This is a genomic window from Candidatus Nomurabacteria bacterium (assembly GCA_020631975.1).
Taxonomy (GTDB): domain Bacteria; phylum Patescibacteriota; class Saccharimonadia; order Saccharimonadales; family CAIOMD01; genus JACKGO01.
On the sequence record JACKGO010000002.1, the window covers coordinates 57672 to 115342 of the forward strand.

Annotated in this window: 52 protein-coding genes, 8 tRNA genes, 3 rRNA genes and 1 other RNA gene (2 of these 64 cut by a window edge); 13 read left to right on the forward strand and 51 right to left on the reverse strand. The window is 42.8% G+C overall.

The genetic code is table 11. The annotated features are described in order from the left end of the window. The 13 genes from H6795_02385 to gyrB form a co-directional block, all read right to left on the reverse strand. A protein-coding gene (locus tag H6795_02385; protein MCB9817369.1) for a tail fiber domain-containing protein crosses the window boundary here: on the reverse strand, nt 1-1188 show its beginning. 10710 nt of this gene lie to the left of the window's left edge; 1188 of the gene's 11898 nt are visible here — the first part of the coding sequence; its start codon is at nt 1186-1188; the stop codon falls past the left edge of the window. Nucleotides 1189-1244: 56 nt separating this feature from the next. Then, nucleotides 1245-2294 (reverse strand): hypothetical protein, encoded by a 1050-nt coding sequence (locus tag H6795_02390; protein ID MCB9817370.1) that lies wholly within the window; start codon nt 2292-2294, stop codon nt 1245-1247. Next, nucleotides 2269-2607, reverse strand: a complete 339-nt coding sequence (locus H6795_02395; GenBank protein MCB9817371.1) for a hypothetical protein — start codon at nt 2605-2607, stop codon at nt 2269-2271. Before H6795_02395 ends, H6795_02390 begins: the two co-directional genes overlap by 26 nt. Nucleotides 2608-2678: 71 nt before the next feature. Next, a complete protein-coding gene (locus tag H6795_02400; protein MCB9817372.1) occupies nt 2679-4307 on the reverse strand; it encodes a hypothetical protein in 1629 nt (542 codons plus the stop codon). 1185 nt (nt 4308-5492) lie between these two features. Then, nucleotides 5493-6179, reverse strand: coding sequence for a tail fiber domain-containing protein (locus tag H6795_02405; protein MCB9817373.1), 687 nt, complete (start codon nt 6177-6179; stop codon nt 5493-5495). Nucleotides 6180-7380: 1201 nt separating this feature from the next. Next, a 5S ribosomal RNA gene (gene rrf, locus H6795_02410) occupies nt 7381-7497 on the reverse strand. Between the two features lie 157 nt (nt 7498-7654). Next, nucleotides 7655-11584: ribosomal RNA gene (locus H6795_02415) — 23S ribosomal RNA — on the reverse strand. A gap of 422 nt (nt 11585-12006) precedes the next feature. Next, a tRNA-Ile gene (locus tag H6795_02420) sits at nt 12007-12083 on the reverse strand. 168 nt (nt 12084-12251) lie between these two features. After that, nucleotides 12252-12328 (reverse strand) — tRNA-Ala (locus tag H6795_02425). 236 nt (nt 12329-12564) lie between these two features. After that, nucleotides 12565-14039, reverse strand: a 16S ribosomal RNA gene (locus tag H6795_02430). Together the 16S, 23S and 5S rRNA genes with 2 tRNA genes alongside form the textbook arrangement of a ribosomal RNA operon. Before the next feature lie 213 nt (nt 14040-14252). After that, nucleotides 14253-14672, reverse strand: coding sequence for a divergent PAP2 family protein (locus H6795_02435; GenBank protein ID MCB9817374.1), 420 nt, complete (start codon nt 14670-14672; stop codon nt 14253-14255). Beyond that, entirely contained in the window at nt 14665-17184 is a 2520-nt protein-coding gene (gene gyrA / locus H6795_02440) for a DNA gyrase subunit A (protein MCB9817375.1), read from the reverse strand. The genes H6795_02435 and gyrA overlap by 8 nt, the downstream gene beginning before the upstream one ends. 1 nt (nt 17185) lies before the next feature. Next, entirely contained in the window at nt 17186-19162 is a 1977-nt protein-coding gene (gene gyrB / locus H6795_02445) for a DNA topoisomerase (ATP-hydrolyzing) subunit B (GenBank protein ID MCB9817376.1), read from the reverse strand. A 146-nt stretch (nt 19163-19308) separates the two neighbouring features. Between gyrB and H6795_02450 the strand changes: the two genes are divergently transcribed. Then, nucleotides 19309-21273 (forward strand): DUF11 domain-containing protein, encoded by a 1965-nt coding sequence (locus H6795_02450; GenBank protein ID MCB9817377.1) that lies wholly within the window; start codon nt 19309-19311, stop codon nt 21271-21273. 2 nt (nt 21274-21275) lie between these two features. Next, nucleotides 21276-21839 carry a hypothetical protein gene (locus H6795_02455; protein MCB9817378.1) on the forward strand — a complete coding sequence of 188 codons (564 nt, stop codon included), beginning with the start codon at nt 21276-21278 and terminating at the stop codon, nt 21837-21839. A gap of 24 nt (nt 21840-21863) precedes the next feature. Here the strand turns inward: H6795_02455 and H6795_02460 are convergent, their stop codons facing one another. From H6795_02460 to H6795_02470, 3 genes are read right to left on the reverse strand one after another with little or no spacing between them, the layout of a single operon-like run. Next, nucleotides 21864-24782 (reverse strand): ATP-binding protein, encoded by a 2919-nt coding sequence (locus H6795_02460; protein MCB9817379.1) that lies wholly within the window; start codon nt 24780-24782, stop codon nt 21864-21866. A gap of 14 nt (nt 24783-24796) precedes the next feature. Further along, nucleotides 24797-25231 (reverse strand): hypothetical protein, encoded by a 435-nt coding sequence (locus H6795_02465; protein ID MCB9817380.1) that lies wholly within the window; start codon nt 25229-25231, stop codon nt 24797-24799. A gap of 43 nt (nt 25232-25274) precedes the next feature. After that, nucleotides 25275-25613, reverse strand: a complete 339-nt coding sequence (locus H6795_02470; GenBank protein MCB9817381.1) for a hypothetical protein — start codon at nt 25611-25613, stop codon at nt 25275-25277. Between the two features lie 699 nt (nt 25614-26312). Here H6795_02470 and H6795_02475 point away from each other — a divergent pair. The 4 genes from H6795_02475 (at nt 26313) to rplT (ending at nt 29095) form a co-directional block, all read left to right on the forward strand. After that, nucleotides 26313-27983, forward strand: a complete 1671-nt coding sequence (locus H6795_02475; GenBank protein ID MCB9817382.1) for a YifB family Mg chelatase-like AAA ATPase — start codon at nt 26313-26315, stop codon at nt 27981-27983. 65 nt (nt 27984-28048) lie between these two features. Further along, nucleotides 28049-28576: a translation initiation factor IF-3 gene (locus tag H6795_02480; GenBank protein ID MCB9817383.1), complete on the forward strand. Its 528-nt coding sequence runs from the start codon at nt 28049-28051 to the stop codon at nt 28574-28576. After that, nucleotides 28554-28748, forward strand: coding sequence for a 50S ribosomal protein L35 (rpmI, locus tag H6795_02485; GenBank protein MCB9817384.1), 195 nt, complete (start codon nt 28554-28556; stop codon nt 28746-28748). Before H6795_02480 ends, rpmI begins: the two co-directional genes overlap by 23 nt. A 2-nt stretch (nt 28749-28750) precedes the next feature. Further along, nucleotides 28751-29095, forward strand: a complete 345-nt coding sequence (gene rplT, locus H6795_02490) for a 50S ribosomal protein L20 (GenBank protein MCB9817385.1) — start codon at nt 28751-28753, stop codon at nt 29093-29095. Nucleotides 29096-29155: 60 nt separating this feature from the next. On the opposite strand, the gene rnpB is transcribed toward rplT, so the two are convergent. From rnpB to H6795_02510, 4 genes are all read right to left on the reverse strand, one after another. Continuing rightward, nucleotides 29156-29517, reverse strand: an RNA gene (gene rnpB / locus H6795_02495) — RNase P RNA component class A. Between the two features lie 21 nt (nt 29518-29538). Further along, nucleotides 29539-30339, reverse strand: coding sequence for a reverse transcriptase-like protein (locus H6795_02500; GenBank protein ID MCB9817386.1), 801 nt, complete (start codon nt 30337-30339; stop codon nt 29539-29541). A gap of 201 nt (nt 30340-30540) precedes the next feature. After that, nucleotides 30541-30616, reverse strand: a tRNA-Pro gene (locus tag H6795_02505). A 469-nt stretch (nt 30617-31085) separates the two neighbouring features. Further along, nucleotides 31086-31700 (reverse strand): site-2 protease family protein, encoded by a 615-nt coding sequence (locus H6795_02510; protein ID MCB9817387.1) that lies wholly within the window; start codon nt 31698-31700, stop codon nt 31086-31088. Between the two features lie 92 nt (nt 31701-31792). Between H6795_02510 and H6795_02515 the strand changes: the two genes are divergently transcribed. After that, nucleotides 31793-31981, forward strand: coding sequence for a 50S ribosomal protein L28 (locus H6795_02515; protein MCB9817388.1), 189 nt, complete (start codon nt 31793-31795; stop codon nt 31979-31981). Between the two features lie 35 nt (nt 31982-32016). Here the strand turns inward: H6795_02515 and H6795_02520 are convergent, their stop codons facing one another. From H6795_02520 to thrS, 7 genes are read right to left on the reverse strand one after another with little or no spacing between them, the layout of a single operon-like run. After that, a complete protein-coding gene (locus H6795_02520) occupies nt 32017-32631 on the reverse strand; it encodes an MBL fold metallo-hydrolase (protein MCB9817389.1) in 615 nt (204 codons plus the stop codon). A 17-nt stretch (nt 32632-32648) separates the two neighbouring features. Continuing rightward, on the reverse strand, nt 32649-33299 hold the full coding sequence (locus H6795_02525; protein ID MCB9817390.1) for a transcriptional regulator: 651 nt from the start codon (nt 33297-33299) through the stop codon (nt 32649-32651). Between the two features lie 43 nt (nt 33300-33342). Beyond that, nucleotides 33343-34053, reverse strand: coding sequence for a glutamine amidotransferase (locus H6795_02530; GenBank protein ID MCB9817391.1), 711 nt, complete (start codon nt 34051-34053; stop codon nt 33343-33345). Further along, a complete protein-coding gene (locus H6795_02535) occupies nt 34050-35303 on the reverse strand; it encodes a DUF1727 domain-containing protein (protein MCB9817392.1) in 1254 nt (417 codons plus the stop codon). The genes H6795_02530 and H6795_02535 overlap by 4 nt, the downstream gene beginning before the upstream one ends. Nucleotides 35304-35306: 3 nt before the next feature. Beyond that, nucleotides 35307-36164, reverse strand: coding sequence for a tRNA (adenosine(37)-N6)-dimethylallyltransferase MiaA (gene miaA, locus H6795_02540; protein ID MCB9817393.1), 858 nt, complete (start codon nt 36162-36164; stop codon nt 35307-35309). Then, nucleotides 36164-36466 carry an MGMT family protein gene (locus tag H6795_02545; protein MCB9817394.1) on the reverse strand — a complete coding sequence of 101 codons (303 nt, stop codon included), beginning with the start codon at nt 36464-36466 and terminating at the stop codon, nt 36164-36166. Before H6795_02545 ends, miaA begins: the two co-directional genes overlap by 1 nt. Nucleotides 36467-36472: 6 nt before the next feature. Then, on the reverse strand, nt 36473-38317 hold the full coding sequence (gene thrS / locus H6795_02550; protein MCB9817395.1) for a threonine--tRNA ligase: 1845 nt from the start codon (nt 38315-38317) through the stop codon (nt 36473-36475). Between the two features lie 440 nt (nt 38318-38757). Between thrS and H6795_02555 the strand changes: the two genes are divergently transcribed. The 3 genes from H6795_02555 to H6795_02565 all read left to right on the forward strand — a co-directional run bounded on the left by H6795_02555 (nt 38758) and on the right by H6795_02565 (nt 39745). Continuing rightward, nucleotides 38758-38834, forward strand: a tRNA-Val gene (locus H6795_02555). A 202-nt stretch (nt 38835-39036) separates the two neighbouring features. Continuing rightward, complete coding sequence (locus H6795_02560; protein MCB9817396.1) at nt 39037-39183, forward strand: hypothetical protein; 147 nt, start codon at nt 39037-39039, stop codon at nt 39181-39183. Between the two features lie 118 nt (nt 39184-39301). Then, complete coding sequence (locus tag H6795_02565) at nt 39302-39745, forward strand: hypothetical protein (GenBank protein ID MCB9817397.1); 444 nt, start codon at nt 39302-39304, stop codon at nt 39743-39745. Between the two features lie 17 nt (nt 39746-39762). Here H6795_02565 and H6795_02570 read toward each other — a convergent pair whose 3' ends face one another. The 4 genes from H6795_02570 to H6795_02585 form a co-directional block, all read right to left on the reverse strand. Next, entirely contained in the window at nt 39763-41373 is a 1611-nt protein-coding gene (locus H6795_02570) for a glycosyltransferase family 2 protein (protein MCB9817398.1), read from the reverse strand. Then, nucleotides 41373-41723: a hypothetical protein gene (locus H6795_02575; GenBank protein MCB9817399.1), complete on the reverse strand. Its 351-nt coding sequence runs from the start codon at nt 41721-41723 to the stop codon at nt 41373-41375. The genes H6795_02570 and H6795_02575 overlap by 1 nt, the downstream gene beginning before the upstream one ends. Nucleotides 41724-41807: 84 nt before the next feature. Then, nucleotides 41808-41882, reverse strand: a tRNA-Gly gene (locus tag H6795_02580). Next, nucleotides 41883-41958: transfer RNA gene (locus H6795_02585), tRNA-Thr, on the reverse strand. 337 nt (nt 41959-42295) lie between these two features. Between H6795_02585 and H6795_02590 the strand changes: the two genes are divergently transcribed. Continuing rightward, nucleotides 42296-42372: transfer RNA gene (locus H6795_02590), tRNA-Asp, on the forward strand. Nucleotides 42373-42582: 210 nt separating this feature from the next. Here the strand turns inward: H6795_02590 and H6795_02595 are convergent. Both H6795_02595 and H6795_02600 read right to left on the reverse strand, forming a co-directional pair. After that, nucleotides 42583-43665: a SurA N-terminal domain-containing protein gene (locus tag H6795_02595; GenBank protein ID MCB9817400.1), complete on the reverse strand. Its 1083-nt coding sequence runs from the start codon at nt 43663-43665 to the stop codon at nt 42583-42585. Nucleotides 43666-43668: 3 nt separating this feature from the next. Then, entirely contained in the window at nt 43669-44181 is a 513-nt protein-coding gene (locus H6795_02600) for a PH domain-containing protein (GenBank protein MCB9817401.1), read from the reverse strand. A 68-nt stretch (nt 44182-44249) separates the two neighbouring features. On the opposite strand from H6795_02600, the gene H6795_02605 reads away from it, so the two are divergent. Continuing rightward, a tRNA-Arg gene (locus tag H6795_02605) sits at nt 44250-44325 on the forward strand. 97 nt (nt 44326-44422) lie between these two features. On the opposite strand, the gene H6795_02610 is transcribed toward H6795_02605, so the two are convergent. The 3 genes from H6795_02610 to H6795_02620 form a co-directional block, all read right to left on the reverse strand. Continuing rightward, complete coding sequence (locus H6795_02610) at nt 44423-44980, reverse strand: nucleoside-diphosphate kinase (protein ID MCB9817402.1); 558 nt, start codon at nt 44978-44980, stop codon at nt 44423-44425. A 22-nt stretch (nt 44981-45002) separates the two neighbouring features. Further along, complete coding sequence (locus H6795_02615; protein ID MCB9817403.1) at nt 45003-45800, reverse strand: undecaprenyl-diphosphate phosphatase; 798 nt, start codon at nt 45798-45800, stop codon at nt 45003-45005. A gap of 101 nt (nt 45801-45901) precedes the next feature. Further along, complete coding sequence (locus tag H6795_02620; GenBank protein MCB9817404.1) at nt 45902-46477, reverse strand: hypothetical protein; 576 nt, start codon at nt 46475-46477, stop codon at nt 45902-45904. A gap of 57 nt (nt 46478-46534) precedes the next feature. Between H6795_02620 and H6795_02625 the strand changes: the two genes are divergently transcribed. After that, nucleotides 46535-47464, forward strand: a complete 930-nt coding sequence (locus H6795_02625) for a tyrosine-type recombinase/integrase (protein MCB9817405.1) — start codon at nt 46535-46537, stop codon at nt 47462-47464. Here the strand turns inward: H6795_02625 and H6795_02630 are convergent, their stop codons facing one another. The 15 genes from H6795_02630 to pilM form a co-directional block, all read right to left on the reverse strand. Then, complete coding sequence (locus H6795_02630; protein MCB9817406.1) at nt 47465-48541, reverse strand: hypothetical protein; 1077 nt, start codon at nt 48539-48541, stop codon at nt 47465-47467. Continuing rightward, nucleotides 48542-49120, reverse strand: a complete 579-nt coding sequence (locus H6795_02635) for a prepilin-type N-terminal cleavage/methylation domain-containing protein (protein MCB9817407.1) — start codon at nt 49118-49120, stop codon at nt 48542-48544. It abuts the gene before it with no gap. Next, the gene (locus H6795_02640; protein ID MCB9817408.1) at nt 49110-49610 is read right to left on the reverse strand and encodes a hypothetical protein; all 501 of its coding nucleotides are present in this window, start codon (nt 49608-49610) and stop codon (nt 49110-49112) included. The genes H6795_02635 and H6795_02640 overlap by 11 nt, the downstream gene beginning before the upstream one ends. Continuing rightward, nucleotides 49598-50332 carry a type II secretion system protein gene (locus H6795_02645; protein MCB9817409.1) on the reverse strand — a complete coding sequence of 245 codons (735 nt, stop codon included), beginning with the start codon at nt 50330-50332 and terminating at the stop codon, nt 49598-49600. The genes H6795_02640 and H6795_02645 overlap by 13 nt, the downstream gene beginning before the upstream one ends. Before the next feature lie 52 nt (nt 50333-50384). Further along, nucleotides 50385-51263, reverse strand: coding sequence for a prepilin peptidase (locus H6795_02650; GenBank protein ID MCB9817410.1), 879 nt, complete (start codon nt 51261-51263; stop codon nt 50385-50387). An 81-nt stretch (nt 51264-51344) separates the two neighbouring features. Continuing rightward, a complete protein-coding gene (locus H6795_02655; GenBank protein MCB9817411.1) occupies nt 51345-51791 on the reverse strand; it encodes a prepilin-type N-terminal cleavage/methylation domain-containing protein in 447 nt (148 codons plus the stop codon). An 87-nt stretch (nt 51792-51878) separates the two neighbouring features. Continuing rightward, on the reverse strand, nt 51879-52241 hold the full coding sequence (locus tag H6795_02660; protein MCB9817412.1) for a type II secretion system F family protein: 363 nt from the start codon (nt 52239-52241) through the stop codon (nt 51879-51881). A 184-nt stretch (nt 52242-52425) separates the two neighbouring features. Next, complete coding sequence (locus H6795_02665; protein ID MCB9817413.1) at nt 52426-52722, reverse strand: type II secretion system F family protein; 297 nt, start codon at nt 52720-52722, stop codon at nt 52426-52428. Nucleotides 52723-52736: 14 nt separating this feature from the next. Continuing rightward, a complete protein-coding gene (locus H6795_02670) occupies nt 52737-53069 on the reverse strand; it encodes a type II secretion system F family protein (GenBank protein ID MCB9817414.1) in 333 nt (110 codons plus the stop codon). Between the two features lie 18 nt (nt 53070-53087). After that, nucleotides 53088-54158 (reverse strand): type IV pilus twitching motility protein PilT, encoded by a 1071-nt coding sequence (locus H6795_02675; GenBank protein MCB9817415.1) that lies wholly within the window; start codon nt 54156-54158, stop codon nt 53088-53090. Between the two features lie 19 nt (nt 54159-54177). Continuing rightward, entirely contained in the window at nt 54178-55950 is a 1773-nt protein-coding gene (locus H6795_02680; protein MCB9817416.1) for a type II/IV secretion system protein, read from the reverse strand. Nucleotides 55951-55963: 13 nt separating this feature from the next. Next, nucleotides 55964-56194 carry a hypothetical protein gene (locus H6795_02685; GenBank protein ID MCB9817417.1) on the reverse strand — a complete coding sequence of 77 codons (231 nt, stop codon included), beginning with the start codon at nt 56192-56194 and terminating at the stop codon, nt 55964-55966. Continuing rightward, nucleotides 56195-56935 (reverse strand): type 4a pilus biogenesis protein PilO, encoded by a 741-nt coding sequence (gene pilO, locus H6795_02690; protein ID MCB9817418.1) that lies wholly within the window; start codon nt 56933-56935, stop codon nt 56195-56197. Further along, nucleotides 56935-57627: a hypothetical protein gene (locus H6795_02695; protein MCB9817419.1), complete on the reverse strand. Its 693-nt coding sequence runs from the start codon at nt 57625-57627 to the stop codon at nt 56935-56937. Before H6795_02695 ends, pilO begins: the two co-directional genes overlap by 1 nt. Then, nucleotides 57624-57671 carry the 3' end of a type IV pilus assembly protein PilM gene (gene pilM / locus H6795_02700; GenBank protein ID MCB9817420.1) on the reverse strand. 993 nt of this gene lie beyond the right edge of the window, so 48 of the gene's 1041 nt are visible here — the last part of the coding sequence; its start codon lies beyond the right edge, outside the window; its stop codon occupies nt 57624-57626. Before pilM ends, H6795_02695 begins: the two co-directional genes overlap by 4 nt.

Consider the following 57671-nt stretch of genomic DNA (forward strand, 5'->3'; position numbering starts at 1 on the left):
GGCGAGTTCAGACGCATTCACTGCTCCAGCAGCAATCTCACTAGAACCAACACTATCTACTGCTAAGGAACTTGCTGTTAAGCTGTCATTGGCAATTTGGGCATCACCAATACTATCTGCGGTAATGCTGAGATTAATGTTTGGACTAGAAGCAGATACCGCTATTTGGCTATTGCCTTGGATGGTGAGCGCACCACCTAAGCCATTTAAGGCTGTCACGCCACCAGATCCACCAACACTGGCTTGGCTGACCCACGTAAAGCCACCCGTGGTGTTATCGTAGGTGAGGACATAGCCGTTCGTACCAGCACCAGCTACGTTGGTGCTTTCTAGATCAATTGCTTCTAAGGTACCGTTAGTAACTTCACTGCCCTCTATGGTGGTACCGAGACTGCTGGTGAGGGTGACACTGCCACCCAATGCCACCGCGCCACCACCTGTTAAGCCAGTGCCAGCCGTCACGGTGACTTGGCCACTACCAGTCAGACGAGCATTGGCCACCGTACCGCTACTTATGTTGCTACCATTAAGAGCACTTAAGGCTGCACCATTGCCACTGAATGAGGTAGCCGTGACAGCACCGGCGCCAGTCACACGGAAGTTACTAATACCGTTGGTTTGCCAGTTAACGTAATCGCCCGCGTAACCACTGCTGGCGTTAATACCAATGTAGGTACCGCTGGCACTGCCGGCAGCAATTGCACTACCAAACTTGAGGAGTGATGAGGTGGCCGACAAGGCGGGCACACCAGTGAAATCTGCAGCGACACCGCCGGTGACACTACTCGTCAGGGTTGCACTGAAGGTCTTGGCCCCACTGACGGTTTGGGTATTGTTAAGTAACATCACGTTACTGCTAAGACGAGCGTCAGCGACCGTGCCAGAAGCAATGTTACTACCATTTAAGTTGGTTAGGTTAATACCACTCACAGCTGGTAATTGGCTGCTGGCATTAAGCTGCACCAGTTGGCTGGCACCGTTAAAGCTATTGCCTTGTAAGGTAACGTTACTACTAAGACGGGCGTCAGCGACCGTGCCACTGGTAACTTGGTTACCGTTAATAGCAATGGAGCTAGCGCCGGCAGCGGTTAAGCGGCCATCACTATCTACCGTAAAGGTTGCTACACTGGATGCACTGCCATAGCTACCACTCGTCACAGTCGTACTGGCGAGTTCAGACGCATTCACTGCTCCAGCAGCAATCTCACTAGAACCAACACTATCTACTGCTAAGGAACTTGCTGTTAAGCTGTCATTGGCAATTTGGGCATCACCAATACTATCTGCGGTAATGCTGAGATTAATGTTTGACTAGAAGCAGATACCGCTATTTGGCTATTGCCTTGGATGGTGAGCGCACCACCTAAGCCATTTAAGGCTGTCACGCCACCAGATCCACCAACACTGGCTTGGCTGACCCACGTAAAGCCACCCGTGGTGTTATCGTAGGTGAGGACATAGCCGTTCGTACCAGCACCAGCTACGTTGGTGCTTTCTAGATCAATTGCTTCTAAGGTACCGTTAGTAACTTCACTGCCCTCTATGGTGGTACCGAGACTGCTGGTGAGGGTGACACTGCCACCCAATGCCACCGCGCCACCACCTGTTAAGCCAGTGCCAGCCGTCACGGTGACTTGGCCACTACCAGTCAGACGAGCATTGGCCACCGTACCGCTACTTATGTTGCTACCATTAAGAGCACTTAAGGCTGCACCATTGCCACTGAATGAGGTAGCCGTGACAGCACCGGCGCCAGTCACACGGAAGTTACTAATACCGTTGGTTTGCCAGTTAACGTAATCGCCCGCGTAACCACTGCTGGCGTTAATACCAATGTAGGTACCGCTGGCACTGCCGGCAGCAATTGCACTACCAAACTTGAGGAGTGATGAGGTGGCCGACAAGGCGGGCACACCAGTGAAATCTGCAGCGACACCGCCGGTGACACTACTCGTCAGGGTTGCACTGAAGGTCTTGGCCCCACTGACGGTTTGGGTATTGTTAAGTAACATCACGTTACTGCTAAGACGAGCGTCAGCGACCGTGCCAGAAGCAATGTTACTACCATTTAAGTTGGTTAGGTTAATACCACTCACAGCTGGTAATTGGCTGCTGGCATTAAGCTGCACCAGTTGGCTGGCACCGTTAAAGCTATTGCCTTGTAAGGTAACGTTACTACTAAGACGGGCGTCAGCGACCGTGCCACTGGTAACTTGGTTACCGTTAATAGCAATGGAGCTAGAGCCGGCAGCGGTTAAGCGGCCATCACTATCTACCGTAGCACATGGATGCACTATAGCTACCACTCGTCACAGTCGTACTGGCGAGTTCAGACGCATTCACTGCTCCAGCAGCAATCTCACTAGAACCAACACTAAAGGAACTTGCTGTTAAGCTGTCATTGGCAATTTGGGCATCACCAATACTATCTGCGGTAATGCTGAGATTAATGTTTGGACTAGAAGCAGATACCGCTATTTGGCTATTGCCTTGGATGGTGAGCGCACCACCTAAGCCATTTAAGGCTGTCACGCCACCAGATCCACCAACACTGGCTTGGCTGACCCACGTAAAGCCACCCGTGGTGTTTATCGTAGGTGAGGACATAGCCGTTCGTACCAGCACCAGCTACGTTGGTGCTTTCTAGATCAATTGCTTCTAAGGTACCGTTAGTAACTTCACTGCCCTATGGTGGTACCGAGACTGCTGGTGAGGGTGACACTGCCACCCAATGCCACCGCGCCACCACCTGTTAAGCCAGTGCCAGCCGTAATGCTAAGGCTGGCATTTGTCAGACCTACGGTTAAGTTCCCATTCGCCCCACCATCTGTGATGGAGATGTTAGAACCAGCCGTCAGGACTCGTTCGTTGGTGAGGCTGCCGTCTAGACCAAGTGTGAGGTAGCTAGCGGCAATTGGTGCACTACCACTGCCACCTGTTCCACAGGTACTACTAAAGCTGAGGTTACCAGCTGCATCACCGACAATACAGTCACCACTACCACCATAGCCACTCGGGAGCTTAAAGGTCAGGTTACTAGCAATGGCAGCTGACTGCAGCGTGGTAGTGTTGCTAGAGCCATCGTTGAGCACGAGACTACCTTGTTGAGTCGTTGTACCAACGCTGATGGTTGCACCCTGGACGGTGAGGGTACCACTAAAGGTTGGGGAGTTGGCGACATTGATGGTCAGGGTGCCATTGGCACCTGTGTCAGCCACGCTAATGTTAGTGCCAGCGGTTAAGACTCGTTCACCCGTTAAGGTACCGTCTAGGGCGAGGGTGAGGTAGCTGGCACCAACTGGTGCGCCACCACCGCCTGAGCCACAAGTGGCACTGAAAGATAGACCACCTGCTCCGTTGCCAACAATACAGTCACCACTACCGCCATAGGCATTTGGGAGGGTGAAGGTCAGATTGCCGGCAGTGGCAGCAGCTTGAATGGTGGTGGTGTTGGTACTGCCATCGCTTAAGGTGAGGACACCTGCTTGGGAGGTGGTGCCAATAGACACACTGGCACCCTGAAAGACACCAGTGCCCGCCACGGTGAGGTTACCATTGGCGGCCAGTAGCAGTCGGTCATTGCCACTGGCTTGGAACTGCAGTAAGCTACCTGCTCCGGTTTGGTTGATGCGCAGTGCTGTGTTGGCTGAATTGACAGTTTGGGTGGCACTAGGTGCCAGTTGGGCCAGTTGGTCAGCCGTAAAGGAGCCCGTGGCTCCTTTGAGGGTTTGGGCTTGTTGGGCAGCAAAGGCGTATGGTACAGCCGTTACCTTGATGCGAGGGTTCATCTCACCATTCCATGGTGGGGTGGCGGTTTGGGTGGGACCGCCGATGTTCATGCTGAGCCAGAGTTCTTGGCTCCAGTCTATGGTGCCAGGAAAGGCTGTACCACCAGCGGTGGTATCTGCCAGGCTGACGGTCAGGTAGCCGTTCTTGACCTGGACACGGTAGTCATTGCCAGGTGCGGCGCCATTGGTGTCGTAGCGAGTGTCTGTCCAGAGTAGTGTGCCACCAGAGGCTGCATCGTACAGTTTAAACTGGACGTTGTAGTAGCCATCAGGCACCAGGGCGCCAGTGTTGGTGAGGATACGGGCTTGGAAGTTAATGGTGGTGTTAGCGGCTGCTTTAGCTACGGGTGTGAAGGCGGGCGTATATAGATATATATACAAGGAGAGGATGGTGACAAGAGCAAGAGCAAGCAAAGCAAAGCGGGAAAGCTTTGTTACGAGAGAAGACCGAGCTGCTGGATACAAGTTGTTGGATGATGGAGGAAGCACAGCATGCAAAAGAAGCACCTCGTGGATCATCTGCTTTGTTGTCTTGTGGGTAGGTGCGGCCTTACCACGACGACGGAGGAGATGACGGGTGCGTGAAAGTATGTGACTAGTGCGGGATAGTCTGTTCACTGCGGATATTTATTTTTATTTAGGCTGCACTACATTGCGGATGTAATGAGCGTTTTTTGTTGCGGTTTGTCTGCGGATGACTTTGTTTATTTAGTTTTTTGCTTTTGACAAACTTACTTACCAGCATATCTGAGGCAACAGAGATGTACAAGACTTTTTGTATACAAAAATAGAACACAGAAAGAAACATAAAAACACATACATAGTGTGTGCAATATGTAGCGTTACTTACATCGTTACAGGAGCAATATATAAAACACAGAGCTACCAACAGTGCTTCACACTGTATGCATTATTACAACAACAATATTTGAGGGGGTAGAGTTATCCACAGGGATATAGAGAGTTTAAAGGTAATTTTGATAATTACTGATGCAACATTACTCTATTACAAAGTATGAATACTTGTATGTTTTGCTGGTTTGCGTGGTGTTGGGTGTCCCAAAAGTAAAACCATTAGCAGTTGGTGTTGCAAATACTTGTATACTGGCACTGTCTATGTCTTGGCCAGTAATTACTACCTTGGGGGTGTTACCGAATGCTTGATTAAACGTAACCTCTGCAAGCGTTCCAGCCGTAGTATTAGCACCAGCAACTATAGTTATGGTACCGGCGGTGTCGTTGCCCTCTATGGTGGTTACTTGTGGAGCTGGTATGTTGTTATTGGTATCTTCTACTCCAGCTGCAGTGCCTACAGTAGCTGTTGGGTGTTGCCAGCTGTTATTATGTGGCCGTTGACTGTTAGGTTAGCTACTGTGACATTTTGGACTGTTAGGTTGCCGGCTATGACAACATCGTCTGTTACGGTTAGGCTACTCATGGTTACTGGGCCAGTGACATTTAGGTTGCCTACTACATTGAGGTTACCTTGTATGGTGCCACCGTTGGTAAGATCTAGAATGTTGTTAGAGGCTGGTTGGATAGAGTTTTCTAGGGCGGCTAAGCGATCTTGAGCGTCAGTTATTTGAGTTTGCTGTTCGCCTATGGCTGCTATGGCATAAATAGGTAGTAAGTCGTAGCGCAGCTTTAGGTAGCCGTTTTCGTCAGTAGATACTAGTTCAGGTGCTACCTGTAATACTTGCTGAGCTATAAGGCCATATTGTATTTCGTTACCCGTAGCACCAGTATAGTAGTTTTACCAAGTTGGTTGAACTTATAGGTCACTGCTTGTAAGTTAGCAACTTTATTTAAGATACCACTCATACTAGTAACTTCTTCTTTAAAGCGTTCATCAGATGAACATGTACCAGTTAATGCGGCACCATCAAACCGTTTTATACAACCATTGGTACCGCTGGTGCCCACTTTAACATCACCATAAACCCTTAGCTTGTCGGTGCCGTCTTGTACGCCACCAATACCTATACAGCCAGTACCTACGGTAGTACCAGTACCAAAGCCACCGCCACCAAAGATGACATTGCCTATTGATAGTTGGTTGGAACCTGTTGTGCTTTGGGCATCTATGTCATAGCCAATTATGATGTTTGTGTCGCCAGCAGTTAAATTATCTCCAGCCTGGTAGCCAATTGCGATATTACTTGAACCTGTACTATTAATTAGACTACTTCTCCCGACAGCAGTATTGCCCCAGCCGGTGGTATTGTAATATAAACTATTGCGACCTATAGCAACATTTTCACTGCCATTAGTGTTAGAGTATAGGCTACTATCACCGACAGCAGTGTTACTAGAATTTTGATTGAAAAATAAGCTGTAAGTACCAACAGCGACATTAGCACTTCCCCATTGATTATAGTATAGACTATACAAACCGATTGAAGCATTAGCGGTGCCATTGCTGTTATTGCGTTGACTATTAGAGCCGATGGCTGTGTTTGATGTGCCACTAGTAACAACACTTAGGCTATTAGCACCTATAGCCGTGTTATTATCGCCTGTTGTGTTTAATCTTAAAGAGTTTTGACCTAAACCAGTATTATTGCTGCTTCTACTGGTCGCTCTAAGCTCTAATGCAACATTGTTCGAGCTGTCTTTAATTGCCAGTACACTTGTGTTAAAGCTAACTTCTCTAATACTGATTATGGTTATACTACCATTATATAAAATACTATTAGGATTGATATAAAAACCTGATGTATTTGTTGTCGTAATAAAAGCGGTCAGAAACAGTTGTATTGCTATTCATAGTTGCGCTAGATAAACCTAACTGAAAAGAAGCAGTTTGGGCATTAACTACAGTAGAATAGGTAATAGCATTGGAAGTTAATGGTGGTGTTGGCGGCTGCTAACGCGTTGGGTGTGAAGGCGGGCGTATATAGATATACAGCGGTAAGGAGGCTGAGAGTGAGGGTGAACAAAAGAGAGCTGGCAGTAATGGTGCGATGGAATATACGGGTTGAGTGGGAATTGGTACTACCAGGATGTAGTACGTATGTACATAATTTTGTAAGTCTATAAAAACAAAAAACACAGGCCCGCTTATGTGGGATCTGTGCCTAAGATATCTGTTGGTAGGTGCGACGTTGCGGCCTTTTAGCCAATAACGCCATTTGCGCAGCATGTTGGTTTTTTGGTTTTTTGTTTTTTTAGTGTTTGTGTGTGTATACCGCTGTTTTGGTTTACAGATTTAAGTATATATGATTAGCCGCAGCAAGCAAGGCACTTTGTATACACAAAAATAGAACATGTGAATACTACAAAAATGTGTAAATAATGTGTACAATATGTAGTTATATATACATCGTTACAGATATAGCATGCATAGATTCATGAAATTATTGCTAAATATATTGTATGTTAATTTACAACATAATAATTATACTGTGCAGAGTTTTCCACAAGTATAATAGATAAAAGCTTTCCTGTTCGGAGGGCTTTTATAAATTACGGCACCGTGACAAGACCCCACAAAAATTATTTTGCGGGGAACCCCGCTATTTATCATAATATAGGGAAAATAGCACGCTGTAACAAAAGATAAAAGCCCTCCTATTCGGAGGGCTTTTATATAATTCGGCACCGTGCTATTTTCCCAGGCTTTGATTGGCCAAGTATTGTAACCGCTGCTAGGCTTAACTACTGTGTTCGGCATGGGAACAGGTGTTTCCCTAGCGCCATGGGCACCGATATTAGTCCCGCTCTATACTAGACTGCAGGGACTTATATCGACGTCCATCAACGATAGATATTGTTACAAAAAGCATTATGACAAACACAAATAGCTAGTTAATTACTGCCAATTTCTCGTACGATGCAACAAAACGATATTACATCATACGAGATGCATAAAAAGTCGATGGATCTATTAGTACGCTTTGGCTGAATGTATTGCTACACGTACACCTTGCGCCTATCAACCTGATCGTCTTTCAGGGATCTCTATAGGGAAATGCAATCTTGGGATTAGTTTCGCGCTTAATATGCTTTCAGCGCTTATCTAGACCGCACTTAGCTACCCAGCTATGCCTGTAGGTCAGACAACTGGTACACCAGCGGTGCGTCCACCCCGGTCCTCTCGTACTAGGGGCAGATTCCCTCACATTTCCTATTGTCCACATCGGATATAAACCGAACTGTCTCACGACGTTCTGAACCCAGCTCACGTACCTCTTTAACCGGCGAACAGCCGGACCCTTGGGACCTGCTCCAGCCCCAGGATGAGATGAGCCGACATCGAGGTGCCAAACAGCGCCGTCTATGTGAACTATTGGGCGCTATAAGCCTGTTATCCCCGGGGTAACTTTTATCCGTTTGCGTTGCCGATTCCACACTCATATACATAATGTATGGACAACGGGTCACTTACTCCCACTTTCGTGCCTGCTTGGCTTGTAGGCCTCACAGTCAAGCTGGCTTATGCGTATGCACTATCACTACGATTTCCATCCGTAGCTAGCCAACCTTTGAACGCCTCCGCTACTCTTTAGGAGGCAACCGCCCCAGTTAAACTACCCACCAGACACTGTCCTCGAACCGGATAACGGTCCAAGTAAGAACAAAGTAACAACAAGGGTGGTATTTCACTGAAGACTCCACCATCGCTAGCGCGTTGGCTTCATAGTCTCCCACCTATGCTACACATGTTGTCACCCAGCTCAATGTCAAGCTGTAGTAAAGCTCCACGGGGTCTTCTCGTCCTGATGCGGACAGACGGCATCTTTACCGCCAATGCACTTTCACCGAGTCCCTTCTTGAGACAGTACCCATATCATTACTCCATTCGTGCGGGTCAGAACTTCATATCGTTAGCTGTAATTTTCATTACAGATCAGACTATATCTTCATCTCGCTTCGATCACTTGGAGGAGTTCGTTCATGGTGTATTTTCGTTTACCTGATTCGTTCATGGCATATGCTTTTGTGATAATTGCCGCTAATTTCACACTGTTAAGGTGTTGCAACGCTGCAATTTGATCGCATATCCAAGCAAAAGTTATATAATCATCTAACTTCTGCGTACGTAATGGATATTTCTTAAAATGTGGTAAGACTTTCGTTCTTAAATCGCCTACAGACCTGACTTCATACTTGTAAGTTTGGTCATGTTTGCTAAAACGTATAGCTCCACATCCGAAATAGTCTTGAATATCTTTCAAGACAGAAAGGCTTCTCTTGTTTTGACCTATTGAAAAACTAGGTCTCACTTCGATACCTGTTTTCATCTTAGCTCTTTTGTTGAAAGAGACAGAAAAACAACCTTCCCCATCTACAAATCCGGTAATATACCATGCTTGCTCCGTAAGCGTCGTTTCTTGTAAGCGAGAGCCAACGTATTGTACATTTTGCGTCATGTACCTCTCCTTTCGGATCAGTCGTTACGGCTTCCCCTTAGTTAAAGGGATTGCCACGAGATTACCAATCGTCTTGACCAGACGCTTAGGCTTCCTCGTTATTAGTTGGTTTACTTACATTGTGTTGCCACAATCTTCAGGCAAGTTTCTTACCTGACAAGGAATTTCGCTACCTTAGGACGGTTATAGTTACCGCCGCCGTTCACTGGGGCTTCAGTTTGTGCCGTGAAGCACGCCCCTTAACCTTCCAGCACTGGGCAGGAGTCAGCCCCTATACATCCACTTTCGTGTTAGCAGAGACCTGTGTTTTTGGTAAACAGTTGCATGGGTTCTTTCGCTGCGGCCCCGTCACACTATTTATTACTAAATGTGTTATAAAGGCTGTAGCTTTCTTCTCTCAAATCTTCGGTTGCCCTAAAAAGAAGTTATAACTTTTTAAGGACTTTTGGCTGATCTTGTAATGATCAGTGTGAGTGTTTTCAAAAAGAAAACTTGCCAATACTGTTGTTGCTATTACAACAACTCCTTCACAGTAATAAACACTGTGACGGGGCAGACCTTATCCCGAAGTTACGGTCGCTGTATTGCCGAGTTCCTTAAGAAGGGTTCTCTCGTACGCCTTGGTCTACTCGACCTGAGCACCTGTGTCGGTTTGCGGTACGGTCGGCAATATCTATACACTCACAGACTTTTCTGGTCAGCTTGGGTCACTGGAATCGTGTCCGAAAGGACACTCTCATTCGCGCTTCAGACGAATCCTAGACGCTTAGACAGTCATACCATTAGACTGCTCCAACTACCATGCCGCGAATCTGTGAGCAACAATATCGCCGGTACGGGAATATTAACCCGTTGTCCATCGCCTACGCTACGCGCCTCGGCTTAGGCCCGACTAACCCTGGGATGATTACCATGGCCCAGGAAACCTTGCTCTTTCGGCGGACAGGTTTCTCACCTGTCTTAAAGTTACTTATTCCAGCATTCTCACTTGTTGCCGCTCCACCAAACCTTACAGTTCAACTTCACTGCAGACAACAACGCTCCTCTACCACTGCCACTAATGTGACAATCCATATCTTCGGTATTACGCTTTAGCCCCGTTACATTTTCCGCGCAGGGTCTCTTGATGAGTGAGCTGTTACGCACTCTTTAAATGAATGGCTGCTTCTAAGCCAACATCCTCATTGTTTAAGAAACCCCACCTCGTTTCCCACTGAGCGTAAATTTAGGGACCTTAGATGATGGTCTGGGCTGTTTCCCTTTCGAGCGCCGAGCTTAGCCCCGACGTTCTAACTGCTGTGCTTACACAAATGGTATTCGTAGTTTATCAAGGGTGAGTACCCTCGCGGGCCTCAGTCCGAAACAGAGCTCTACCCCCACTTGCTACTACACAACGCTAGCCCTAAAGCTATTTCGAGGAGAACCAGCTATCTCCGAGTTCGATTGGCATTTCACCGCTAACCACAGGTCATCCGGGAGTTTTGCAATTCTCTACGGTTCGGCCCTCCACGTAGTTTTACCCACGCTTCAGCCTGCCCATGGTTAGGTCACCCGGTTTCGGGTCTATTAACAGATACTAATCGGCCTATTCAGCCTCGCTTTCACTACGCCTCCGGTATAAACCTTAAGCTCGCACCTGCCAATAACTCGCTGGATCGTTCTACAAAAAGCACGCCGTCACAGTCTAAAAGACCGCTCCGACTCCTTGTACGCACACAATTTCAGAATCTATTTCACTCCCCTTTCGGGGTTCTTTTTACCTTTCCCTCGCGGTACTTGTTCGCTATCGATCGTAAGATATGTTTAGCCTTGGAAGGTGGTCCTTCCAGCTTCAGTCAGAGTTTCTCGTGTTCCGACCTACTTGAGTGTCAAAACAATCTAATAAATTAGGTTGTTTCTAGGGATATATCCCACCAAATAATAAGGTTAGCGATACTTTGCATACCGGGCTCTCACCGTCTATGGCATATCGTTCCAAACATTTCTGCTCGCCTCGCTAATTTTTTACCTTACATACAGAAATGACAGTCTGTATTCTCAAGTGAGACGACTACGCGAACGTAGTATTCTCACTTGGCTATTTGATCCTCACAACCCCCTTTTAATATTCGTCTGTCAACTTATCCGTTTTGCAACGGAAACTAAAAAGGTTTGGGCTCTTCCGGGGTCGCTCGCCACTACTGCCGGAATCGTTGTTTACTTTCTTTTCCTCTCCCTACTAAGATGTTTCAGTTCAGGAGCTTACCTCTACCTATCCTATGTGTTCAGATAAGAGTGACTAGGTATGACCCTAGCCGGGTTCCCCCATTAGGACATCCGCGGTTCACCGTTTATTTGGCAACTCCCCGCGGCTTATCGCAGCCTATCACGTCCTTCTTCGGTATCTTACGTCAAGGCATCCGTTATGTGCGCTTATGTAACTTTTTATGCATTGATTTCATTAACTAGCTATTGGTGTTTACCAATAGCTGTTTGCCGTTTGTCATATTTACTACTGTATACATTATCCTGTGAGGTGTATACAGTATGCTCTAAATTGTTAAGATACTAACTTGAACAGAGATTATCTGTTAGATACCCTGTTTCAAGTCTACACGTTTGTTTAAGGATTTTTATGCGCCTCAAACAAGCGCCTAGACTTGACCCATATCATAGTAGCAACTGTCATCAATAAAGTAAAGCAATTATTGTTGCGACATTTACTACTATTTTATATCTGTTTTTATGGTTATGCTTATTTACTACGGATCGTAATTATAAGCTTCATTTTGGTGGGCGATGGAGGACTTGAACCACCGACCTCGTCATTATCTCTGTTGAGAAAATGATAAGACATAAGCCCCAACTGGTGGGCGATGGAGGACTTGAACCACCGACCTCGTCATTATCAGTGACGCGCTCTAACCAGCTGAGCTAATCGCCCATCCCAGTTGTGACTTACGAATTGTTAACTTGCATTTACAGTGACACGCTCTAACCAGCTGAGTTAATCGCCCCTGCCAATAGTTACTTAAAGTACATTTAAAAGTACTGTACCAGTGACTACCAATTGTAAGTGACACACCAGGCCACTTGTCTCGTTGTTATACACTGGTGGAGCAACGGGGACTCGAACCCCGGACCCCCTGCTTGCAAAGCAGGTGCTCTAGCCAACTGAGCTATTGCCCCATAAATACTAGCCTAACAAATTGTACCTAATAATAGCATATTTGTAAAAGTACTTATTATGCAAAAGGGTGCTTCTTGCTATACGAGAAGCACCCTTTGTACGTTAAATATTGAATAGTGCGCGTCAACGATTTTTTTGAAATCATCTGTCACCCCATAAGAGGTGATAAAGCAACAAGTGATTTCAACTTGCTACCAGACCGACCATCTCGCATAATGCGAGATTGCTACTCCCTAGAAAGGAGGTAATCCATCCGCACCTTCCGGTACGGATACCTTGTTACGACTTAACCCCAATCATCTCCCCCACCTTAGGCCGAGGCAAAGCTCAGACTTTGGGTGTTGGCGACTTTCATGGCTTGACGGGCGGTGTGTACAAGACCCGGGAACGTATTCACGGTAATGTGCTGACTCACCGTTACTAGCGATTCCGACTTCATGCAGGCGAGTTTCAGCCTGCAATCCGAACTGGGACCGGCTTTGATGGGATTTGCTCCCCCTCGCGGGTTGGCTGCCCTTTGTACCGGCCATTGTAGCGTGTTTGTAGCCCCAGACGTAAGGGCAATACTGACCTGACGTCATCCCCTCCTTCCTCCCTGTTGCCAGGGCAGTCTGTTTAGAGAAATTCAACTAAACACAAGGGTTGCGCTCGTTAATGGACTTAACCATACATCTCACGACACGAGCTGACGACGGCCATGCAACACCTGTCACTGCGTTCCCGAAGGCACAGTTTCCTTTCGGAAGCCTTCGCAGGATGTCAAGTCTGGGTAAGGTTCTTCGCTTACCATCGAATTAAACAACACGCTCCACCGCTTGTGCGGGTCCCCGTCAATTCCTTTGAGTTTTAATCTTGCGACCGTACTCCCCAGGCGGGATGCTTAACGCGTTAACTTCGCTACTACTCAGGTCGATGTGAGTAACAGCTAGCATCCATCGTTTACAGCGTGGACTACCGGGGTATCTAATCCCGTTTGCTACCCACGCTTTCGTGCCTTAGTGTCAGTAACGAGCCAGTAGACTGCCTACGCCATCGGTGTTCCTCCCAATATCTACGGATTTCACTCCTACACTGGGAATTCCATCTACCTCTCTCGCACTCTAGTTTGCCAGTTTGGAACGCAATAATACGGTTGAGCCGTACGCTTTCACGTCCCACTTAACAATCCACCTACGCAACTCTTTACGCCCAGTAATTCCGGATAACGCTTGGATCCTACGTATGACCGCGGCTGCTGGCACGTAGTTAGCCGATCCTTATTCATGTGTTACAGTCAAATTCTTCGCACATAAAAGCAGTTTACAACCCGAAGGCATTCATCCTGCACGCGGCGTTGCTCCATCAGGCTCTCGCCCATTGTGGAAAATTCCCTACTGCTGCCTCCCGTAGGAGTCTGGACCGTTCTCAGTTCCAGTCAGGCTGATCATCCTCTCAGACCAGCTACCGATCGTCGCCTTGGTGAGCTTTTACCTCACCAACAAGCTAATCAGACGCAGGCCACTCCCAAAGCGCATAAAGCTTTACTCCGAAGAGCATATGCGGCATTAGCCACCCTTTCGGGCAGTTATTCCTCACTTTGGGGCATGTTCCTACGCGTTACTCTGCCGTCCGCCGCTCGCCGCCAGTCCGAAGACCGCGCTGCCGCTCGACTTGCATGTATTAGGCACGCCGCCAGCGTTCATCCTGAGCCAGGATCAAACTCTCCATTAAAGAACAGACTTAAAAAAAATCTGCGCTGACTTATCTTGAAATTACTTAAAAAGAAATTTACTTATCAACTTGACGTTGACGCTGCACTATTCAATTTTTAACGTCCGATTTTTTGAGCACATTAAACAATGCGCCTCAAAATATCTTTAGTAATACTACTCTAAATCCACCGCCGGGTCAAGCATGTACGGACATTAAATGTAGTAGATTTTTCTACAATAATACTACTGTTAGCAGTCCGGTGATGATCCCAACAACCAGACCAGCTAAGACTTCTACTGGTGAGTGCCCCCGAGCATCATGCAGTACTGCAAGCTTAATATTCGTCTTTTTTGCTAGCTGCTGCAGCGCCTTGGTTTGCTCGCCAGTAGTACGTCTTACCCCCATAGCGTCGTACATGACAATTGCAGTAAATGCTACAGCTATTGCAAAATAGGCAGAACTGATTCCATATTGATACCCCACGGCTGTAGTCAAAGAACTGGTAAACGCAGCGTGCGAACTTGGCATGCCACCAGATTGAATAGCATCACTAAATTGAATACCATCTTTTCTTAGGGTAAAAATGAATTTTAATAATTGAGCTATTATCCAGCCAGCAAAAGGAGCAACTAAAATAGCATACTTATTCACTGTCGTCTGCCGTCTCTTCTACTTCTTGTAAGACCTTCGCTACCAATGCAAGAGAAACAACACTATCACCGTTATTTAAACGCATGATACGAACACCTTGAGTTGCGCGACCGAGTTCTGATATATCTTTAATGCCTAAACGTATAGTTTGCCCTTGAGAAGAAATGATAATCACCTCATTCGCTTCTTCTGTAAGATTGGCGACACCAATTAGATTACCGGTTTTTTTGTTAACAACCGCTGATCTAATACCTACACCACCCCTTTTATGAGCAGTAAACTGAGCAACCTTCGTACGCTTGCCATACCCTAGTTCGCTAATAACAAATATATTTGAATCTTCGTGAACTATATCCATGCCGATAACGTAATCGTTCGGGCGCAAACGTATTCCACGTACACCCCTAGATACTCTCCCCATAGCCCTAACTTCTTTTTCATGGAACCGTATCGCTTGACCTAACGATGTAGAAATAACTACTTCGTTATCTCCTGTGCTAAAGCGAATCCACTTTAATTCATCACCATCATCTAGGTTAATTGCTATGAGCCCAGAGGTGCGTACATTTCTGTACTGTTCGTATGCAGTTTTCTTTACAACACCCCGTACTGTTGCCATGAACAAATATCCGTTCTCTTCTGACTTGCTTACCCTTATAAGTGCACTTACTTTTTCTTCAGGCTGTAACTGCAATAGGTTTACAATAGCAACGCCCTTTGCATTGAGGCCAGTTGCTGGAATTTCGTAACCTTTTAGTCGGAATACCCTTCCTTTATTGGTAAAGAACAGCAAAAAGTCATGCGTGCTGGCAATAACAAGATGTTCTATAAGATCTTCATCTCTGGTTGTCATACCGCGACGACCCTTACCACCGCGACCTTGTCTTTTATAGTCTACAGCTGGGCTTCGTTTAATATAGTTTTCTGTTGTTAGAGTTACTACTACTTGTTCATCAGGAATTAGTTCTTCGTCACTAAACTTTCCAAGCTCTTGAGAGACTATCTTGGTACGTCGCTCATCACCGTAGCGCTCTTTAAGGTCGGCAAGTTCTTGCTTGATAATACCCAATATCTTGGTTTCATCTGCCAAAATAGCCTTGAGGTTAGTAATAAGTTTGATAAGTTCGGCAAGTTCATCTTCAATTTTTTGTCGCTCTAGACCTGTTAGTGTTCTAAGTGGCAACGCTAAGATAGATTTTGCCTGAATCTCAGACAGCTTAAATTGCTGCATAAGGTTCTTGGAAGCTTCTTCTACCGTCTTAGAAGCACGTATGACACGAATTACTTCGTCTATATTATCTAAGGCTACTTTATATCCTTCTAGTATGTGGGCACGAGCCTCTGCCTTCTTGAGCTCGAATTCAGTCCTGCGCCGTACGACAACTTGGCGATGCTTAATATATTCGTGCAATATATCACTAAGGCTCAGAACTCGTGGTTGAATACCATCAACTAACGCGAGCATATTGTAATGAAACGATGTTTGCAGTGGAGTAAGTTTATATAATTGATTCAATACTTTTTTAGGGTATGCATCTTTTTTCAGGTCTACCACAATACGCACAATACCGCGGGCACTTTCGTCTCGTAAGTCAGATATGCCGGTAATCTTTTTATCTTTTACTAAATCAGCAATTTTCTCTATAAGTGACGCTTTGTTTAGATTGTAAGGAATTTCCGATATAACAATTCTGAATGCACCTTTTTTAGAACGCTCCTGAATATCTGCCACACCCCTGACAACCACACCACCACGGCCAGTCTTATAAGCAGTTGTTAACGATTCACTACCGTACACTATGCCACCCGTAGGGAAATCAGGACCTTTCACATATTGCAATAGATCGTCGGTACTTGCTTCTGGTGTGTCTATAAGATGCGTAATCGCATCAATAATTTCACCCAAGTTATGTGGAGGTATAGACGTAGCCATTCCTACCGCTATTCCAATCTGTCCGTTTAAAAGAAGATTCGGTAAACGTGCGGGTAAGACAGTTGGTTCTTGCTTGCGGCCGTCATAGTTATCACGCCAGTCAACCGTTTCTTTATCTATATCTACGAGCATTTCTTCTGCGACCCGAGCCATACGGGCTTCTGTGTATCGCATGGCTGCTGGCGGATCTCCGTCCATAGAGCCAAAGTTACCTTGGCCATCAACCAATGTGTAACGCATAGACCAATCTTGAGCCATACGTACCATAGAATCGTAAATGGCAGAATCGCCATGCGGGTGGTAATCACCCATCACAGAACCTACCACCGTTGCGGATTTACGATGACGTGCTCCGGCACGTAGACCCTCGAGGTTCATGGTGTATAAAATACGACGATGAACAGGCTTAAGTCCATCACGTACGTCAGGTAATGCACGCGACACAATGACACTCATAGAGTAGCGTAGGTAGCTATCTTCCATGATATTTTCAACAGAGGTAAGTTCTACTTCTCTTGAATGTGTTTGAGCAGGAATAATTTCCATATCTGGTGTATCTTTTACTACATCTTCGTCCATATTATATATCCAAATCCTTTACAAATTTAGCTCGTGACTGTATAAAGTTTTTGCGCAAATCTACTTCTTCTCCCATTAACTTATTAAAGATTGCGTCTGCCTTTTCTGCATCTTCTATCTTTACTTGAATGAGCACTCTGTTTTCTGGATTCATGGTTGTTTCCCATAATTGATCGGCGTCCATTTCACCAAGACCTTTATATCTTTGCACTTCTGAAACACCTGCCTGTTTTCTAATATCATCACTAGGATCAATTGTTACGCCAGCAGCTTTTCTCGCTTCTACGAGCTCTTGCAATATAGAGTCACGCTCTTCATCTGAATAAGCATATCTCTTCTTGGTCGCACTTAGTTTAATAGCAAAGAGTGGTGGTTTTGCTAAGTACATATAACCACCCTCTATTACTGGTGCCATATATCTGAAGAAAAAGGTTAGTAGCAACGTGCTAATGTGTGATCCATCTACGTCTGCATCTGTCATGATAATAATGCGGTGATAGCGCAAGCCACTAATATCAAACTGTTCATCTATACCAACACCAAGTGCTTTAATGAGACTTACAATTTCGTTGTTTGCAAGCATTTTGTCTAATCTGGCTCGTTCTACATTCAACACTTTACCTCTGAGCGGCAAAATAGCTTGTGTCTTACTATCACGCCCACTCTTGGCGGACCCACCCGCAGAGTCACCCTCTACGAGATAAATCTCGGAATCGGCTGGATCCTTAGAAGAACAATCAGATAGTTTACCTGGCATGCTAGCGCCATCTAATACGCCTTTGCGAATGATACTATCTCTGGCGGCGCGGGCTGCTTTTCGGGCACGCGCGGCAAGCAGCGCTTTACCTATAATGCCTTTGGCGACGGCTGGGTTCTCCTCTAGGTAATATGAAAAATATTCTGACATTACTTTTTCTACGTAACCACGGATTTCAGGGTTCCCAAGTTTGTTCTTTGTTTGTCCTTCAAACTGAGGATCAGGGATTTTTACTAAAATCACAGATGTTAGACCTTCACGAACGTCATCACCAGATAAATTATCGTCTTTCTCTTTTAGGAGACTATTCTTACGTGCATAGTCATTTATTACCCTCGTAAGTGCCGCACGAAAGCCCACCATGTGTGTGCCTCCGTCTGGGTTAAAAACATTATTAGCAAACGCCTTAACGGTTTCGTTAAACGAATCGTTATACTGCAGTGCAATTTCTACACCTACGTCCTGTATTTGTTTTTCGACGTAAAATATCTTGTCACCGACTACGTCTTTGCCAATATTCAAATGGCGAACGTAACTTTGTATACCACCTTCAAAATAAAAGCAGTATTCCTGCGACGCAATGTCATCGATAACAAGCGTCTTGACCCCTTTGGTTAAGTACGCCTGGTGTCGCAAATAATCTACAACCCATTCGTAATCAAAATTTGTTTCTTGAAAAATTGTATCATCAGGCCAAAAAGTTATTGTGGTGCCTGTTTTATCTGTTTTACCAATTATCTCTAGTTCGGAAGTCGGTACACCTTTTTCGTACGTCTGTTGATACGTTTTGCCATCTTTATAGACTTGGGCAATCATTCGGTTTGATAGCGCATTCACAACGCTAAGACCAACACCGTGCAAACCACTGGAGACTTTATAACCACCACCACCGAATTTTCCACCCGCGTGCAAAATGGTAAGAACAGTTTCTAGTGTACTTTTGCCTGTTTTAGGGTGGATGTCTATTGGGATACCCCTCCCATCATCAGACACTTCTACGCCACCATCTGCCAATAATCGGACGCGCACTTCACTCGCATGACCAGCAATAGCTTCGTCTACGGAGTTGTCGGCAATTTCTTTTATTAAGTGATGAAGCCCATCACGACCCGTACCACCAATATACATACCCGGTCTTTTACGAACAGGCTCTAAGCCTTCTAACACTTGAATCTGGCCGGCATCGTAAGACGCTGCGGCCGCAGCTGTTTGTTTACTCATACCCTACTACTTACTCTCTCTGTTTAGTATCACACTCAATTATATATTTTTCAGGGCAATGTTTCAACCATAAGAATATTGCCTTTTAGTGTAATAACTGGTTATATAAAAGGGTACAATAATTGTTCATTAGTATATATACAAAAATGTTTCGAAAATTAATATCAAACCTACCATTCCAACCTTCTTTGCTATCAGATGTAGCCTTTTATGCGCATAGGCTCAAGCAGGAGCACGCTATACGACGTATTGGTTTTATATTAATACTGGTTGGCTTTGGCATACAGATTTTTGCTGTCGCTTTTCCACCAGAAGCCTCGTTAGCCACCAACACATCAGACATAGTATACGGAGCAACTACTAAAAAAGATGTGTTACGTGCGTATCGTAATAACCAAGACACGCAAGGCCGAAAAGACATAAGAGCAATTTTTGATCATTACGGTATCGGCGAAGCTCAAATTGAAAACGCAACCAAAACTACTATTAAAGATAACAACTCAAACTACATAAACACTTCTAGAAGCACTACCAAATATGCAGATACCTTTGTGCCAATTCAAGGAGCCATAGATGGTGGAATTTATGAATTTCCCCTTAAATATTGGCGCAAAAACGAATTCCCAAACGGTTACCCTGCTCTAACAGGAATATCTACGTACGGATTTAGGTTTTGGATATTACTTAAAGGTTGCGGAAATATTGTGTACGAAAAAGGTGCTAAAAAACCGAACTTTGAAATAACCAAACAACTAACTTCTAAATCTACCATCAATGAGGGAGAAAAGAGTACATACGACATTAGATTCCGTAATACTGGTGCTATTGCGAGTAACCAGACAAAAATTACCGATAGCTTACCTGCTGGGCTAGAGTACGTTTCGTACAAAAGTACTGCCGATGTACGCTTTCATAAAAAAGGTCAAACCCTCACTTGGGAAATAGCTAATAAAAACAGTAGTTTAAGCCCAGGAAATAGATGGCACCAAATAACGGTAACAACAAAATCTACCAAAGCCACTACTAAGAAGCTGTGTAATGCAGTGGTAATTAATGCCGGGAACGCCAAACGTGCTGAAGCAAAAGATACTACATGCATTACGGTTGTTAAGCCTACGTGCCCTGGTACAGGGTTACCTATTCCCGCGGGAGGTGTTGGAGCCTGCCTAGTTCAATGCCCAGACGGCTCGCAGATTCCGTATAATCAAAGTTGTAGTGTACCCCAACTTAGTTGTAGTAATTTACAAGTAGTCGCTGCATCAGCCTGGAACACCAGAGAACTGCAAACTACGGTCGCCAGCCAGCCGGGCGCTGCTGTGCGACAGGTTGACTTTTACATAAATGGGCAATTAGCTGGCTCTTCACAAAATGCAACAAGCCAAGGAGTGTATTCGTATACGGGCAGCTTCCCTGATGCAGGCACGTACATAATCAAAAGTGAGGTCATTGCTGCTAATGGGCAGGTTCAGCCCAGCCAAAACTGTATGTACGAAGAAACAATTAATAAACCAGACGTTAATGGACCAATCTTGGTAACAGATAAACGTGTTCGGAATGAGACACAAAATATTGATAACGCGAACAACACAACCGCCAACCCTGGTGATCAGCTAACGTATAGTCTTACTATCACCAACCAAGGTGCCAGCCCAGCCGTAGACCTAGCGCTCTCTGGTGAATACGCTGAAGATATACGTGATATTTTAGAATATGCCGATATTGTGACACTTAACGACGGTGTGCTTAATAAAGAAACCAGCAAAATTACATGGGCAGCTACTACAATTGCGCCCGGGCAAACCATAACTAAAACATTCGCCGTTAAGGTCAAAGATCCTTTGCCTGCTACACCAATATCATTGTCTAACCCATTATCGTATGACTATGAAATGCACAATAAGTTTGGCCGAACAGTTGTTGTTAAGCTGAATAAACCTGGTTCAAAAGCTATTGAACAAACTGCGAGCATGCTACCTAATACTGGTCCAGGAAGCACGTTACTAATGAGTACACTGATAGTAGTCGTTGTTGCCTATTTTTACTATCGTAATAAACTACTCTCAAAAGAATTGGGTATTATTCAAAAAGAGTTTCAAGCGGGAGGACTATAGGTATGTCAGAAAAACTTCGCCACAACCACGAACAACAGTCTAATCACACTGAGAAAAAACCATACCACCACGAAACTATTCGTAAACACGAGACGCACACGTCTCCTGAACGTACACATTCTAAAGAGGCTATTTATAAGACAATAGAAAGTCAGGCTAAAAGCAAAGATAGCTTAAACATAACCCACACAGAAAAAGAGCATCATCAGCGACCTCATCACTATATTACCCGCAGCGTTAAACTTGGTGTGTATACCCACACAATTAAGCGTGTACAAAGCCAGCTAAAGCCCACAGAGCGCGTTTTTAGTAAAATTATACATAACGATACTATTGAAACTATAAGCGAGCTTGGCGCGGACACTGTGGGACGTTCCAGCGCAATTCTAGGCGGAGGCATCGTCATGGTCTTCGCTGGACTCGGCTTACTACTCACTGCCCGGTATTTTGGTTTTACAATACCCTTAAGTAGCCTCATTGTGTTATATGTAATCGGTTTTGTATTAGTGTTTATCGTTGATATCGCAAGCAAACCTCTAAAAAATCGGCGCCGTAAACACAACTAACGCACGTATTTCTTTTTTCGTTTTTTATGAACTGGTTTTAGAGGTTAGATTACCATTCTTGTCTATATGTATTGTGTCATCATGAGAAAACATACCTTTTGTACCAGTTTTTGCCACAATACTATCTTTTTGGGTAGAGGTACCTTGTTGAGAACTACTTGTGGTATCTGTTTTTGTATTGAGTGATTCTTTGAGTTTATTTGCAATGGAATCTATTTCTTGGTTATCTACAGTTTTACTACTGATATTTCGGTTGGTAGAAATATCGCCTTTTGGTACTGTCTCTGCAGCCTTGGGGGTTGTTGGGGCTGCTTGAGCTGCTGTTTGTTGTGGCCCAGCCGCCATCGCCGGATTCGTAATACGTTTGGCGTCTTGCGCTCGGCGCTTTGCCAGCCAATCATCTAAAAACGAGCTCTGGCCGGGCGGCTTAGGAGGTGCAATCCCTCCACCGAAAGCTCCTCCCCTCGCACCCAGGGTTGGTTTGGGTTTTTCTTCTGTCGTGAGTCTATTGAAGATTTCTTTCTCCACAATCGCTTTTGGTCTACCGTATTTAACTGCTGAAAGCTGTTTAAGAGCATCTGATAGTTGCTTGTTTGTATGGCCTAGTGGCGGGAGGTTAGCCATACTGAAAGGTTGCGTGGGCACGCCTCCAATGAGCATTTTTACAATTGTATTATAGTTGGGTAGCTGCTGTAAGTCGTCTATATCAAAGATAGGTCTAAAGTACCGTTCAAGCACTTCTGCATCTTGATTACCAACACGATGTGAAATAACGGTACCAATGTTTCCAAAAATAGCATCCCGAACTTCTTCAGTTAGTTGGGTGGTAAACTGGTTCGCCACTATAAGGTTTAGTCCAAATTTACGAGCCTCACTTAAAATGGTAGCAAAAGAATCTGTTGAGAAATTTTGAAATTCGTCTACATATAAACTAAAATCCCTCCGCTGAGCTTCTGGTATATCTGCCCGGCTCATGGCTGCTGCTTGAAATTTCATAACAAAAATCATCCCTAAAAGCTTTGAGTTAAGCTCACCTGTCCGCCCCTTACTTAGATTAACCAGTAATATTTTACCTTCGTCCATGATTTTTCTAAGGTCAAAGGAACTAGTATTCTGGCCAATAATGTTACGCATCATTTCGTTAGACATAAAGGCTCCAAACTTGCTAACGACCCAGCTTGTCACTTCTCCGGATTCGTTAGAACGTTGTGAATTTGGAAACTCTTTCGTCCAGAAATCTAGCACCATACGATCATTTGTGTATTTCAGTTTTTGTTTTGCGTAATCATAGTCCGTAAGTAGTTTAGGTATGTCTATAAAAGTTCCACCGTGAGGATCTGCCATAAGGAGTAATGCACAATTTCTAAAGATATGTTCGTAGCGTGGCCCAATAATTCCTTGATGTTGAGGGTCATATAATTTATACAACATAGAAATTACTTCTTGAATCAAAAAGTCTTTTTGTTCAGGCAAGCTATATTCAAATAAGTTAAGCCCAAGAGGATAATCCATATCTGACGGACAAAAATAAATTACATCTTCTGTTCTTTCTTTTGGCACCATTCCTAGCAGAGTCTCAGCTGTGTCACCGTGAGGATCAATAAAAGCAAACCCACGACCTTCTATCATATCTTGCAGCGCAAGGTTCTCTAAAAATACAGATTTACCGACACCGGTCTGACCGACAATATACATATGGCGGCGGCGATCGTTTTCGCTCAGCCTGATAGGCTTTTTGGCACCCCTAAAAACGTTGTAGCCAAGTAAGAGCCCATCTTCAAGCAAATTACGAGGTCCATCAACTTGTTTTGACTGTTGACGCTCAAGCTGTGTGGTTGGGACATTAGAAGAATCTGGCAAATGAAATATCGTTGCTAGTTCTACATCATTTAAAATACTCTTTCTGTATTCTGGTGGGAAAAATCGTAAAATATACGCGAGAACAAAGCTGTCTATATCCTTGGCTGGAATAAATTTAAACCCATTTCTGCCGGTAGCTTCATATAAAGAAAATACTGCGACAATGTTGTTTAAAATAACTTGCGATCGGTGCGAAATATTAGACGACGCTACTACCCGAACCAAGACTTCAAAACCATTATGCCGAGCTTTTTCTTCTATTGCTTCTGCGCGGGCTTGATCGGTACCAGAAACAGTTGGTGGTTCTACTGAGTTTTGACCTTCTTTTGCCTCTGGTGGTTTAACCGGCGCTGTGAATATTTGGCGGACCCACCAAAAAGCCAAATCTGCACCTTTTCTATTTTTCTTGCCTTGCCGTAAATTACTTGACTCGGTACTGGCTAGCTTAGTCCAGCCCGAGCTGGTAGGCCTAATAAGTATTTGAACCCCCGCACCATCTTCTCTTTCTAGTGACGACAAGGCGTTTAACAAGGCCTGCATAGTATCACGCTTAATCTCTTGATACGTCGCTATAGGATATACCGACGATTCTTTTAGCACTAATTCCCCGCCAATGGTACCGCTCGCTTTACCGACAGGGCTAAATATATTATGTTCGGCTACTTCTTCTAACCGGCTATTTGGGTAGGCGCTCAAGATTGCTTGTTCTATTACCGGCACCAATGTAATTGGAGCGGCCGTATAAAAATACACTTTTCCCTTATGCGCTACAATTTCTAAGCTAATATGTCGCTGACCATACAAGTTACTTTTAAAGCCTTTCTTGGTGGTACTCGCCAGTATGTTATACAGAGTTTGCGCCTTGAATATACTCTCGTCGGCTATATCGCGAGCATCGCGGCCTTTGCTTTCTAGATCGTCACTGCTTGGTGGTAAATGGATAAGCAAAGGTACCATTTTTAAGCCTCTTTCGTAGTTCTTTGCTTCTCGTAGGTTTTTCCTTGCAAAGAATAACATTCCACCAGCTAAACTGGGGATTACCACCAAAATAACTATAAGTAAAAATGAGGCCGAACTACTCATGTCGTACCATATTATTACTTTTTAGACGTGTCTTCTTTGGGGATAGCAATTGTTTTTCCATAGCGTTGCTGTATGTACTCTTTCTTTAAACCAGTCAGCTGATTAGACTTTGCATGTGGATCACCTTGTGTTCGAACGACAATTTCTTTAGCTTTATCTACCCATTCCTTCTCAATCACATCGTTATCATCAGCTATCACCGCTGCTGTACTCTGAGGGTCGGTACTCGGCTGAAGCTGCTGCAACGGCATAGCAGGTACTGCAACCGCACTTACCGCTTGGGAAACGGCGCTATTTGCTGCAGATAAACGCTCACCTGGCATGGGAGCAACTTTTAACTCTGGTGTTACATGACCAAAACCCTCTTTGCCAAAATCTGGCAAGGCCTCTCCGTTAGATACGTGAGGTTTTGGCAACTCGTGTTGCGGTGGTGTTTGCATTCCATCCATCAGAGGTTAGTATATCAAAATAAAGAGTTTATGTTTATACCATTTATTTTTTATATGTGGCATACCATGCTATCAATATGATTGTTGCAAATAATATAAATAAATCTAGTACTGTTGCCTGCCGGAGCGAAGCAAACATAATAAGAGCTGGTGGTACGCATGCAAATAAGAAAGTCATAGTGATATGGCTATACCAACTCTTTCCTGTATACAAAGCAAAAAATAAGGCTATAACATTCGCCGATAATACATATACTAAGATTAATATAATCAAGACAGGTACGGCTGTATCCGTTTTTGGTGTAATACTGCCAGCGAAAATCAAAAATATAGTTGATAAGCTTAATAAACTAGTCGTAAGGAACAATATCTGTTTTTTCATACTTTTAACCATACCTTAAGTTTCTCATAAAAGTGAATATCCGCCCCCAACCAGGCGGATATTCACCAACAACGTAAAATGTATACTTGGAGTTCTGAGACGGTAAATCCGCTCTGTAAAATTACTATTTAGCGCTTACCGTCTGGCAGAACTTTGACTGACCGCTCTCTCTGCCTTTAGGGCTTCGAGGGCGTTAACGAACACTTGTTTGTACATTTTGTAAGGTTTTTATGTTTTTCTTACATGTATGAAGCGTAGCAAAATAATGCATTTTAGTCAAGTATAACGTAGTTATTATTACTACTTTCATCTGTATATTAGTTAATTATTTTGTTGTTATAAATATAACATATTTTCTGTATACATAATTAAGTTGTTTACATGTATGCTGCTTTCAGGTGCTTTTATGGTATGGCCGATAGATATTTCGTAGGACTACGTTTATACGTTCTAGCGAATCTCTATAGGTTGTTCATTATGCACACAACACTACAAAGATTAAGGTTTTTATTGTGTGTGGTTACGAAGCAGAAACAACCACCACGGTTTGTTATTATGAGCGATAACTTACCCTTCAAAAACATATTAATACGTCTAGCAGTAGCTGTATTTAAAAAAATGCAGTTTGTATTAATTACCTAAAATTATAAAAAAGTCATTGACAGCAATTTTGCTTATCCTTTACTATGAACTTAGCGCTTGAATAAAAAAAGTGCTCAAAAACAAAAACCTGGCTTTAATAACAACGGCTTCTCGCAAGCCGTTGTTCCAAGCAAATCAGGTTTTACACAGACACAAAAACCTATATACCGTCATCACCCGCAGCTTGATGACGGTATTTTTTATTCATACTCATATTGTTGTACTATAGGGGGTATGATTGAATCACCTATTAGTATTGGCTACACTTCGGTTGCGGTACATGTAGAATGTAGCACTTCTAATGGGCTGCCATCTCTCACCATAGTAGGACTCGCAAGTAAAGCAGTAGATGAATCAAAAGAACGGATCAGAGCAGCAATTGTAGCAAGTGGATATGTATTCCCAAGAAAACGCATAATTGTTAATTTAGCACCCGCAGATATACAGAAGAATAGTTCTAGCCTCGATACAGCTATCGCGCTTGGTATACTGCATGCGGATAAACAAATAGCGCTTAAGAAACCTATCGTTGCCATCGGAGAACTTGGTTTAGATGGTTCTATACACGCAACACGAGGTATTATTGGTTTACTTAAAAGCTATATCAGCGACAATACCAAAGACATATACTTCCCTACTCAAAATAGCATGCAAGTTCAGGCTCTTGGACTGCAATCTGCGTATGCTGTACCTAATTTAAAGTCTATTGTAGAACATTTGAATGGCAATAGACCTTTAATAGCAGCTCAGCCTGGTTTGCTGTCTACGAACAAGATTTCTGCTCTCGTTGAACCCATTGATTTTGCTGAAATTATTGGGCAACAAGCTGCAAAACGAGCACTCATTATCGCTGCAGCAGGCGGTCATAATATTCTGTTATCAGGGCCCCCTGGCACAGGAAAAAGTATGCTCGCCAAAGCATTCATAAGTATTTTGCCCGATCTTACCTTAGAACAATCACTAGAAACAACACATATCCATAGCTTGGCAGGAGCAGAAATAGAAATGCTACTGACTCATCCACCACTTAGGTCACCACATCATACTTCTAGTAATGTTGCGATTATTGGTGGTGGGCACACGCTACGCCCTGGTGAAATAAGTCTTGCGCACAATGGGGTTTTGTTTTTAGATGAGCTGCCCGAATTCCCTCGGTCTATTATAGAAGCTCTTCGTCAGCCACTAGAAGATAATGTTGTAACAATCTCTCGGGCGCAATCTAGTACCACATACCCAAGTGATTTTATACTTATGGCAACCAGCAATCCATGTCCGTGTGGGTATTATGGGAGCACCAAAGCATGCACCTGCAACGCCCACGAAATAGCCAGATACCAAAAAAAGATTTCAGGACCAATATTAGATCGTATCGACATGCATTTTACTGTGTCTACTGTAGATCACGAAAATTTACTAAAGAAAACTAGCCTTAAAGAATCTCCTGACATAAAAGTGATTGTTAGCACAGCCAGAAAGATACAAAAACAACGCACAGATGCCCCGAACGCACGGCTTTCTAATAAAGAACTTAAGCGTGTGATGAATATTAACAAAGATGCAGAATCATTTCTCAATAGTGCCGCTCAAAAAATGGATATATCGGCACGTTCATACATGAAGACGGTAAAGTTAGCCCGTACGATTGCCGACCTAGAGAAATCAAATGAGATAACAACGGCACATATTACCGAAGCGCTGCAATATAGACCAAAACAAACGGTATTATAAATCTAAATTGTTGACCCCAGTGACGTAATCTGTTATAGTCAGTATCTGAAAAAGGAGAAGATTACATTAACAAGCACACCCGTCTCAACGAGGCAATAAGAGCGACCGAATTACGAGTTATAGATGAAGATGGAAACCAATTAGGGGTACTGTCTAAACAAGAGGCTCTTCGGGCAGCTCAGGCAGCAGAACTAGATTTGGTAGAGATTTCCCCCGGTGCGACACCACCAGTTGCAAAAATAATAGATTGGGGTAAATACAATTATCAAAAGACGAAACAGCTGCAAAAAAGTAGGAAGAACGCCAAAGCGGGCGATCTAAAACAAATGCGCTTTGGGCTTAAAATTAGCGATCACGATATTGCTGTTAAGCTTAAGAAAGTTGTTTCTTTTCTAGAAGATGGAGACAAAGTACGCATTAGTGTCATCTTTCGTGGTCGCGAGCTGGCTCACAAAGAAATTGGGTATGCGTTAATGGATAAAATTATTAACATTATTGGTGAAATTGCAGTTGTTGATCAACCACCTCAATTCGCTGGTAGACAAATTAGTGCAGTCATAAGGAGTAGTCATGCCAAAGTTAAAAAGCCATAGTGGAACAAAGAGTCGGGTAAAAATTACCAAAACTGGTAAAGTGATGTCCCGGAAGAGCTTTGGGAACCACTTCTTAGAGAAGAAATCAGCATCTCGGAAGCGAACCTACGCCGGTATGCGCGAAATGACAGGTAAAACTCGTACAAATATTAAGCGAAAATTAGGAGTCTAACAATGAGAGTTAAACGAGGCGCAACCTCACATAAAAAGCATCTTAAGGTACGTGCCGCCACAAAAGGCATGACGCACTCGCGACGTCGTAGCTACCGCATGGGCAAACAGGGTGTTATAAAAGCCATGCAGTATTCGTACCGTGATAGGCGTAACAAAAAACGTACGTTCCGTACGTTATGGAATGCGCGAATCAATGCAGCAGCAAGACTCAATAACACTACCTACAGCGCGTTTATTAGTTCTTTAAAAAAGACTAACATAACATTAGACAGAAAAATCTTATCAGAGCTTGCTGTAAACGAACCTACGGCATTTGCAGATATAGTGAAAAAAGCATCTAAGTAATTAACCATACTGAGGCCTAGCTTTCACCTAAAAAACCCATCACAAATGATGGGTTTTTGTGTAGCCAGATTGCCTATAAGCCGGGTTCTGTGATACGTCGATCATCTATCTAGGAATCGTATTGCTACGAATCTCAAGCGGGTTGACTTGGGTATAGCGGGCCACTAGCTTAAAAAGCACTACCCAATCCTTGCAGCCAACAGGGTTTACCCTCCTACTATGTCACCATAGTAAGCTGTGGGCTCTTACCCCACTCATTTCACCCTTACCTAGTATGCATTGCTGTCATAGTTAGGCGGTATCGTTTCTGTGGCACTTTCCCTAAGATTACTCTTGGTTGCCGTTAGCAACTGTTGTGCCCTATACTGCCCGGACTTTCCTCCCGCATTTTTTTGAATGCAGGCGACCGACCGGCAATCTAGCTACATCTATTATAGTACATCTTACTTACTATTCGCGAACGCATCCAAGGCTTCGTTCACCATTGCATCAGCCTCTTTATTGTATTCACGTGGTATGTAAGTAAATGACACTCTATCGAAAGAATGTTCACACAATTGCTTAATTGCTTGATGTATTGGCCACAACTCCCTGTTTTTAATTTTGTATATTCCGTTCATTTGATTTGCTACTAACTGACTATCTAAGAATACAGATACCGTACCATTGGTATATTGCGCACACGCCGCTAACCCAGCACGCACAGCTTGGTATTCTGCTTGATTATTCGTTGTGAGACCAATGTACTTAGAGCCCGATTCTAGTAGCTCATCATTAATATCTTTTACAACATACCCAAGAGCCGAAGGGCCAGGGTTACCACGAGAACCACCATCAGTATACAGCTTTACCTCTGTTATTTTTGTTGCTTTTGTTACATCGTTTACACTATTATTTTGTGCTGCTATAAAGCTAAATTGGACTATCTTGATGGGTGTATCTTGTGTAACAAGGGGCCCATACTGTTCGCGAAAGTTATCTATGATATCTTGTTTGCTCCTAATTGTTGTGTCTATTTTATAATCTTTTTCTGTAATATCGCGTATGCATTTTTCCGTAACGCTCTGTATAGTACCGTTACCAATAGCATGCCATGTACCTTCATCGTCTGGATCTACTTTTTCAATAAATTGTATTTCATCGCCAACCGAAAGATGCTTTTCATCGAATATCTTCCAAACTATACGACGTGTACCGGCTAGCACTTGTTGTGCAAATGTATGATCGAGTTTAATTGTTTTCATTACGTAAGCATTATCTCACATAAACAGTATGGCTTAAAGGATTAGTAGTACGTAATAGTCACATCAAGTGATTATGACTCATCGTTCTTAAGATGTTTGGGGTGACAGGACTTGAACTTACGGCTACTGCCGTAAGGCTGCGTCGTTAATATGTAGGTCGCAGGTTCAAAGCCTGTCAGCTAATCAATACTAATTATTTTCTGGTCGGGGTGACAGGACTTGAACCTGCGACCTCACGGCCCCCAGCCGTACGCGCTACCAACTGCGCCACACCCCGATAATCGATATTATTATAGCATTAACTCTGGGCCGTGAGCCTCACGGTCACCTTTGGCGACCCCGTCGCAACATCATTCAAAACAAGTTTTGATTGAGTTGGCTCCCTTGCAACCCACCACCGGCGGGTTTCACCCCAGCCGTACGGTCACAACGGTCACAATCTTACTTGCAAGCTATGCATGCAAATTTGTTGCGACCCCACCTCAGCTTGGTCGCATTTGCGATCCAGGCTTCCGGTCTTGCGAATTGCCACAGGCAATTCTCACTACCAACTGCGCCACACCCCGATACGTACCAAAAACCCTGTCATCCGTTTGGATTCCTGCTGGAAAACCAAGTGGGTGTCCTCATTCTATACCCACGGGTATAGAGAATATTAGACTCCCCTAAACATTATATTCAGAAATCAATGCTTGATGACAGGGCTACTACTAGTATACGTCAGATATAGTATTCTCGCTACGTATTTACAGTGTGATAAGTGTAGTATAAAGCCCCTCGTACATCGTTTGGAGAAATGGACCAAAAAACGGCATACCAACAAGAATCAGCGCCAGAATTATCAAGAATCCTACTTGCTCTAATTGATTCATAACTCGTTGCAATGGTTCTGGTGCAAATGCATACAAAACCCTAGAACCATCAAGCGGAGGTATCGGAAGCATATTAAATAAGAAGAACCCTATATTAATTTGTATAAAATAGCTCCACCATAGCTCCCAAAGACCTCCACTAATATGAGAAAACGAAAATATTACCCCGCCTATTACAGCCAAGCATAAGTTTACAAGTGGACCAGACACAGCAACGAGCGCCATACCAAATTCTTCTCCTTTTAGGCGATGCGCTTGCACAGGAACTGGTTTGGCGGCGCCAAAAATCGGTTGCTGCAAAATCGCCAACAGTAAAGGCAGTGCGAGGGTAAAAAATGGATGAATATGAACCGCTGGGTTGAGCGTAAGTCGCCCTTCATCTTCTGCAGTACTATCGCCTAAATATTTTGCGACATAGCCATGAGTGACTTCGTGTAGTATAACTGATATTGCTATTGCAAGTATGGCGACAATGATAATTGTAAGCATATGTATTAGTATAACAAATCTCACCCCTTGACTTCTTGAGATAAAATACGTACAATAAACAGTTGAAGTTTTGTTAATTAAAGGTAATAACTATGCAAGTATGTGACATCACCGGCAAAGGTAAGCAATACGGAAATAATGTAAGTTTTTCGCTGAGACATACTAAAAAAGTATGGAAACCAAACTTGCAATCTAAAACGGTAGTTGTAGATGGCAAGAAGGTTAAGCTAAAAATTAGTACGCAAGCCATGCGTACACTCAAGAAAAAAGGACTGCTGTAAACCGCAGTCCTTTTTCTTTGTCTTACGAAATTACCTTATTGCTTGTTGAGAATAACAAGTTGTGTCTTTTCTGGAAACATGGCGTCTTTGAGCTTTAAGACGTCTAACGTCTCTGTATCAGATGCTCCGTACGTCTTCAAGAATTCTTCAAGAGGAGCCTGCGGCATTTCATACGTAACACTACTGTCTTCGTAATGTGTGGGAATAACAATTTTTGGTTCTATTTCTTTAATCAGCTTTGTTGCCTCGACAGCATCTAGTGTATAACCGTGCCCACCAACAGGGATAATGAGAACGTCTACAACTCCAAGTTTTTCTAACTTAGCCTCATCTAGCTGAGCCTCAGTATGTCCTATAATTGCCACAGAAAATCCATCTATGTGTAACGAATAAATAACGCTCTGTTTATCAGGATCATGGTGTAAGGTAGAGGCAATACCTGTCACCGCCACTTCACTTACTTCATATTCGCCAGGTGATTGAATCTCAAAAACAGCTCCTTCACCATAAGATAGTGCTTTATTTGTTTGAATGGCAATGTCTTTGGCAGTCGTTATATATGCACCTTTGTCCTTGGTGTCATCTACTATAATTGAGGCTTTTTTCGTTGTTAGCTTTACGCAGTTCGCACCAAAATAACGTATTTCCATATCACATGCTCCTTTTTTTATTGTAAATAATTATCTCTATCTAAATGTACGATTTTCTTCGCTACTAAGATATTTGCTAAAAATCTATCATTTACTTGTTTGCGATACATGTATTCTTCTGGTGTAAACACGCAGTATCTAAGTTCTTTTTTTTCTGACTTTTCTAGTTCGGTAATGGCGTGCTCTAAGTTAGGAATATTCATATCACCAATAACTATAATATCTGCATCGGCGGTTTCATCACGCGTGAACTGACCCGTAAAAACGAGTAAGCGCACATTACCTGCACGAACAATATTTTGAATGGTAGCATCTGCAAACGTATCAATTTGTTCTACAATCGGTTCACTGGCAACTTCGCTTTTTGATTCGTCGGTCTCTGGTTGCTTCTTTTTACTACGCTTGGTTTTTGGCTTGCCTCCAAACATTTCTGACAAAGAGTCATAATGTTCAAATTTCTGGTTTACTTCATAATATAGTTTATTGTTCGCCGTATCTGAACTAATTATGCCAATACTAAGTAGATTGGCTAATTCTCTACGTACAGAGTTGATTTGTTCGTCAATCTTACGTGTTATTTCCCTCACATAAAAAGAACGGTTTGGGTTTTGGTAAAATAATCCCAGTAACTTCACACGTGTCTTTGAGCCAAACAATTGTTCTATCATAATCATATTGTATCAATAGACGGTACAAAACAACAGACCCGAACTATCTAGGGCGACGTAAAGCGACATGCTTGGCGGCTTCTGCTATAGAATCATCTAGTGACGAGAGCTTGTGAACACCAATGTTCTGGACAGCTTTTTCTAATAAAGCATCAGCAAATTGTGGTGCTTTTGCCAAGAGCGGGCCATGTAAATAAGAACCGTATACATTGTTTTGTTGCGCACCTTCAGTCGTGTCTTCTCCGTTATTGCCCTGTCCTATTTTTGTTACACCAAGTTGTTTGATACCTTCAGCTAAATACGTCTTGCCGCTATGATTTTCGTAGCCAACTAATGTGCCCCAATGAGATTTTGTGCTAATGTTGCCGATGATTCGCTTATTACCTGCATCAGTGTAGGCATCAAGTATGCCAAGCCCAGGTATAACGACACCCTCGGTAGTTTTAAAATAATGTCCAAACATCTGATACATGCCACATATCATTAGCATCACAACACCATCATCCCTCATGCGTAAAAGTGTTTTTTGTTTCTTCTTCATATCTGCAGCTATAGCAGATTGTCCAGCGTCTTGCCCGCCACCGCCAATAATAATATGACTATCTACTGGTAGCGTATCGCCTACATTAATGTGCATAACTTTGCTTGGAATGCCTCGCCACTGTAGCCTCTTGTGTAGTATGGCTACGTTGCCGTTATCGCCATATATGTTCATTTCTTTCGCATACAAATGAACAATATTGATTGTTTTCATACTTTTTCTACCTCTGTTATGGTTGAGAGTAAGCTCCGTAATTTTAGCATTGCTGTGTACGTCGCATATACATGCAGCGTACCTTCATCGGGAACTTTGAGAATAGCTTGCTTTAACGCAGTATTAAGATTTTGCTCATAATCCTCTACTGGTATTTCGTCATACTGCAATCGTAGCGCCATATCAGCTGCACGCATGCCAGCAGTACTTATACTCTTACCTTGTAGTGCTGAAAAATCTACATCCCACAACCATGATACGTCTCTACCGTCTGGATAATCATCATTGATGGCTACCATCGTATGATCATCCTTCACTGTTGTAGCCCCGATAAGTGCGTGTCTAAATCCACCAGGATTTTTTACAAGTTGCAAGATTATTCGTTTTTCACCAATATATATACGTTCACCCCTACCGAATGCGGGTGTCACGTTCGTAATATTATGTACTATATCAGAAGGATGTAATCCAAGTGCCAAGCTGGTGGCAATAACCGCACAAGCGTTTTGTGCGTTATATGTACCGTACAGCGACAATCTAATGTCATACTTAACCTCTTCGATTTTAACGACAATTTTGTCATCATTCACCCCTAATAGTTCTACTGTGGCGTTAGTGTTAGTGTTACTTATATCACCATGTAATTCGTCATCATTTCTATAAATTGCCCGTAAGTCATGGGACACACCAAAAAACATACTCTGAGACTTTGTTTGATTTCGCATTGCATAGACACGACTATCGTCTCGGTTTAAAATCACGACATCTGTAGTTTTACTTACTACGTTTTGTAAGAGCCGAGCTGTGTGATCTATCTCGCCAAAACGATCCATTTGATCGCGCATAACATTTAATATTACACTCATCCGTGGTGAAATATGTTCAACAAACTTTGATGCATACGCTTCGTCGAGCTCTATAATTGCTATGTCCTGCCGCAGCCTACCACCCCATGAAGCATCGGCAATAATCGCCGCCACGACGCCTCTCGTAAAATTGCTGCCTGTTGGGTTTGTGAGCACTTTTTTACCAGTGCCTTTTAGGACTGCAGATAACATTTTTGTTGTGGTAGTTTTACCATTGGTGCCACTAATAACGACAACCCCTTCTGGTAACGTCTGCAACATTTTAGACAAAAAGTTAGGATATATTTTTTCTACTACGAGTCCAGGCAAGGCTGCACCTCTTTTATTGAGTAGCCTAAGACCAAGCAGAACACTCTTACCAATCCATAAACTAATTAATCGCATACTTTACAGTGTACCTTGCTTATGGTTCATGAACCACTCTAATGCTTCTTGAGGGCTGGTGAACCAAGTAATATCTGGGTTACGTTTAAACCACGTTAATTGTCGCTTGGCTAGCTTTTTGTCATACGTAATGATTGATTGAAGAGTAGCGTCTATGGATTGTTCGCCCCTTAAGTAAGGCTGGACAGTACGATACACTCCTCCCAATAAAGCTGGTGACGTATTATATGTTTTATACATGTGACTAACTTCTTCTAGCACCCCTTCTTGTATCATTTGATGGGCCCTTTGCTCTATATTACCAAGCAATACGTCTTTTTCTGGGGCAATACCAATAATCATTGTGTCTTTAGGCAAAGCTTTTTTAGTGGGAGTAGGTCTATTAGCTCGTTCTAGTGCAAGCGTTAAGTGGCGTTTGTTTTTACTATTTACTGGTAGTGCGATGTTCCTCTTTATAATTTCTTGCTGTAACTGTGTAACACTCCATGACTGATAGGTTTTTCGTACGTCAGGATTTGGGGCCACAAACGAGTAATCATATATAAAGCCGTCAATAAACAATCCACTTCCACCGACTGTTATTGGTATCTTGCTACTGTGTCGTATTGTATGCTCTGCCTGCTTTGCAGCTATAACAAAATCGGCTACAGTAAATGGTTCGTTTGGATACACTAAATCTATACAGTGATGCTTCACCAAAGCTTGATCTTGCGCTGTAGGTTTAGCAGTTCCGATATCCATACCTTTATATACTGTTCGCGAATCTGCGCAGATTATTTCTCCGTTCAAGAGTGTAGCTAATCGTAACGATAAAGCTGTTTTACCACTCGCTGTTGGTCCAACAATCACAATGTGATGCATTACAGTTGATATTCTTTCATGATGACTTTATCGTTTGAAAACCGCACTCCCTCTGCAATAAGTAGCTGCTTTTGTTGAGTTGGACCACCTGGTACATACCCATGTGCCAATCTACCGTCAGCGTATACCAAGCGATGCCAAGGCAAAAGAGGATCGCCAAAATGCGCAATTTGGCCCACCACCCGAGCAGCCCCTGGGTGACCACACCAAACAGCAAGTTGGCTATACGAAATAACAGAGCCTGCTGGTACTTTGGCTATTTCTGCATACACAGCTTTTGTAAAATCACTCCTCGGTTGCATGGTTCGCTATAATGTCGTTTTAGTGGTTCGTGTTTTTGCTTCGTTGGCTACTGTTTTTAAGAAATTATCAATTTTTATCGGATGCTCCAGCTGTACTTCTATGTCATTACGAATACGCGGTGTTGTTTCACCACTTTCGACTTCTTTTTCACCAATAACAATTGTGTATGGTATCTTCATCTTTTCAGCATTACGTATCTTTTTTCCTACGGAGTCATTTGCATTATCTACACTGGTGCGTAAACCAAGCTGTTTTGCTTTTTCATGAGCTTTCTCTGCCACTTGTACTACCGGAGTTGTTTGATTAACCGTTATAAAACGAACCTGTTCTGGGGCCAGCCAAACTGGAAATCTGCCAGCATAGTGCTCTATAAGGAGCATAATAAACCGCTCAAACGAACCGAGAATTGCACGATGTATCATTACTGGGATAGCGTCTTTGCCATCTTCATTAACATACGTTAGCCCAAAGCGTTTGGGCATAGCAAAGTCTAGCTGAATGGTCGCGAGCTGCGTTTCACGGCCTAGCGCATCTTTAAACATAAAGTCTAGTTTAGGACCATATATTGCAGCTTCTCCTTCCATTTTTTTAGCACCTAATCCATGGATGTCTGATACCTCTTGTAACATTTGCTCTGCAACTTCCCAGTCCGCTGTATCCCCAATGTACGCATCTGGGTTAGCATAATCCCTAACCGAAAGTGACACCCAATGATTACCCCACAACCCAAGAGATTCATAAAAATCACGGATGATTTCAACGATGATAGAAGCTTCTTCCTTGATTTGATCAGCACGACAAAATGTGTGTCCATCATCTACCGTAAAACCTCTTGTTCTTTGAAGCCCGCCGAGCTGGCCTGGCTTTTCGTCCCGATATTGCATAGTCTGCTCAACGTAGCGCAGTGGCAAATCTCTGTAGCTTCTAGGGTGTCCAGCGTATATCTGGGTATGGTGCGGACAGTTTACAGGCTTTAAAACAAAATCTTGTTCATAATGACTCTTTACATGAAATAATTCACCGCTAAATTTCTGAGCATGCCCAGATGTTTCATATAGTTCTATCTTAGCAATATGCGGTATAGACACTTGCCTCATACCATATTGTCTACCGATTTCATTTAAAGCATTTCGCAATTCTTCAATTAATACGGCCCCGTTAGGAGTATACAAGGGTAAACCAGGGCCAACGAGATCTGAAAAGGTAAACAAATCTAACTCTTGGCCGAGTTTGCGATGATCTCGTTTTTTCGCTTCTTCAAGCATTTGTAAATATTCGTCTAGTTCTTGTTTTGACCCAAATGCTACCCCATAGAGGCGCTGCATCTGAGGATTATTCTCTTTCCCCCTCCAATACGCGCCCGCTACACGCATCAGTTTAAAAGCACCAATGTCCTTCGTGCTCTCTACGTGTGGACCTCGGCACAAATCTGTAAAACTACCACTAGTGTAAAAAGATACTGTTTCTACTTTGCTCGTACCTTGTGATGGCAAGCCGAGTTCTTCTGTGTCTATGTCTTTTGCACTTGTCGTGCCAGACCGCTTAAGATCATTCAATAACTCTACCTTGTATGGTTGGTCTGATTGCTCCGCCCACACAATAGCATCTTGAATAGATTTTTCTGTTTTGACAAATGAAACGTTGCTCTTGATAATCTCTTTCATTTTCTTTTCTATTTTTGAAAAATCATCTTCAGAAATTGTCGTATTGCCTAAATCGATATCATAATAAAAACCATTTTCTATTACTGGTCCGACGCCAAATTTAGCATGAGGCCAAAGCTGTCCTACGGCGTCTGCCATTATGTGTGCCAAACTATGGCGCATTGCGTGTAGTTTTTGATCAGTCATGTCGTAAAATCCTTACCTTTTCACTTGCCTTCTTGTATATTGTACTCCATAACTAACACCTCTGTACTAAAAAAGCGATGTTATCTTACCTCGCAGCAACCTTTTAAAGGTTATAAGACAACATCGCTAGCGATGAATAGATGTGTACCCATCGTAGCCGATCGTTCGGCGTCAACACACCTGATAAAACTTCACCTGTACGTAGTAGTATATACAGGCTAGCCTTTTTTTACTAGTATCATTTTGTTAGCTTATCCACAGATGTGGATACTTGCGTGCCGAGAGGTGTTATTGTTATACTCACAAGTGTTATGTGCAACCTATTGTGCGCACATAACAATGAGTGTGGTACTTACGCCAAAAGTGTTTAAGCGATACCAGTATCGTTTTAAGTAATGCACTTGGTTAACAATTAGATGCCTTGTACCATTCGCTTAGTTGGGTCCTTAGCTCAGTTGGCTAGAGCGCTTCCTTGACGTGGAAGAGGTCAGAGGTTCGAATCCTCTAGGACCCACCATATAATTACATCTTAAAAAAATAGTGCGCAGTTACGGTCTTGAAACATTTTTTACGTACTTATACCTATACACAAGCAGCCATCAAGGCTGTTTTTTATACCTACTCTTATATATTGTTTTATATCATATATGTTTAAGTTTTTAGATAATAGTAAATTACTCGTTGTATATGTATTGACATAAGTATACCACCCTGCTATAATGGTTACGTTAAACGAGGCGTTTAGCTTGAGTAACAATTCACCGTTAGAAAGCTTTCAGCTATTCTACGAAGAACTGCACTCATCTAAGGTGTTCATCAACAGAATTCGACGATCACGTCGTATGGCCACACAAAACACCAATTAGATTCAGTTCGAAACCAAGCTTAATACCCCAGTCACATGACTGGGGTATTATTTATATCCCCACATTTATAGGCACTTATCCACTAGCGTTTTTAACAGCATAATGTCAATATAATGACATGGTTTGTATATATTGTGGTCATAAAACTATTGTTGCTAACTCGCGCTATAAGAAAAAAAACGCTGTTGTCTGGCGAAGACGGTTATGCACTCATTGCGGCGCTATAACGACTACATTTGAGGAATACGACTATTCTACTGCCTTGGTGGTAAAGAAACGCTCAGGAGCGCTCCAGGCGTTCCAGAAGGATAAACTACTCCTAAGTATTGCAAAGGCCACCGAACATCGCCAAGGGAGCACGCAAGCTGCCAGTGAGTTAACAACTACTATCATTTCGCGTATCTTAAAACAAAAACCTATACAAACTACAATTTTAAGCAAAGATATATCATCTGTAGCTAGTTTAGTTCTAAAACACTACGATGCAGCAAGCGCTGTAAAATACTTGTCATTTCAGGCTCCGACTAATTTATCTAGAGATATACGCAAGATGCTTCAGTAACCTACGATTTTGCGTGATTACTTCTTAATAGCCTTTGTGGTGACATCAAATTTGCCAAGGTATTTACCAAACATCAGCCTTGTTTGAGAATACAGCGCTGCAAAACTACTGTAGATAATCGTAGTTAGCGGTAAGAGAACCCATTGTAATAACATTGGTATCCAGTGGTGAGCCTTATAACGTGGTGGTTTAGGTGGTAGTAACCTAATGCTAAGGTAAATACTTAGAAAGAGCCCTGCCATAGCTATACGTTGGATATAACTAGCGATGACAGGCAGTTGGTTCGCAATATAACTATCGCCTGCCTCTGGTGCAATATACAGTGGTACAAACGCTCCTAACAGCAGTAGCAGGGGCGCAGTTGCCCACGAAAGGTGCCCTTCTATTAATCTGGCGGTTTTAAATAACAAGTCTACTTTAGGGACGGAATTTTTTCTTCTCCAGCCAGCGTTAAGTACATACGCTATGTCTGAAGCACCCCAGGCCCATCGGCGAATTTGTATAAACTGTGCTTTGAGTGTTTTGCGATACGTAACATCTAGCACGGCATCTTGATATATAGGCACCAGCATAGGGTGAACCTCGTGCTGGCCGTTATAGGCAAAGTATGTTCGCCAGAATTGATGGCCGTCCTCTACAATCGTACGTGTACTCCAAAAATCTGTGTCTTGTAGTGTCTTTAGCGTCTGCGAATGTGATGCAAAGTTGCGAATCATGTGTGGCCGTAGCCCTAAAACAATATTCCAAAATGAATTACCAGTTGCGATAACACGCATTGGCGCAGGCACATCCCATATATTGTTCGTAAAAATAGATATAGGTTGGAACGATGCGTGAATGGGGTCTGGACACGCTAAATAGGCATATGAAACTGCGGCAAAATATTGATGATGTGGCCTATTATCAGAATCTAATGTCGTAACGATCACATTGCGAGCCGGAATGTTTTGTTGTTTAAAGTAATCATCTACTCTGCGCCCAGCATACGTGATATTGCCACCCTTACCGATAACCTCATGAGGAATATCTTTTGGATGCACGACCATTTCTAAATGTTTGAACAGTTTTTTATGTTTTACAACTAGCGCTTGCATATTTTTACGCACTTCTGCTCCACCACGCTCTTCTACTGCAAGTATTACCACCATTTTATCTAGAGGAAAATTGCTACTCGCCACACTTAAGATTGTTGGTTCTACGACTTCTGGCGATTCGTTATAAACAGCGATAATCACTGCTTGGTATAGTTCACTCAGCCGAGCACGATCACCTTTTCGAGCCTGATGACGTATCATATTGCGATAGTGCCACTGCGGTGAAATTCCCTCTGGATACCGTAAGAATGCTGGTTCAGGATTATCGAGCTCTTGGGCATGGCTATACCAATCTAGAGACGTACTCTGCTGAAGTTTCTTGTAACCCTGCGCCATACGAACATTCATAAAAAATGTTTTAAAGAACCACATTAACAAATAAGCGACGATAAAATACGCAGCCAGTATCGGTGCAATAAAACTCAATACAAATGGTAACGATAAAGTCAGCCACGTCAGCACACCAGGTACCATTTCAAATAACCGATATATCTTACCGCGCTCAGAGACTAAAGGAATCTCTATGTTTTTCATTAGCGTAGGTTATAAATTGCGTTACTCACCACAAACAACATAACAAGCACAATAAGCGTTAGTGATAACAACAAGACGCTCATGAGCCTTTTTTGAGTAAAGAATTTAGCGCTTAGTATAATAGCAACGGCTGCAAAAAATACTGATGCAATCGCAAAACTGTACAATTCCGAGGTATCTGCTCTGCTATACCCTGTTAATAATTCGGCTGCTTGGTACCTTACAATGGCAACGGACTTGCTCGTATCTATACGTATGACCGAGGCAATGACGTTTAATAACGCAGTTGCAACAATAGCTATATTTAAAAATAAGATTGGTCTATCTTGAAAGTATTTTTTTGTGAACATCAGTACTATTATACATTACATCCATAGGTACACAGAGAACAAAAAGAGTGCTCGTTTATTGATAGTGTACTGTTATGGGTTAGTTGGTGCGGGTGGCGGGAGTCGAACCCGCGTTTCAGCCTTGGGAAGGCTGCATAATAGCCGTTATACGACACCCGCTGGAGCCACCTAGCGGAGTCGAACCGCTGACCTACGCGTTACGAGTGCGTTGCTCTACCAGCTGAGCTAAGGTGGCACATGCCGTTACCATTACTAGTGTACTAAATCTACCCCTGTTTTTGTAGCATACCCTGTGCAGCATGCCTGCAACGTGCATTTTTACACATTTTAATAATATACACGCATCGCATCGCGAACAAGAATGTCTGTTCCCTTTGATACAATATTGTTATATCAGTACTAGTATAGTAAACCATACCCTGCCGAGCCAATCATAGAAAAAGAGTATGAATAGTTGCCATAGCAAGGGTACGAGCCAGCTATGGGCTAAATGCCAATGGACACGACTGCCACGTTGCAAAATACGCTTGTCTCTGTTACCATAGGTTGTGCTATTTTAGTGCCAAAACCATGGGCTCGTGGTGTAGAGGCCTAACATGCCTCCCTGTCACGGAGGAGATCGCCGGTTCGAATCCGGTCGGGCCCGCCAAGAAAATAGTCTCAACCTTTGTTGGGGCTTTTTTTATTGACACGCTCGCCTACACTACAGGCAATTGTTGGATACTTTTAATAGCACCATGCTCCACAATTACTTGTATGCAAACGACGCGATTGAAGAACTTGTTAGCTGAACACTCTTTAGTATATTTGCTACCCCGTCTAAACGTTCGCTAAAAACATACTGTTGCTAGAAAGTATATTAATCTATTTTTACGTAAACAGTCGCTGGTTTTTGAGCTTTGTAATCATTAAGGTATTCTGCCAACTCTTTATACTTAAATACAATATGTGCAGCTTTGATTTTTTCGCCCTCAAAGCCAAGGTGCTTGACGATAGCTAAGCCATTATCTAATACTATCACCCCTGAAACATCGCCCGGCTGCATAGCGGTAAGAGCTTCGTATTCTTGTGGTAAATAAGCTTTATTTGCATCAACTATACCCAAATTGCCACCATTTTCTTTCGTGCCAATATCATCTGAGGACTCCTGTGCGGCAGTGGCAAAATCCTTACCTGCAGAGATCTCTGCTAATACTGTATCTGCCTTGGCCCGTACAGATGGATCAAGTGCTTGTACAACCTTGGCATTAAGTAATTGTTGCTTAATACTACGTCTAAAATCAGCAATACTCCAATCATAATTAGAGCGTAAGACTTCTTCGAATACTTGCTGCTCACTGCCTAGTAGCCCAAGTTTTTTAAGAGTATCAATCTGAGAGTTGACTTCATCTTCGCTGACAGTAATACCTTTTTCTCTTGCTATCTTTTCGGCGTACGTATTATTAATGATAAGATCGCGTATTTTTTTCTTTTCTTCTTGTAATTGCTGGGCACCTTGTTCACTGGTAAAGTCTACCCCACCTTTTTCTTCAAAAAAGTGAATCAGATGGCGAAGTTCAAATAAATATTCCTCATACGGAACATACGTACCATCAACTTTTGCAAATGGTAGCGGTACCACTTTAGTAATCTGATAGGCAAATGCAGAAGTAGATTGAAATTTATACAAACTAAGAATGGTGTACGTGGCAAAGCCTACAATAAGAGCTACCAAAATACTAACAGATACTATAACAATTCGATGTCGCGAATGCTGCAAGGGGTAGATGTATTTTTTGGCACCAGAAATGACTTCTTCTCTGTGTTTGCTCACGGTATCGTTGGTAATACGAGGAATAGCGTCGTCTGTTACAGATCGCGCTTGCTTTTTACGAACCCGCGGCGTTAAAAAACGTCGGGCGCGTTTGCTGCCTGGTATTGATGATTTTTTACTATCTTTCATTCACTATTCGTTACTTGCAGGAACTGCTGTTGTCACCCCTAATTCTCGCAAGATGTGTGTCAGACGTTTCTGGATTGCTCTTGGGTGATGTACGTGGTGTATAACGAGCTCGCCAACATATGTCTGTATTACTATTGTACCAAATCCAAGCAAAGATTGCTCTAGGCCTTTTACTTGGTACGATACTGTTTGAATTTTATTTATACCAATATCAACAACGCTGCGGTTCCATAAGCCTTTTTGGCTAATCTGAATAAACCGTTGGTCTGTAACTATATATACCGTAAAGTACCAGCCTATCCATGAATAAAATAATGTACATACAAATAGTAAAAGGCCAATTGCTAAGCCACCAAAGAATACTTGAAACGTAGGCCAAATAAGTGATGGCAAGACACCTGCGAGTAAAAACAATGAACTAAAAATAAGCGCTTTACGCATCACTATAGGGTGCTTTCTAAACATGTAAAGCATTTCTTCGTCGTCAAATTGGTCTGCAAAATATTTTTGTGGCATAGTGCTATAGCTATTTTACTACGGTTTTGTACTTTTTTGTGCCTGGTATAGTATATATAAGGAGTTATGGCCTGGTAGTTCAATGGATAGAACACCACCGTCCTAAGGTGGGTGTTGGGGGTTCGATTCCCTCCCAGGTCACCATTACAAAATACCTCGCTCTATGGCGAGGTATTTTGTAATCATAACTTTCGTTTGTGTCTAGCGTACGTATAAATGTAACTTACAAACTATTTTTTACCTACACTCGGGTTAACACTTCGTGAACGGTTTCGTATTCAAATAGTTCACTATCGTCAAACCACATGGCAATTTCTTTTTCTGCTTCTTCTACAGTCCCAGAAGCATGTATTAAATTAGCAGCACCTTTCTTTTTTAACGATGCCCTCCCTAGACTTAAATGAGCATAATCGCCCCTGATTGTTCCTGGAGCAGAATCTTTTGGACCGGTACTGCCAACCATTTTTCTAACAACCTCTACCGCATGGCCGCCTTCGAGCACGGCTGCAATAACTGGCGAGCTCCTCATAAATTCTCTGGTTGCTGTCACAATCATTTCACCAATTTCTTCGGCAGTTTCTTTATAATCTATACCGTAATTATCCCAGTCTTTTTTTGTTTTATTACCAACAATAGGCACAAGTGCGTCAGGGTAATGCTTCGTTACAAGGTCTTGGCTTGGAGTCATCATTTTAAGGCCAATTATTTTTAAGCCTGCTTTTTCAAATCGTGTTAAGATTTCGCCCGCAATGGCTCGTTTTATTGTATCCGGCTTTAATATTATGAGTGTTCGTTCCATATCTATCCTTTCATTTGCTTGTCTATATAATACCAGTCACAAGCAATACTGATAAGACTGCCGCTAAACCAATACGGTACCAACCAAAATCTCGCAAACCCCGCGTACTAAGTAACTTAAGTAAAAAGCCTATAGCAAATAGGCCACTCGCAAACGAAACAATGTTACCAACAAGCACAACACCAACATTAGACGACACGTATGACCAGCCACCGTCTAGAAGCATTACTTTAGTAGTAGCACCAGCTATTGTGGGTATCGCTAACATAAAGCTAAATTCGGCAGCCCGGGCGGCGCTAAGATTACTCCGTAAACCTGTCAGAATTGTTATACCACTACGTGACGTGCCAGGTATAAGTGCTATAGCCTGCGCAAAGCCAACCCGTAGTGCCACTGGCCACGTAACCGAACTTTCTAGCGGACTATCGTCTGATTCTGGGTTAGGCTTACCGTATATAATCATCAAAATACCTACTAGAACCAGCATTATAACAACGACCCACACCATATTATTGAGCGCTTTTATTTGATTACCAAACGACAGACCAATCGCAAAAGCCGGGATAGTTGCAGCCAGCAATTTACTCAGGAGGGCCCATTCTTTACCAACGAATGTTCGTATGATCAATTCTTTGATACGTTTGCGATAAAACAATATAAGCGCACTGAGCGTACCTATGTTTAGTAGTACGTCAAACGCAAAAGATTCGGGTGTACCAAGCAAGTAGTTAAATATCACAAGATGCCCCGAACTTGAGACCGGAATAAACTCTGTTAGTCCTTGAACTAACCCCAAAATAATTGCATCTAAATAGCTCATCTTGTTAGCACTTATGCTACCACACTACCCCATACATCCCAAGTCACACACCAACCCCATTACACATATATTTACGCCGACCGTCGTAAATATATGTGTAATTATAATATAGATTTAAATTTTTGTATGAGCTGGTTTTGGCCGTCTAGGTGCGTAACTTCTGCACTAATAATGTGTTTACTCGCAAATGGGTAGTTTGTGTGCACCATAGCTACAAATTCGCTAATATCGTATGGGTAGACGTATACGCTATTTTGAATTAATACCATCCCTAAAGATTCAATTTTATAGCGTAGCGTATCCCGCACTAATCTATATTGTTCAGGAATATCGAACATTAATAAATGCCATTTATTGTCCCAAGCTCCATTAATAGGGATTTTGTAATCTTCAAATAGCACCTTGGTATTTATACTTTGCCCTTTTGGTGTAAGCGTTATTGCATACCTATTGTCATCTATTTTTTGAACACTAAAATAACCGCTATTTTTTACTTGTTCACTAAATCGTTTGGGCTGTTTTTTGTTGAGCTTCTTAGCAACCAACGTAATAGCCTGTGTCGCATTAGGCGCTACAACAATAATACCCGCCGCTCCTGCAGCACCAGCTGTTTTAACAAAAGCGCGCATTGTTATATTGGTAATCTTTTTTATGTTCGTATATTTCTTATTCTTCATAATACATATATTATACACGACCGTCGTAAATATATGTGTTTTTGAGGGATGGGGGGAATGTCGTACAATATAAGTATGGATTTAGAAACGCTCATTGGGGATTATTTAGAATATATGGCTATAGAGCGTGGCCGTTCAAAAAAAACAATTGCCAACTATAGCCACTACCTAACGCGTTTGGTTGATTTTGCAGGTGACGTAACAATAGATGAAGTAACGCCTGATTTAATACGAAAATGGCGCCTGTGGCTAAATGACCTTGGCTCTGATAGGTCTGACGAGCTTGGTAAGGCGACACAAAATTATCACCTAATTGCCCTGCGCAACTTTTTAAAATACTGCCATAAACGTGATATTGCAGCGATGAGCGCCGACCAAATAGAGCTCGCTAAAGTAGCGCGCACAAAAGTTACCTTTTTAGACAAAGACGAGTTAGAACGGTTGCTAGAGCAACCCAACACACAAGAAATAGCTGGTTTGCGCGATAGAGCGATATTAGAATTACTGTATTCTAGCGGTTTGCGCGTTTCTGAACTAGTGAGTCTAGATACAGCGCACATAAACTTAAAGCGCCGTGAATTTACCGTACGTGGTAAAGGCCAAAAAGATCGCCCAGTGTTTATAAGCCAGCAAGCGGCTGATTGGGTGCAACTTTATATAGATACGCGTGAAGATGCATTACCTGCCCTGTTTATTAGCTATGGGGGCAAAGCAGCAACCAACACAACTGGTAACTACCGTCGGCTCACACCACGCAGTATTCAGCGTATGGTGGCGCGCTACGCCCTGCTAGCGGGCATTACCAAGCATGTGAGCCCGCACAGCTTGCGGCATAGCTTTGCTACCGACTTACTCATGAACGGTGCCGATATACGAAGCGTGCAAGCCATGCTTGGCCATAGTAACATTGCTACCACCCAAATTTATACCCACGTTACCGACCCACACCTAAGAGCTGTCCACGAAAAGTTCCATAATAAAGCCTAATTACGGCGCAGGACAAGCGCCACCACCTGATATGTTAAAGTTATTAGCGCCATCTACTTTGATGTCTTTACACAAACTATCAGCTAATGCTCCAAAATATGGTTGCCACGTGCTATTTGACCCTGGAGATGTTGAGATATAGCTAATTAGTCTTTTAGATTGGTCTTGCGCGATAGCATTTACGTCAATTTTTGTCTGTATGTTGTCTAGTTTGACAGGTACGGCACCGCTCAATGCTTGGTACTTCAGTGTAGCGGATTGATCACCTATAATCTGAAAATAATATAACCTAGAATTAGGCAACGAAGAAGCATTTGCGTAGCCATTCAGATCTGCTTTACATTCACCGTTGGCTGAGCAAGTCACGTTAAATGCAGCCGCATTACCTCTATTGTTAGTAGGTCCATCCTCTAAATTTATTGGCGTTGGAGCAATATTTTCACCCGCCTTAGAAGCTGGTATAAGGTAATAAACTTCTATTTTTGGTTGTGCTGTATTGGTTATATCTGCAGTTGATACACTAGCAACTTTCAGTATGGGTAATTTGCCTGGTTGCACAGGTTTCAAATTCGTACGACCAATGGCCCCATCATATGCACTCATACTGTCGGCAAATGCGTCCACCTTCCAAGAAATAAGGTCTTTACCTGTAAAATTTGTTGTGGTAAAACTCCACCCGTCATACGGCGACAGTGTCTTAACTGCTTCTTCAGGTTTGGCATCCCATGTCACGCAAGTGATGCGTACACCTTCAGAAAAAACTGGATATTTAAAGTTACCAACTTCTTCACACCCGTTTTTTACACTACCTGGGTTAGAAGCACCCAAACTACCGCTTTTCACTTTTTCCGATATGTATGTGTTAGCTGCATTTATACCAGACTCAGCTGCCAGTTGAGCTTGTGATGATAGTGTTTTATCTATTGTCGCCCGTTGATCGCGTCTCGACAGCGTTGCAAAACCAACCGATATAAGCGATATTATCATAATAAAGAACAAAGCAAACATTATTGCTGATGCCCCAGATTGATTAAAATTAATAGGCTTTTTATTCATTTGCATTTTTATATATCCCATTTATTGTATCCTCGGTTTCACACTACTATTATAATTTACTATTGTACAAAAATCACCGCCACGCAATGTAGGTAAGCATTCGGTATACGAATTATTTTTATACATATCATATGTGCCTACGTTAAAACGAGTAGTTATATCAAATACACCAAGATCTGCTGATGGTTGTGTAATGGTAAATTGACTGACAAATCCATTGCGCGGTAGTAAATTTGTACCACCATTTGCTTGGCCACGTTCGCAGGCTGCATCGCTTAGTTGCCTTTTAAACAATCCATTATTTATGGTATTACCATCTGGTAATGACCAATAATACATTACATTTCCAATACAAAAATATGTTACAGAATCTTCTGTTTTCATGTTGGTCACTGCATCTTTATTAACATATGCAACGGCATTAAATATATCTTGGTGAATACTACGCGACGCATCGTTTAATTGTGCTGTATATGAACCTTTCTGATATTGACGTGACATACCTATTACGGCTGCAGTAACCAGTAATGACGCAACGCCAAATACTAGCATAGCTATCATAAGCTCAACTATTGTAAAACCTTTTTTACTACATGGCATATTGTAACTCCAGTTTAGACTGCGTACCTTTGACATTAGCCCATGTAACAACAATAGAGTATACAGAATTCGTTGTTTTGTTCGTACTACAAATTGCACCTATAGCTTTTGTTGCCTGATCTACACAAGATATTTCAATTGCATATATATTTGCACCACCCATGCTAATATCTTTACAATCTGCTTGGACCTCTAGCTTACCCGCGACATTTTTAAGACAAGTAAATGACCCACTTGCAAAATCATTTCTAGTCGAACCACCGTTAGAGCCAGCGTCAGAAGCACGTATGTATTCTACCTGTTGATTTGCCAGTTGTTGCGCTTGGTACTGTTCTTTATTCGCCTGTAAACCAGCATTGCTTCTGCTAACAGTGGCAAAACTTAACCCGAGAGCAAAACTAAGAACGGTAATAGCAATAAGTACTTCAACTATCGTATCACCAGAATGATCTATAAGTTTTTGTGATTTATGTCTTTTTAGTGAATACATTCTGGATCATCCAAATTCATTTCTACGTTTGTACTACCGTTACGGCCAATAATTAGGCTACCTTTTTTATACCCGTCAAAACAAATACGTTTACCCTGATTCCAGTAAAGTGGAGTACGGTCTTTTGTCCATTCATCTTCTGAGCGCGTTGTTATATTATTGTCATCTATATAAGCCTCGTAAAGGCTTGTTGTTTGCGAGCCATAATCAGTGGTTGAAAAATTCTTAAACATCACTGCAAAGCCTGTTGATTCTCTTGGGTATGTACCATTAGATTTGTGGTGATATTTGTAGTTAATGCTCCCCGGGTATGTTATGTACGTTTCTTTGCCATTGCTAAGCTCTACGTCTGTGTCTAGCGAACCCCCGGAGTCTGCATATATGTTTTCTACTCTTATCATGCTTTTTCCAGCTGTACATGGTTGTCTAGAATTTTCATCATCGTTCGGGTCTGGAGCATCAGTACAAAAATAAATGCGTTTGCCTGCGAGCACCGTTCCAGCCGTATCATTCCCCGTGGCACCCGGAAAGTAACCGTTTTCTGTATCTTTTATTGCTTGTTGAACAGTCTGCTGTATTTGGCGCATGCTATCTTGGTAACGTGTTTTTTCTACCTGCCCCTGTATAAGTAGGGCGGTAGTCGTGAAAAGCACACCCGTAACTGTTAACACGATAAGCGTTTCTAGTATGGTGTAGCCTGTTTGTTTTTTTATTAGTTTCATTACCCTGCATTATACCATAAGCACAATTTTTGCAACAGAGCTGGTAGCACTGTTATAGGCCTAAAAGTACGGTGCTGTACCAGCTGCTTAGACTATCACCAAAAAATAAGGCTAAACTAGCGCCCAATATTAAAAACGGGCCAAACGGTATGTGCGACGTGACACTGAGTTTTTTAGATACGATCCCCGGTATTGCTACTGCCAAACCTACTAAGCTAGCTAAAAATACTGCAATAAAAACGTTTAGGGGCGACCCAGCTATAAGCCCAAGTAAAAACGCCAAGCGTACATCGCCAAAGCCAAGCCACGCTTTTGCACCGGTTTTATGTTGTTGCACAATATATGACACATAAAAAAGCGCAAAAAAACCAGCTAAATAAAGCACACCTGCAGCAATTGCATTAACCAGTGTGCTAGTTACACCGCTAAGCACTGCATAAAACAGCAAACTTGCGCCGTACGTAATAATACCTAGGTAAATAAGTTTAGATGGCAAAATGTACCATTTTGCATCGTATATCGCCAGCACGAGCAAAAATACTAGGGTAACAAGCCAGCCAGCAAGCAGTACCCAGCCATACTGCGCTGTACTAATGGGCCAAAAGATATAAGACAAAGCAAATACTACTGCCGTTATAAGCTCTACAAGCGGATACTGGGCACTAATTGGCGCATGGCAGTAGCGGCACTTGCCTTTTAAAAGTAACCAGCTAAATACCGGCACTAAGTCTTTGGCAGCAAGGGCGTGCTTGCAACTTGGGCACATGCTACGGCCATGCAGTATAGACAGTTCTTTACGTTTTGTGGCAGAGAGCTTTTTTGGGTCGCCATCGTCATTGAGCAGTTGGCGCAAGCGCCACACCCATGCGTTAATAAAGCTGCCCAATATAAGCCCAAGTACAAATAAATAGACTGTTAACAAAATGCTCATCCTAAAAAGTATCTCACAGATATTGAGTAAAATAAAAGAAACGGCTGCTATAACCGTTTCTTTTATTTATATCTATACCCTTTAGCCTTCAATACACTGAAGTGCTTCGCCACTGCCCGATGTCTCTGTGACAAACCATATGGCAACAGTTCTTGCGCTTGTAACAAAGTTACAATCTCTACCAGTGGCTACGTACAGCGTGCCAGGAACTGCGCTGGCAGTAGTTGGCAAAGCAGTGACTGGCGCTACCGGTGTTGATCCGTTTAGTGTTACGGTTGAAGTTCCGCCTCCGGTAAGTGTAATCGTACCTGTCCCAGCGCCTACCGTTGGCGTTGTGCCGTTGTAGCTGGATCGATGATCACCTACTCCACCTGCGAGTAATTGTGCGTCATTTCTTATTGATGTATTCCTACTGTTTCTCTGAAGTGCCGGTACTGCCAAGAATACAATAAGCATTATTAAACCAGCAATTGCCAGCACAATCAAAACTTCTATGATTGTAAACCCTTTATTTTCTTTTTTAAACATATGTTTGGTGCCCCTTCTTTTGAACATGATTATGTTTACTTATAATACCTTAATAATACTGTATTACCAATTAAATGCAAGCGTTTTTTAAGCGCCTAGCCCCTGATTAGCCAAGCCGTAAATAGGCAATAGCACCGCAGCAACAATAATAAGCGCCACGACACCCAGCACAATCATAAGTACTGGTTCTATGATGGTGTTGATGGTCTTAATTTGTTGATCTACTTCTTTTTCGTAATATTCGGCAGTTTTTTCTAGCATAGATTCTACCTGGCCAGATTGTTCGCCAATACGCAACATATTTGGCACTAATTCTAAGAAGTTCGGGTCGCCCTCGAGTGAATCTGCTAGGCTTTTACCACCTTTTACTTGGCTAATAGCGTGGTCTATAGAATCTTCTATGTATACATTATTTACCGATTTACTAGTAATTTCTAGCATCTGTAGCAGTGGTACACCGCTGGCAACTAGCGTTGTACCAGTGCGGGCAAACGCGCCATGTACATCTTCATAAACAGTGGGCCAATAAGTGGTGCCTTCATTTTAAACTTGTCTATAAATCGTTTGCCTCCAAGCGTGCGGGCCCATCTGCTACCAAAAAATACACCAAACCCTATTAAGATAATGACGACCCTCAGTAAGTAACAAGTGTGTTAGACATCCATAGTAGCACTTTAGTAATGAGTGGTAGTTCTGCACCCGGTAGGCTATCGTATAAAACTTTTACTTGCGGTAATACACCTACAAGCATAAAACCAATGACCGCTAACATAACACCTACAACTACGAGTGGGTATACGAGTGCGCCACGTATTTTACCAAGAATTTCGGCGTCTTTTTCTTGCTGAAAAGCAAGCCGTTCAAGCGAGTTATCTAGCGTACCAGACACTTCACCTGCTGCCACAAGGCTCACAAACACCGTGCTAAACACTTTGGGGTGGGATGCTAGGGCGTCTGAAAGTTTTTGCCAGCTTCTACATCACCAATAACCTCTGCAATCACAATCTTCATGGGTTTGCTGCTAGTTTGGCGCTGCACGGTACGGAGTGATTGTGCCAGTGGTAAGCCAGCGCTAATAAGCGTGCTTAACTGGCGCGCAAACAGTATACGATCTTTTGCTTTAACTTTTTTGCCAAAGCCGCCTTCTTTTTCTACTTTAATTTCTACAACTGCAAGGCCTTGGCCTTCTATGGCTTTGGCGGCGGCACGTTCGTTATCTGCCTGAACAGTAGAGGTAACTTTTGGCCAGTTTGCGGGTTGCGAGCGGTAAATGTAAATGTTGACATATAGGTGCGCCTAGCCTCTCATAAGCCTATCTAACTCTTCTAGGTCTACGGCATAATTACGTGCTTCTTCGTACGTAATTGTTCCGCTGTGAATAAGGCTCACTAGTGTTTTATCCATGCTTTGCATACCAAATTCTGCGCCAGTTTGTATAACAGCGTCTAGCTGATGCGTTTTGCCTTCACGCACAATGTTACGTACGGCCGGAGTTGCCACTAGTATTTCTGCAGCTGCAATACGGCCACCACCTATAGCTGGGATAAGCCGCTGCGAACAGATAGCCATTAAAATATTACTAAGCTGTGAGCGAATTTGTGGCTGCTGGTGTGGCGGGAACACGTCTATCATACGGTCTATACTTTGGGCGGCACTGTTTGTGTGTAGCGTCGCAAATACCAAGTGGCCTGTTTCTGCAATTGTAATAGCAGCGGCAATCGTTTCTAGATCTCGCATTTCGCCAATAAGTACTACATCTGGGTCTTGGCGCAAGCTACTACGCAAGGCTGCACTAAAACTAAACGTATCGTAGTGAACTTCGCGCTGTACTATCACGCTTTTAAGGCTTTTATGGGTAAATTCTATTGGGTCTTCTATGGTAACGATGTGTTCTGCACGTTCGGTGTTAATTTTATGAATCATAGACGCCAAAGTAGTAGATTTTCCAGAACCAGTTGGCCCAGTAACCAATACTAAACCACGCGGGTATTCGGCAAATTTATTCACAATGTTTGGCAAGCCAAGTTGCTCAACAGATAAAAGCTCGCTTGGTATTAAACGCAGCGCTGCTGCCAAGTTACCACGTTCGTGAAAGGCATTTACGCGGAACCGCCCTAAATCACCAAACGCAAAGCTAAAGTCAAATTCTTTGTCTTTTAGCAAAATCTGCTTTTGATCGTCATCTAGCAATGCAAACACTAAGCTTTCTACGGTTTCTTCTGTAAGAACATCTGTTCCACTTACTGCTTTTAAAGCACCATCTACACGCAACATGGGTTGCAAACCAACTTGTAAGTGGAGGTCACTGGCCTTTTTCTTGATTACTTCTTCTAGGAGTACTTCTATTCTTGGTTGTGCTACTTGCATGGTTCCACCTTATTATTTGTTATGCGCTATCTGATGCTGCAACGCGGTTGACTTCTGCTATAGAAGTTCGGCCACTTAATGCCTTAAAATAGCCATCTTGCCGCATCGTTATCATCCCTTGCTGTTGTGCCATTTCTTGTATTTGGGCACTGGTAGCATGTTTGATAATTAAATCTTGTATTTCTTCGGTGACGCTAAAGACTTCGTAGAGTCCTAGGCGCCCTTTATACCCACCGGGTGTGATTGGTGAATCTTTACCCTTATACAAAGTATAAGCGTTTTGGTTAGCCAGTGGCAAGTCCCCGTAGCCTAAATCTTCTACAACGGCTGGTTTGGCTTCTTCTGTGGTTGGCAAAAAAGAGCCGATTGTCTCTGTTATGGCTTTTGCTTCTATGGGGCTAGATTCAGTTGGTTCTGGTTTATGCAAACGGCGTACTAAACGCTGGCCAATGACTGTCCGCACCGTACTGGCAATAAGAAACGGTTCTATGCCCATATCGAGCAAACGGGGCAAAATACCAGCTGCACTATTTGTGTGCAGCGTAGACAGCACCAAGTGACCTGTAAGTGCAGCTTGCACTGCTAGGCTGGCCGTTTCTGCATCACGAATTTCCCCAACCATTACTACGTCTGGGTCTTGGCGCAAAATAGACCTTAGGCCACTGGCAAAGGTTAGCCCTACCTCACTATTAACCTGTATTTGGTTAATGCCTTCCATTTTATATTCAACAGGATCTTCTAGAGTAACGATGTTAATTTCATCGCTTTTAATTTCTTGGATAAGCGCATACATACTGGTTGATTTACCAGAACCAGTAGGCCCAGATGTTAAAATCATCCCATTAGGATTTTTAGCACCTTCACGAATCGTACGGAGGGCTCTACCAGAATAGCCCATGTCTTCTAGCATAAGGCTAGTGCCAGATTTATCTAGCAAACGAATAACACACTGTTCACCCCATACCACGGGCGAGATTGCAATACGCAGATCAATAGCTTTGCCACCGGCCATAATACTAAACTGGCCGTCTTGTGGTATGCGATGTTCGTCTATTTTAAGGTTAGATAAAATTTTAATGCGCGATATAAGTGCTGGTTCGGTAGATTTTGGTAACTTCATAATTTCGCGTAACACGCCATCTATACGGCAACGAATTTTGAGTTCTTTTTCTAGTGGTTCTATATGAATATCACTGGCGCGACTTTTGGCTGCATAATCCATAATTGCTGCCAAGGCTTTACTAATAGGCGAATCTTGAACAATGGTTTGAATACTCTTTGTCTTGGTAGCACCGGCGGCATCGTCTGACTTTTTTTGTTCGAGGGCTTTTTCTACATCCTTCGTAACATCAACACCATACTGTTTAATAACATCTTCTATACCCTGCTGGCTCGCCATGTACACTTTAAGCGGGCGACCAATTTTGTTAGATAAAAAGTCTACAGCCTGCACGTTGCTGGCATCTAACATAGCTACAACCAGCCTATTTTGCATTTCGCCAAGCGGTACGGCCATGTAACGCTCTGCAACCTCTAACGGCAACAAAGACAGCACTTTAGGGTTTACGCGGGCAGTGCTAAGGTTTACGTACGGTACACGGGTTACTTGGGCAATAGCTTTGGTAAGTTCTTCGCCGGTAACGTGTTCTTCGGTAACTAGTAACTGAAAAAACGGTTCACCTTTTTCTTTCGCTTTGGCGTGCACGGCATCTAGCTGGGCTTTTTCTATGAGACCGTTTTTAACCAACAGCTGCTCTACCTGTTTTTGAGTATCTTCTAGTAGTACGGGCACTTTTTAGTACTCCTTACTGTGAATAGTCGCCAATAGTAATATTCTTGGTTGGGTTAAGCGATTGGGGGTTAAAGAATCGTTCGTCTGGTGTAGGAAATTCAGCAGATATTGGCTGTACTTCTGGGGCTTCTAGCAATTTGCTTTGGTCTGTCTGTGTGCCAAACAGTGCATTAGAAATCACATAACTAAAGATAGCACTCACAATGGCGATACCTACAATAACCATAATATCTTTGCGTTTCATTTAGTTACTACTCCCTGTTGTGTTAGTGTCTGTAGCCGGCGGTGTTGCTTCGTTACCACCAATAAATTTACCATTTTTATCTACTTTTTTGTACTGAATGCCTAAGTCTTTAGCTGGTTGATAGAACGTTTCGCCCGTAACTTTTACACTAACTACACCGCCCTCAGAGGCTGTGAAATCAACCGAATGAATTTTAAATGGTCGGATAGACCGCTGCAGATCAGTGAGTAATTTTTGGGCAGCTTCGTACGTACCAATTGCACCAAATTCAAACGGTATAGCAATAGGTGTTGGGTTCACGCTACTCTGTTCTGCAGAAATTTCTTGGTCTGCTCCTGTAATGCTCTCTACGGACATACCAGCACCAGTAATGATGCCATCTATACTGGTGGTAAGGGCCGGAAAGTCGTATTTACTTGGTAGTGCATCGAGCACAATTTTGCTATTTTTTTCTGATGTGCCCAGCACAGATTCTGGACTTTCATCAAACGCCGCAAACGAGACAACAAGCTGATCTTTTGCGTCTATGTTTTCTTTAAGCTGTTTATTGGCAACATTTCTTTTGCTAATCACTTTGTTTTGGTAGCTAATCTTATCTATTAAAGCCTTACTGGCAAATAAGCTAAATACGACAATGGCTGCAGCCACCGCAGCGGCAACAATAACTGTGGTGTTTGCCTTATCTACCAATACGTGCTTGGTAGATAGCTGGCCAAAGCCCTTTGGTAATGCACGTGCCATTATTGAGCCTCCTGTGAATCTGAGCTAGGTGCAAATATTGTGCTAGATGGTAACTGTGTTTGTGACCGAGTAGTCGTAATATTAGGAATAAGCAATTTTATATCTGTATTTGCAGAAGAAAATAGTTGATCGCTAAACTTAAAATCAATCGTAAAGGTATAACCTTTTTCTGATTTGCTAAACGATGATAATACTACTTCGCTAAACGCATATTGCTTTTCTTGGTTTTCTTGTATTGGTGCGATTTCTGTGAACTTTAAGGTGTCTACATATTTATTCACAAGTTCTATGCTTGGTGCTTCGCCATCTACAGACCACGTAAAATCTTCGTTATTAATGACGTACTTTTCTAGTACCACAGAGTCTGGAGTTGTTTGCTGCAAGTACGTAAATAATCGTTCCATAACTGGCTTAGATTCATGCAATGGGGTGAGTGCAAAAAGCTGGTTTTGAATGGTAAGTATTTTGTCTAAATCTTTTACGTCTTTAATATTTTGTTCACTTTTAGCTATGTCGTTTTTTAGATTATTAAGCTGAAGTTGCTGAGTACCATACGCCACGCTAGCTAACAAACCAACCACGCCAAGAGACACGGCCACCGCGATAATAGAAATAGTTATAACAGTACGCTTTGTGCGTTGTGCTTTTACGTATTCTGCTTTAATGCTTGGTAGTAAGTTAATCTGTATCATTCTATTCGCTCCGCCAAGCCTGCTGCCACACCAAAATGGTTGCT

Coding starts and splice junctions, on each gene's coding strand:
- thrS (MCB9817395.1), bottom strand. CDS start 38,317: ATGACTGATCAAAAACTACACGCAATGCGCCATAGTTTGGCACACATA.
- H6795_02640 (MCB9817408.1), bottom strand. CDS start 49,610: ATGTATTCACTAAAAAGACATAAATCACAAAAACTTATAGATCATTCT.
- gyrA (MCB9817375.1), bottom strand. CDS start 17,184: ATGGACGAAGATGTAGTAAAAGATACACCAGATATGGAAATTATTCCT.
- H6795_02695 (MCB9817419.1), bottom strand. CDS start 57,627: ATGATACAGATTAACTTACTACCAAGCATTAAAGCAGAATACGTAAAA.
- H6795_02515 (MCB9817388.1), top strand. CDS start 31,793: ATGCAAGTATGTGACATCACCGGCAAAGGTAAGCAATACGGAAATAAT.
- H6795_02560 (MCB9817396.1), top strand. CDS start 39,037: ATGGTTACGTTAAACGAGGCGTTTAGCTTGAGTAACAATTCACCGTTA.
- H6795_02500 (MCB9817386.1), bottom strand. CDS start 30,339: ATGAAAACAATTAAACTCGATCATACATTTGCACAACAAGTGCTAGCC.
- H6795_02545 (MCB9817394.1), bottom strand. CDS start 36,466: ATGCAACCGAGGAGTGATTTTACAAAAGCTGTGTATGCAGAAATAGCC.
- H6795_02635 (MCB9817407.1), bottom strand. CDS start 49,120: ATGCCATGTAGTAAAAAAGGTTTTACAATAGTTGAGCTTATGATAGCT.
- H6795_02625 (MCB9817405.1), top strand. CDS start 46,535: ATGTCGTACAATATAAGTATGGATTTAGAAACGCTCATTGGGGATTAT.
- H6795_02565 (MCB9817397.1), top strand. CDS start 39,302: ATGGTTTGTATATATTGTGGTCATAAAACTATTGTTGCTAACTCGCGC.
- H6795_02510 (MCB9817387.1), bottom strand. CDS start 31,700: ATGCTTACAATTATCATTGTCGCCATACTTGCAATAGCAATATCAGTT.
- H6795_02470 (MCB9817381.1), bottom strand. CDS start 25,613: ATGAAAAAACAGATATTGTTCCTTACGACTAGTTTATTAAGCTTATCA.
- miaA (MCB9817393.1), bottom strand. CDS start 36,164: ATGCATCACATTGTGATTGTTGGACCAACAGCGAGTGGTAAAACAGCT.
- rplT (MCB9817385.1), top strand. CDS start 28,751: ATGAGAGTTAAACGAGGCGCAACCTCACATAAAAAGCATCTTAAGGTA.
- H6795_02455 (MCB9817378.1), top strand. CDS start 21,276: ATGTCAGAAAAACTTCGCCACAACCACGAACAACAGTCTAATCACACT.
- H6795_02615 (MCB9817403.1), bottom strand. CDS start 45,800: ATGAGCTATTTAGATGCAATTATTTTGGGGTTAGTTCAAGGACTAACA.
- H6795_02620 (MCB9817404.1), bottom strand. CDS start 46,477: ATGAAGAATAAGAAATATACGAACATAAAAAAGATTACCAATATAACA.
- H6795_02610 (MCB9817402.1), bottom strand. CDS start 44,980: ATGGAACGAACACTCATAATATTAAAGCCGGATACAATAAAACGAGCC.
- H6795_02630 (MCB9817406.1), bottom strand. CDS start 48,541: ATGGGATATATAAAAATGCAAATGAATAAAAAGCCTATTAATTTTAAT.
- H6795_02570 (MCB9817398.1), bottom strand. CDS start 41,373: ATGAAAAACATAGAGATTCCTTTAGTCTCTGAGCGCGGTAAGATATAT.
- H6795_02575 (MCB9817399.1), bottom strand. CDS start 41,723: ATGTTCACAAAAAAATACTTTCAAGATAGACCAATCTTATTTTTAAAT.
- rpmI (MCB9817384.1), top strand. CDS start 28,554: ATGCCAAAGTTAAAAAGCCATAGTGGAACAAAGAGTCGGGTAAAAATT.
- H6795_02675 (MCB9817415.1), bottom strand. CDS start 54,158: ATGCAAGTAGCACAACCAAGAATAGAAGTACTCCTAGAAGAAGTAATC.
- H6795_02460 (MCB9817379.1), bottom strand. CDS start 24,782: ATGAGTAGTTCGGCCTCATTTTTACTTATAGTTATTTTGGTGGTAATC.
- H6795_02645 (MCB9817409.1), bottom strand. CDS start 50,332: ATGAAACTAATAAAAAAACAAACAGGCTACACCATACTAGAAACGCTT.
- H6795_02595 (MCB9817400.1), bottom strand. CDS start 43,665: ATGAAAGATAGTAAAAAATCATCAATACCAGGCAGCAAACGCGCCCGA.
- gyrB (MCB9817376.1), bottom strand. CDS start 19,162: ATGAGTAAACAAACAGCTGCGGCCGCAGCGTCTTACGATGCCGGCCAG.
- H6795_02450 (MCB9817377.1), top strand. CDS start 19,309: ATGTTTCGAAAATTAATATCAAACCTACCATTCCAACCTTCTTTGCTA.
- H6795_02535 (MCB9817392.1), bottom strand. CDS start 35,303: ATGCGATTAATTAGTTTATGGATTGGTAAGAGTGTTCTGCTTGGTCTT.
- H6795_02400 (MCB9817372.1), bottom strand. CDS start 4,307: ATGATCCACGAGGTGCTTCTTTTGCATGCTGTGCTTCCTCCATCATCC.
- H6795_02395 (MCB9817371.1), bottom strand. CDS start 2,607: ATGTCCTCACCTACGATAAACACCACGGGTGGCTTTACGTGGGTCAGC.
- H6795_02520 (MCB9817389.1), bottom strand. CDS start 32,631: ATGGAAATACGTTATTTTGGTGCGAACTGCGTAAAGCTAACAACGAAA.
- H6795_02685 (MCB9817417.1), bottom strand. CDS start 56,194: ATGAAACGCAAAGATATTATGGTTATTGTAGGTATCGCCATTGTGAGT.
- pilO (MCB9817418.1), bottom strand. CDS start 56,935: ATGGCACGTGCATTACCAAAGGGCTTTGGCCAGCTATCTACCAAGCAC.
- H6795_02525 (MCB9817390.1), bottom strand. CDS start 33,299: ATGATAGAACAATTGTTTGGCTCAAAGACACGTGTGAAGTTACTGGGA.
- H6795_02600 (MCB9817401.1), bottom strand. CDS start 44,181: ATGCCACAAAAATATTTTGCAGACCAATTTGACGACGAAGAAATGCTT.
- H6795_02650 (MCB9817410.1), bottom strand. CDS start 51,263: ATGAGCATTTTGTTAACAGTCTATTTATTTGTACTTGGGCTTATATTG.
- H6795_02465 (MCB9817380.1), bottom strand. CDS start 25,231: ATGGATGGAATGCAAACACCACCGCAACACGAGTTGCCAAAACCTCAC.
- H6795_02530 (MCB9817391.1), bottom strand. CDS start 34,053: ATGAAAACAATCAATATTGTTCATTTGTATGCGAAAGAAATGAACATA.
- H6795_02655 (MCB9817411.1), bottom strand. CDS start 51,791: ATGTTTAAAAAAGAAAATAAAGGGTTTACAATCATAGAAGTTTTGATT.